The following is a 51,362-nucleotide window of genomic DNA, read 5'->3' as shown; positions in this document are numbered from 1 at the left end:
ATCATTACGCAGTGAGGTTGGATTATCTTTAGGGTATGAATTTGGATTGGGCGTTGAGAGTTCGTCTTTAGCTTATCTTACGGCAGCATGGTTGCGTGAGAATAAAGATGATAATCACACGACGATTAACCAACAGCATCAATTTACCACAGATTTATCAGGGAATGCAGGCAAAATAGGATTTGGATTGAGTAGTTTAGTCAGTGATAAATTAAAGCTTTATGCACGAGCCCACTATATCAAAGGGCGTAAAAGCAAGCAGTCGCTTCAGGGCATTTTAGGTGTACGCTATAGTTTCTAATCGTGTGTTTTATTCTTTGATCAGCTTTAGCATATGGGGTGTTTCATAAGTTAAACGCATGCTGTTCATGGCAGCATTTTTTAGAGAATATGGCTTTTATAAAGCCTATATATATTTCTGCTTATTGGGTTGTTTTTTCTATCTTTCCATCTTTTGAAGAGGAGTTTTAAGGAGGGGGCTTTAGGGTTATAAAAGGTGCTTAAACCTTTTTGAAAAAGGCTATAATCTCGTTATGAAAGGATGTGTGACTGCGAGAATTTCTTTTTTATGAAAGTTTTTTGACAATTAATTACGTAATTACGCATTTTTTAAAATTAATGCGGATTTTTTCATAGTCCCTTGGCAAAAGGTTTCTTGCTCGCTATAGAACAGCCAGATAATATTATATAAAGGTGGTTAAATGGCTGTAGAGCGTACTTTTTCGATGATTAAACCAGATGCGACGCGTCGTAATTTGACAGGAGCAATTACGAAAATGCTTGAGGATGCAGGGCTGCGGGTTGTTGCATCTAAGCGTGTATGGATGAGTCAGCGTGAAGCTGAAGGGTTTTATGCTATTCATAGAGATCGCCCATTTTTTGGTGAATTGGTTGAGTTTATGTCTTCTGGTCCAACAGTTGTGCAAGTTTTAGAAGGTGAAAATGCAATCGCTAAGAACCGTGAAGTGATGGGTGCTACGAATCCTATGGATGCACAGGAAGGAACAATTCGTAAAATCCACGCTTTATCGATTGGCGAAAATTCTGTCCATGGCTCAGATAGTCCTGAAGCCGCAAAAATAGAAATTGCTTTTTGGTTTTCAGAAATGGAAATAGTTGGTTAATAAAAGCATATAATAAAAATTAGAAAATCCTGGAACATATTGTTTCAGGGTTTTTCTTATGAAGTTTATAGATTTTCTTGAAAGGATAGGGAGGCTCATAATTTTTCATGTGATAACATGTTTTAAGCCTGCACGAAAATAATCCCATCCTGTCCACAATGTGAGCAGAGCAGAGATCCACAGCATAGTAATCCCAAATTCTACTGTATAAGGGAGAATCTTATTGCCAGCTGGTCCTGCTAAGAGAAAGACAATGGCTATCATTTGTACAAAAGTTTTCCATTTTGCAAGACGTGAGACGGGAACACTGACTTTCAATTCAGCCAAATACTCACGTAATCCTGATACGAGAATTTCTCGGCAAAGAATGATAATAGCTGCCCATAATGCCCACCCAGCGATAGTACTGTCTGCCGCAAGCAAGAGTAAACAGGCAGATACGAGAAGTTTATCTGCAATTGGATCTAACATGCGGCCAATATTGGATGTTTGTTCCCAAATCCTGGCAAGGTAGCCATCAAGAAAGTCCGTAATGGATGCAATAACAAAAATGGAAACGGCGATCCAACGTGCAATATCACTTGATTGTAGTCGTCCTTCTAAAAAAAAGCACGCAACAACCATTGGCACAGCGATGATCCGTGCATAAGTAAGAATATTAGGAAAAGAAAAAGTATGATTTTTCATGGAGCCATTTTCAATTTTTTAAAAATGATGTATTTCATTAAACGTAATAAGGCAAAGGTTGTGAAACAAGTTTATTTTTCGTTAAAATAGTTATGAATTTTTTGTGCAATGGTGACAGAAATTCCTGTAACTTTTATTAAGTCTTCAAGTGAAGCATCGGCTATGGCTTTGGCACTTCCAAAATGATGAAGTAATGCACGCTTTCTTGTTGGACCAATGTTTTCGATTTCATCAAGTGGATTTTTGAATACTGCGCTTTTTCGTTTTGCTCTGTGCGTTCCAATTGCAACACGATGTGCTTCGTCACGTAAACGTTGCAAGAAATAAAGGATAGGATCATGTGAGGGAAGTGTAAAGGGTATTTTACCTTTTATGAAAAAACGTTCATGTCCCGCATTACGGTCAGGGCCTTTAGCTATTCCAACGACTGTAATAAATTCCTCTAATTTTAATTCAGACAAGATTGTGTGCACACTATTTATTTGTCCTTCTCCACCATCGATTAATATAAGATCAGGCCAAATAGGAAGAGAATCATCATTTTGATTTTTTATATCACTGCTTTTATTAGGCAGACCATACTCTTTGATAAGACGTGAAAATCTTCGCTTAATGACTTCTTTCATCATACCAAAATCGTCACCAGGTGTGATATTGGTCGAGCGAATGTTGAATTTGCGATACTGATTTTTAATAAAACCTCTTTGGCCTGCAACAATCATCACACCTACTGCATTCGTTCCCCTAATATGAGAATTATCATAGACTTCTATGCGGTGTGGAGAGCAAGGCAATTGAAATATTTCAGCAAGTCCTTGAAGTAATTTTGTCTGTGTTGCTGTTTCAGAAAGTTTGCGTCCAAGTGCTTCATGAGCATTGATAGAGGCGTGATTAACAAGAGTTTTTCGTTCACCTTGTTTGGGTAAAGAGAGGTGTATCTTACGATTCGCTTTTAGACTAAAAGCCTCTGTAAGAAGTGCTTTTTCTTCAATTTCTTCAGATAAAAAAATAAATTTTGGAAGTGGTTTATCATCGTAAAACTGGGCAAGAAAACTCGCTAAAATTTCAGTACGAGAAAAAGATGGATCTGCTTTAGGGAAATAAGCTCGGTTTCCCCAATTTTGTCCCATGCGGAAAAAGAATACTTGAATGCAGCTCTCTCCTCCCTGTTGTGCAATTGCAAAGACATCTGCTTCTTGTATTGTTTGAGGGTTAATGCCTTGATGGCTTTGTATGTGAGAGAGAGCTGATAAGCGGTCACGATAGGCTGCTGCTTGTTCAAAATCAAGGTTTTCTGCGGCTTGATGCATAGCTTGAACCATATCTTTTTTAACAGAATGGCTTTTCCCTGAAAGGAAAGCTTTTGCTCCTCTCACCAATTCTTTATAATCACTCTTACTAATCTCATTTGTACAGGGTGCAGAACATCGCTTAATTTGATAAAGCAAACATGGGCGCGTACGGTTTTCAAAAACTGAATCGGTACAGGTTCGTAATAAAAAGGCGCGTTGTAAAACATGAATTGTTTGTGTCACCGCACTTGAAGAGGCAAAAGGACCAAAATAATGCGCTTTTTTTGTTCGGGCGCCACGATGTTTGTAAAGTGCAGGTGCTCGATGATCATCAGTGATAATGATATAAGGGAAACTTTTATCGTCACGCAGTAACACATTAAAACGTGGATGTAATCTTTTGATGAGATTAGCTTCTAAAAGCAGCGCTTCTGTTTCTGTGTGTGTCACGACAAATTCCATATGGTATGTTGCACGAATCATGCGGGCAATACGATTATTGTGCCCTCGTTCACGCGTATAATTTGAAACGCGTTTTTTGAGATTACGTGCTTTTCCAACATAGAGAACATAACCATTCTCATCAATCATCCGATAAACTCCCGGCTTATGCGGAAGATGTTTGACAAACTCTTGTATGAGTTCGGCACCTTTAAATTGATTTTTATCATTTCCTTGATTGGCACTGTCCCATGTAATATGAGAGAGAAAAGAAAGGTTTTCTTTTTCATTTTTGGGATAAGCCGTGTTATTTTTCGGGATCATTCACTTTATCCGGAAACATTTTATATTTCTTATATGAAATGCTCTTATCGATCAATTACTATTCTTTATGTAATAAGAGTTATTTTTCCTAACAAATAATACATTATGACATGGGATCATTCAATTTTGGAGTTATTACTTTTCATAAAAAATATGAAGCAATCTCTAAAAATAGTTTTATGGATTTGCTAATGTTCTTTATTGAGAATGATAAATATGTGATGATAAAAAACAATATTAAAATAGGTTTTGTTTAAGAAAACAAATCTGTGCTCCTCACGATGATATACATTAGGAAGAGATTTGGTGCAAAATACCATGAAAACAATAGCTTAGTGTTGCAATATTTCTGAGCTGCTTCATTCCTTGAATTCTTACGAAAGAAGTTTTTGATTTAAGGTAGACATCAAATGTGAAAATCTAACATAATGAATGTTCTTTCTGGATCCATTGATGCGTTATTTTTGCATTTTTATCTTGTCCAAGACGGGCGAGAAGAAGGGGGCTAAGTTTTTTTATTTCTTCTTCGAGAAGATAGGGAGGATTGATAAGAATCATACCACTTCCATTCATTGTAGGTGGTATTGAGCTTTTTCGAATACGCATTTCAAGTTGTAGAATTTTTGGAATTCCTGTTTGATAAAGTGCATGAAGAAAATTTTCAATTTCTTTGTCATATTTAACAGGATACCATAAAGCATAGATTCCTCCTGGGAAACGGCGATACGCTTTCATTAATCCCTCAATAAGACGAGAAAATTCATCAGGTTTTTCAAAGGGAGGATCCACGAGGATGAATCCACGTTTTTCCTTTGGTGGTAAATGCGCATTTAAAGAAAGCCAACCATCCAAATGGAGGACTTTTGTTTGATAATCACCGGAAAAATTTTTTGCTAAAATTTGATAATCTTCATCATGCAACTCAATTGCAGTTAGTCGATCTTGTTTTCGCAATAATTGACGAATAAGAACAGGAGATCCAGGGTAGAATAGGATTTCTTTTCCTCCCTCATTGAGTGTGTCAATGGTATCATACCATGGAGAAAGGAGTGCTTTTAAATTTTCTGGGATAGAAGCTGAAAGAAGTCGTTGAACACCTTCTCGCCACTCTCCTGTTTTATGTGCTTCTAAAGAAGAAAGATCATAAATACCGATGCCAGCATGTGTATCTATAACGCGAAAAGCTTTTTCCTTGCGTTTCAGATATTCTACAATACGGGCAACAATAATGTGTTTAAAAACATCGGCAAAATTGCCAGCATGATAAATATGCCGATAATTCATGAGTAAATTCTACCATATGTATGATTGCACCAAACCTCTTTACTAACATAGAAGAATGGTTTTTGTATCAATAAAAGCTTCTTATAGAGATCAAAGAATCAAAAAAACGTATAGATCTAGAAAAATACTGATATCACAGTTTTGCAATTATTTGATATATCCATACAGTTTATATAAATTAAATTCATTACCAAGATTTCAAATCTTTTGCCAGAATATCGACAAAAAAAGAGACAAGGCTTCGATTGAAGCATTTGCTCTTTATCTTTGTAAAAAAGCTGTTTTATTATTGTTGTCTGAAAAGGAAAGGAGTAGAAGACACAATTAACGACAGTATTTGTGAAGTTTGCTAAAGAGGCTAATGCAATTTGCACATTATTTAAAGATTGATACATTGTGAGTATCTTATAAAAGCACGGTTAAAATGATTAGCTTCTTGCTTTAAGAAAACCAACGTGAATTTATGAGCAAGAGTAGCAAAATGCTGGTGTCATATGTGGGTAGAGAGCTGATGGGGAGGTTATTTAGGTAATAATTTTGTTTTGTTAGAGCAAAAGCTTTATGTTTATGTATGAAATAACGAGGTTGTTATATATACTATTAAAATATAGCTTTAAATTGATTATCGGATATATGATCTGTACCAATAAAATGCGAGATTGTTGGTTAAAACAGCACCAAGATAAAGCAGTACCAAAATATTGTAATAATGTTAAAAATAAGGACAATGATTATTGGTTTTGCGGTGTTGTTCTAAGAAATGAAAAAAAGCCTTCATGATAGCGCATAGATTTTAGAATTTTATTTGTGTGCAATAAAAGGGCGGTAGACGCGATCAAAGTGCTTTCCACATCTTTACGTGAGGTAAGTGAATGTGATGTATTTTAATTTTTATTGATAAGGAAGGGGGGAAGAATACAGTATTTTGTTTCATAGCTGGTGCCCCGTTATCTAGAAGCTGCAATAGTCATAAAACTTTAAAGAGGGATTAAGATAAGGGAATTCATGCTGTATGGATTAGTTTCAACTTCATGCTTTTGGTTTAATGAAGTTTGGTATGAATGCCAATTGTCTTTCTGGGTTTGTGGAGAACATATCATTATTGGAGTGTATTCTTATGTTCAGGAGAACAAAATAGAGAGAGCTTTAGGAGGTGAAGCGGCTTCAAGTGTTTGTTAATGATGGAAACTTTCCTAATGGTGAAACAGATCCGTGAGCATGAATGAGCATATTTTGAGAGAGCATATGGTGATGTATTACTTAATATTTTGGAAAAGTAGGATTTTATATCTTTTAAAAATTTAGTTTATTTACCAGCTGCAATGACTGCACATATTCACATGTTATTGTATTGAAGCAACTGATGATAAAATTCCCGCAATGCTGTTTGAGGGTGTTATTGAGAATGTTATTCCTAAGAAGATAGGTTTTGATGGGCTTTTGATGTTAACTAATGTGTCAATTAAAAGCTCTTTCAGGGGTTACACTTTCAGAAAATTTTCAGACTTAACACGTAAAAGCTTTTGCGTTAGGCTATGTATTTGTATCTTCACAGGTAATGGTGATTTACAAGAGATGTGTGCGATTGTGTAGATAATGCCATTTGAAAAAGGTAAAGCATTGTAATGTGCGTCGAGTGCTTGGAGGAGGCTTTCGCAACTCGATAGATAAGATGAAACTGCTTTAAATTAAAAAGAAGAGCTTTAAAATCTTTTGAATTTTTAAAAACGGTTTGTCATTTTTAACTTATCTGCATTTATTATATTACGCTAAGCAAAAGGGAAGATAAAAGTTAGTTCACACTAAAAAGCGTGCGATTGTCTTTAATTTGAGAAGAAAATATACAAGTAAGATATGATTATATTAGAAATGTTTCTTCAAAGTGAGCATAAACAAATGAAATCTAATTTAAAAGCAGTGAGAGAGAGTGATGGGTAATATTTTTTCACCAACGCATTTAATTGTAATTTTACTGATTATCCTTGTGCTTTTCGGACGTGGTAAGATTTCTGAATTAATGAGCGATGTTGCTAAGGGAATTAAAGTTTTCAAGAAGACTATGAAAGAAGAAGAGGACAGTATCGAGGATAAGCTTGAAGTAACTAATACTTCTAAAATAATTGATGCTGAACCTCAACAATCTGAGTCGTTATCGATGAAGCGTGCAGTAGCATCTAGAAAGGGTTCTTCTGCCTCTAAGGGAAGTAAGACGTCTGTTGTTAAAAAACAGCGTGTAAAATAACAAAAATATAATCATAATTGTCCATTGTTTTTTATGAGGAAGCCGAGTGTAAACAATGTTTGGGATTGATGGGCCAGAGTTTCTCGTGATCTTACTTGTTCTTATCATCGTAGTTGGACCAAAAGATTTACCTAAAATGCTGAAGACGATGGCAAGGGCAATAGCTTATGTACGTTCAACAGCGGATGAATTTCGTCACCAGTTTGATGATGCAATGAGAAAAGCCGAGGTTGATGATTTGCAAAAGACATTATCGGATATTAGCGATCTGAATCCAGACAAGGAGTTGAAAGAGCTTTTAAATCCCATTCACGATGCAGGAGAAGATACCCACGATAATTTTGAGATAAATCCAGTGCACCATAAATCAAAAAAAGATAAAAAAACTTTGAGATGTGATCAGAACAAAACCAGTGAAGGTTTAACTGTATCTACTGATTCTCATAGTTCTGGAAGCATTTCTGTAACTTCTAAAGATAAAGAAGGCGCATCATGAATGTTAAGAAAGATGAAGTTGATCCAAAGATGGCACCACTTTTAGAACATTTTATTGAACTTCGTCAGCGAATTATCGCTGTTCTTATTGTGTTTTTGATAGCTTTTATTGTATGCTTTCTTATCAAAGATTACATTTTGAATTTTCTGATATGGCCCTATCAGTGGGCAATGAAAATATCAGGTGGTAATCCTGAGAGTATTCGTCTGCAATCAACGCAAGTATGGGAAACTTTTTTAACGAAGATGAAACTTGCTGCTTTTGGGGCAGCTATTTTATCCTTTCCTTATACGGCTTTTCAGTTTTACAGCTTTATCGCACCAGGGCTTTATAAAAATGAGCGTATGGCTTTTTTACCATTTCTTATTGGTGGACCGATTTTATTTTGTATTGGGGGGGCGTTTGTTTATGCTCTTTTGGCACCAATAATGCTTTGGTTTAGCCTTTCTCAGCAACTTCTTCCAGACGTTCATTTAAGAATAGAGTTTATAGTCCGTATTTCTGATTATTTGAGCTTTATGATATCATTTGTCTTGATTTTTGGTTTGATTTTTCAATTGCCTCTTGTCATCAGCCTTTTAACGAAAGTTGGATTGTTAACGTTTCATGATTTGCTATCTAAGCGCAAGTGGGCTATCCTCGCCTCTTTTATAATTGCGGCGATAGTAACCCCATCGGATTTTTTTACTATGTTTGCAGTGGCTTTGCCAACGATAGCTCTTTATGAGGTCGCAGTTTTAATTGCCTACTGTATAGAAAAGAGAAAAAAATCCTCTTAAAAGAAGTTTATATCTTGTACGATAAGAAATGAATAAAAATGATGCAAATGAGGAATTTTAATGCTCGATATTAAGTGGATTCGTGAACGCCCTGAAAAATTAGATGAAGCGTTGGCAAACAGAGGTCTTGAACCGCAAGCGGAAAGATTAATAAAACTTGATTTTGAACGCCGGTCATATGTTGCTAAAGTGCAATCCGCCCAGGAGCGTCGCAATGCGGCATCAAAAAAAGTAGGGCAGGCTTTAGCTGCCTGTGATCAGAAAATGGCAGAACACCTTAGAGCTGAGGTTGAAGAAATAAAAGCTTTTCTTTCTTCTTCTACAGCGGAAGAAAAGCAGTTGACTGAGAGTTTGGAAAAAGCTCTTTCAGAACTCCCCAATATACCACTGGATGATGTTCCAAAAGGTAAAGATGAAAGTGATAATGTTGTTATTCGACATTTTGGTACACCCCCAACATTTGACTTTATACCAAAGGAGCATTTTGATCTTGGCCAAAATCTTGGACAGATGGACTTTGAGCGAGCCAGTCGTTTATCAGGGGCACGCTTTACAATACTTTCAGGAGCATTAGCTCGTCTTGAACGTGCATTGGGTCAGTTTATGCTTGATGTACATGTTGAGGAGCATGGGTATACAGAAGTTTCGGTGCCGCTCCTTGTTCGTGATGAGATTGTTTACAGTGCAGCCCAGCTGCCGAAGTTTGCTGATGATCTTTTCCGGACAACAGATGGTCGATGGCTTATTTCCACAGCAGAAGTGCCGTTAACAAATTTGGTCAATAATGAAATTCTTGAGGAATCCCATTTACCACTGCGATTTTCTTCTTTAACGCCCTGTTTTCGCTCAGAGGCAGGAGCTGCGGGTCGTGATACGCGTGGTATGTTACGTCAGCACCAGTTTTGGAAGGTAGAAATGGTATCAATTACCACTGAAGAGCAGTCTTTAGTGGAGCTAGAACGTATGACAGAGTGTGCAGAAGATGTGTTGAAACGTCTTGGTTTGCCTTTTCGTACTATGGTTCTTTCTACAGGTGACATGGGATTTGCTGCACGTAAAACTTATGACATTGAAGTTTGGCTTCCCGGTCAAGGATGCTATCGTGAAATTTCCAGCTGTTCAATTTGTGGAGATTTTCAAGGGCGACGTATGAATGCGCGGTATCGTAAAGAAGGCGATAAAGCATTATACTTTGTTCATAGTCTTAATGGTTCCGGTACGGCTATTGGACGTTGTCTTATCGCTGTTCTTGAGAATTATCAGCAAGCTGATGGGTCAATTATTGTTCCGGATGTTTTACAACCCTATATGAAGGGGATGCGTTGTATTACTGCTTAATTTTGCCAAAGAGAAACTTATAGAGGTTTATTGCTAAAAGATGATGAAGTGCAAATGCAAGATTTTGCCATTTTAAAAGAAATGAGTTGTACGTACGATAAAGATGCTACTCCATTGAAGAACGAATGACACTATGGGGCAAAAGAGTATTTTACGATTTCGTGAGGAATTGGCTGGCCTTGTGCTGAAAATGCGCAGCAAAGGGATTGATGATGTTCGCTTTTTTTCGGCATTTGAAAAAATTCCGCGTCAACAGTTTGTTGCTTCTCCTTGGTTCAACAGTGCTTATGATAATAAAGTTATTCCCATTGAATGTGGTGAATATATTGAGCGTTTAGAAGAGCAGCTTTTAATTCTTTCTGCGTTATCGTTGAAAAAAAAACATCGTGTCTTAGAAATTGGTACAGGATCTGGTTTTTGTACTGCCCTTATGGCGTGTCTGAGTGACCGGGTAATAACAGTTGATCGTTATAAAACACTTGTTGATTTGGCACACCAGAAATTTCAAACTTTGGGGCTTGAAAATATTATTGTACGGCAGATTGATGGAAGCCGTAATATTACAAATTTAGGATCATTTGATCGTATTCTTATTTGGCCATCACGTTCTGATGAACCAAAGGAGTTTTTAGAACTTTTAGCTGAAAATGGGATTCTTATTCAAGCTATAGGACCTGATGAAGGGATACAAACGGTGACGCGCTATACGAAAGTTGGTAATCGATTTGAGAGCTTAAAAATGTTTCAGGTACGTTATCAGCCCTTTATTAAAGGCATTGCGGAAATACTTTAATTTTGCACTTAACGTACTGGGCGAACTCTATAAATTCATTTTGATCTTATTATAAAGATATTTATGAATAAAATATCTGATTTTAACTCTTAGGTAATATTCAAAAGCTTTAATAGAGTGAGTTGAGTATTGACGAGTGAGCAAAACTATGTGCTTAAAAGTTTTGGGTAATGTTTTCGGGCGTAATTTTCAGGGAATAACTTTTTTAGCGATGATGACGATTTTTGCGGGGTGTAGTTCCGGTACACAGCGCTTTTCTAATGTTTTCTCTCATCGTGCGGTATCTCCTCCTCCAAATGTCTTTACCACTACGCCTAGAGATCCACGGCTATCGTACGATGGCATGATAGAAAGTACTGAATTGCCACCTGTAGATTCGAGTGGTGATTCATGGGCTGATGATAACACTGCGTATAATTCCCCACCACAAGGTAGGACCTCTCCTGATAGCCGAATTATGGGAACACCACCACGCAATCTTGGAACACTTTCCCGTTCACAAATGGATAACTCCCCTATTTTTCGGCAAAACTCTTATATTGTTCAGAGCGGGGATACACTGTTAAGTATTGCGCGGCAAATAGGAGTGAGTGTTGAGACATTAAAGTTAGCAAATGGCATAAGCAATAATTCCATTTATATTGGTCAGGTTCTTGTGATCCCCAACAAGCGTGCAGAAGCAACTTCGATTACTCATAATAATGGTTGGGTTGCATCAAGAACAGAATCTTCATTCCAGTCTCGATCTATGCCTTCTGTGAAAAACAAGAAAGATTCCTCACTCAATAAAGCTCCTGTAACAACAGTGCCTTCTACAAAGATTGATAAGTCAAATGCTGAGCAGAATTTTTCTAGACAGAGGATGTCATTAGATCATAAAATTGACGTTTCAGAAGCAGTGAGTCATGCGGATAAAGGTGTTACTCCGCAAGCTACGGGGATTTCTAGAATGCGTTGGCCAGTGCGAGGGCGTTTATTAAGCCACTTTGGTCAAAAGAGAGGGACGACAACTAATCGAGGAATAGACATTGCTGTGCCAGAAGGTTCATCGGTCAAGGCAGCTGAAAATGGTGTTGTTATCTATGCGAGTGATGGCTTAAAAGAGCTCGGTAATGTTGTTATGATTCGACATGAAAACAATATTATTACCATTTATGGATGTAACAGTAAGCTTTTTGTTCACAAGGGACAAAGGATACAACGTGGTGATGAAATTGCTAAGTCTGGTGTTTCAGGAAATGTGAAAACACCACGTCTTTATTTTGAGGTGCGTAAGAATTCGTTACCTGTCGATCCTATCAAATATTTGGAAAACTAGCTCATGATGAGTTTATTTTGAAAATCCGTAGTTTAATGGCTTTCAAGAAAAAAATCAAATTTCTTAAATCAAATGAGAATGTTTCAGCGGAGAAATTTACCTGTTCAGATTGAGTGATTAGTTCGATTTATTAAAAGTAAAAAAATTATTCTATATCCTTTATTTTCTGCTTAGTGAGGATGCTCATCCCGATAATATATAAAAGGGAATAAATCTGTTTTTTAAACTTTTTTTCTCGTTGCCTTCTGTTGCTTAAAGAATTATTTCCTTTCTATAAAGCTGTGATTACAGTGTGTTTGGTTATTGCTTTGTATAATAAAATCTTTAGGAAAGCTTTTTAAAGCTGAAAGTTTATTTTATGAGAGTGGGAAATACTTGAAGTTTAATCTATAGGAGATAAAAATGTTTATTACTAACGCTTATGCTCAAGTTGAAGGAGGTGTTTCCAATGGAACTTCACTTGTTAGCTTTATTCCATTGATTTTGATTTTTGCGATTATGTATTTTTTTATATTTCGTCCACAGCGTGCGCAAATGAAAAAGCGTCAGGAAATGCTTAATGCTGTGCGTCGTGGTGATACGGTTATAACGGGCGGTGGCATTATCGGTAAGGTTACGAAGGTTTATGATGAGAGCGGTGAATTAGAGGTGGAAATTGGTGATGATATGCGTGTTCGCGTTGTCCGTTCAACATTAGCTGATGTTCGTGTTAAAGGAGAACCCATTTCGGAAAAAAAATCAAAACTTTCTAAAACAAAAGCACCACAGAAATCTAAAAATAGGACTAAAGTGAAGGAGAGTGTAAGCGTATCTAAAAAGAAAACAGATGTATCAGAGGAAAACAAATCTTAAAATATAATTGCAGTTTTATTCAGTCCTTTTATAACTGACTTTTATAGAAACAGATGGCTTTTATATAAAAGTCGTTTTATTGTATGAGCGGTTGTATAGTTGATAAACGGACATAATATTTTGCCTGTTTTTAGCGAATAGGCTGAGATAAATTTTTAAATAAATATGCTGAAAAAGATGTGGTATTTGATGGTGCCTTATGGCAAATTATTTTCTATAATATCTTAAATAATTTTCAGTTATTGCTTGTGGTATTTTCAGCGTGATAGTTTTGTATGGAAGAGTTTGCATCAATATTGCTATGGGGATTATTATTGTTTTTTGCTGACTTTTAGAGGCGGGGGAAGAAAAGCGAAATTGAGTTTTTAAAAATAAAGGACGCTTACTTATGTTTTCTGCAATTCAGATTCGTGAGGCTCATTTTCCAGGGCGTGCACCTATTGATGCTTATGGAAATGGTGGCTTTCGTTTTGCTGATATGTCACATAGAGGTTCTATTATTTGTGTACCATCAGGTATTTATGGTATTGATATGGCAGGATCTATTCCCACTAAAGAGGATATATCTCGTGTTTTAGAGGAGTCATCTGAGATTGAAATTTTGTTAATAGGTACTGGAGTCGAATTATTGCGCTTGCCAGAAGAGTTGCGAGCGCTTTTATGGGAAAAGCGTATTTCATCAGATACAATGAGTACGGGAGCGGCAGTGCGTACATTTAATGTTTTGTTAGCTGAAGATCGTGCGGTTGCCGCGTTATTGTTTGCGGTAGAATAATGCGTTATTTAATGAAACCAGTATCTTATTTAAAACGAAGAGGATTCTATACTTATTGATTCTATTAATTTTTCTTACCTTTATTTTTATCTCGTTCCTTTATCGATTTGTATGGGATTCTATAGTGTAATTTTGCATCGGATAGTTAAGCTGCTTTCCTCAGTTACATAGACAAATATCATATGAATGAAATCTGATGCACTTAACCCCATGAACGTCGCAGTGGTCACTCTTTCTTTATCATTTGAGTAGAAATGTAGGCGTGAACAATAAGCTTTTATAGTAGTTTTTTTCATTTATTAACTTTCATTATAAAGTTATTGTATTATAGCTTTAAATCAACTTTTTAGAAGTCTAAACACTTTAGGTTTTGGCGCGGCTAAAAAATACCTAGAAAAGAAATCTTGATTCATAATACATTGTAGAGACACATTTAAAAATTTTATTCCATTGACTATATTTGCTCATCTGTCATTTTTAAATATGAATAAAAATAGAATATTAATTGCGAAAAAAGGAAGTGAGTAGGTGTCATAGAATGATAAATTCTCTTCCTTATTGTCTTGATATTTTACGTGCCACAGATCGTGATCGCTATATATCGGTTTTATTTGCTCCTAAAAAAAAGCGCAGAGCATTGGCCGCTTTGTATGCTTTTAATGTAGAAGTTGCTCGTATTCGCGAAACTGTGCACGATCCGCTTATTGGTGAAATACGGCTACGCTGGTGGTATGATTCTATTGCTAATGGTGAAATGCAAAATAGTAAAAATAATCCGATTTTGAGTGATTTGTTTACAGCAATGACTCTTTTTAATTTACCTAGGACAGCTTTTTTACACTATTGTAATGCGCAAATTTTAGATCTTTATCACAATCCTATAGAAACTCTTCATGAGCTCAAAGCTTATTGTGGTGAGACAGCGAGTACAATTTTACAGCTTTCTTGTCAAATATTGGATCCGGATGCTGCAAAAGATTTTAAAGATGTTTATGAATATGGAGGAATTGCCCAAGGGTTAAGTGGTGTGTTGCGTCTTTTATCATTCATGCAGTCACGATATCAATATTATTTACCTGCTGATATACTCAAGAGTGTGGGAATAAATAGGGAAGAGTTGCAATCTAATTGGGTCAGTGACAAACAAAAATGCTACATCGTTGAAGCTATGGTGGCGTTATCACGAGATTATTATACCAAATTTTACGAGCATTCTACTTTTTTACCTAAAACGCTTAAACCAGCACTTCTTCCATTAGCAATTATACCAGCATCTTTGCAAAAAGCGATCCAGTTGGGAGCGGCAGTTTTTCAAGAAAGTGCAACTTTATCATTGCTTCATCGCTATTGGTTGATAACAAGGACGGCAATAAGTGGTAACCTCCCAAAGGTATTATAAGGAAAGAGTGTTATCGGAATAGACGGCGCATTATAAATAAAAATGTAATAAATTCAGTATTTTATCTACATTTATTTTATATGAACTCCCATTAGAACCCACACTTTGAGACGTGATTCAAAAGTTGCCATGTATAAACCGAGCATAAAAAGCAAATCATGATACCAATATTATAACGCATAGCAATCAAATAAAATGCAAAGTAGCTATTATTCATAATGGCTTATGAATTTTACGATATGTTTTTATCATAAGCACAAACCGCCATTATTAAAGTTCAGTCGTTTGAAATTATCGATAACATAAATTGCGTGTGTTTAAAAAATAGGCAATAGTTTTCATATGAATAAAATGGCGTTATTACCTATTTTGAAAACTAGGATTTATAACCGCGGTATTTTTTTACCGAGCTAGGAAATGAAAACGAGTAATGAAAGTCATAATATTATGTCGTTATGAAATCGCAATCCTTTTAATGGCATAACGCCGCTAGGTATCAAGATGAGTCTTTCTTTAAAAGTTTTCTATTAACTTATTAAGCGATTTATTAAAATATACGATTCCTTTGAAGTTCATATTACCAATTTTATTAAAGATAGTGTGACGTTAAGTTTAGAAAAGTTTAATATCGGATGGTTGATATGAATTTATTTTTAAAAAAGAGTCCATTATCTCTTTTTCTCTCTCTATTTAATTTATTTCTAAAATTGGTGATTCTGCTTATGAAATTGTTTTTATTTTACTTGTCTTAGAATTAACAGATAACTACTTTTTTACAGGTCTTGTGTATTTTTTTCGATTTATCCCTCTTCTCTTTTGGGCCCTATAGGAGGTTGGTTAGTTAATAATTTTTCTTTGAAGAAAAATATGATCTTAAGTGAATTTGTTAGATTATTAGCCTCATTATTCGTTTTGATAACCTATATAACAGGGACTGTACATATTATGTTCTTATTTTTGCAGCAATATGTACAACAATAGGAAGAAGTATTTTCCAACCAAGTTTTCAAGCTGCTATTCCCAGAATGTTTTCAATCAATGATCTGACAAAGGCAAATATAGCATTGCATAAACTATAAACGAAGCTGCGTCCGTCATTGGTTCTTTAGTTTGTTCCCTACTGCTTCTTTGAGCCAATAAATCGGCAGTACTCATTTTTGATTTTTTTATCTATTTTATATCTATTAAATTGTTATTTAATCTCATGAATTTAAATTCAAGCGAAAATAAATCATTCAATTTTATAAAAATTTATCGAGAAACACCTTCCTATTTTAAATATATTTCTACAGAAAATAAACATTTATTTCTTACGCTCGTTGGCTCGTCGTTTGCTATTCTCTTTACGGGTGCAATTTCAAGATTTTTAATTCCAGCTTTTGTTCTTTCTGTGGGGGAGAGGAAAGCCTTGTGAATTATATTTTTTTCTCATGGGTGTTGGAACGACTATAGATGGTTTTATTATATCATAAAATTATATTAAAATATTACATCGTTGAAGCTCATGGTATTTTGGTTTTTCTATGGAGTTATTCTGTTTGTTATGCCCTTAACTTCAATGCTTTATTTAAAACTAATTCTAGGACTAGCCTTTGTTTTAGGATTTATTGGTGCATTTGGGGATATTAGTTTAGTCTCAGCTCTTCAATTATATTCTCGTCGTGAAGATTTTAGTAAGAGTTTTGGAATCTTTTTAACTTTAGCAAACTCTGCTGAAGCCGTGTCTGGCTTTATTGCTGGACTTTTTGCACTTGTGGGATTAGTGAGTTCTTTTTTAGCTATGTCTGCATTAATTATTTCCACTGGAATTATTGGAGTTATAAAAATTAAGAAAAATAAAGATATAACACCCCTTAACACTACAGCAGATGACGATCATTGATATATTTGATATCTACATGCCGTTTCTTTTTTCTAAGACGGTTAGTTAATTATATTTGAAACGAAAGTATTTATATTCCTAACTGCTTTTTGATGATTTTACATAGAGTGGTGTTAATTTGCCAGTTTTTACAACAGTTGCGTTGTCTCCAAAAGTAACAAAGTAATCGGAACCTTTATCTTTATAAATCAATTCCTTGTAAGGAATAGGAGAAGCAGTAGCTGTAGAGAGCTACAATGTTATAAATAAAAATCCTTTTTTGTTTGGGAAACACTGCTAATGCGTTAGTTAGGATGATCTTAGAACAGTTAGAAATTGGATTTATCAGGTTGAAGATATCGTGTATTTCTTTTGTTGGTTATGCATTTTGTTAAGAGTTGTGTATAAGAGAATGATTTAGAGAATACAACTCATGAGATCAAACTAATGAAAGACATCAGCTAGTTTTCTGGTGATTATGATTTTGATACTCAGCGTTAAATATATCTATGGTGTACTATTTTCTAATGAAGTGTGACTGCTCTTTTGATGAGAAAAATAATCTCTAATAGTTCTAGAAAAATCTATGTTTGGGAATGGGTGTTTTACGTATGGAGCATAAGGTTCTAAGTAATTGTCATTTGTTATGATAACATTCACATAGCAGTTTCTCTTTTTATTGCACTGAAAAAATTATTTTTTCCAAATGATATCCATTATTTTTTGCAAACCCGTGAGTTTACAAAAAATCTTATTATTTATAGAGACGTTATTCAGCCCAATACGAACGAAAAAGAAGTTTATCTTGCTTTTTCATTTATAGAAAAAACTCTAATTACGATTTTATCACCTAAATACCAAAAGTCATTTGCAACATTTTTACTAAAGAGCGTTGAAGATTTGATTATAGAGAATGCTATTAATTTCCAAAGGGTTTTCTTTATTGGCAATTTGTAGCATTTCTAACTTTAGATCTTCCCTTATCATCATATCTATATTGGTGCGGATATCAGGTGAAAGGGTATGAGGATTGATATCTTTAGGTACTGTTACGGTTTTTATTTGATAAACGATACGATTGGTTGCGACCGGACCTTTTATTATGCCATAATGGCCTTTTGGACTAGAAAATAATGCTTTAACGCCTTCAACTCCAAGGATTTCAGATGAATCTTGGCGCCGTAGGGCCTGTGTCGTTTTTTTTATGATACCAAGTGTATGAGCAAGAGAAACAAGACTTTTTCCTTCAGTGAGCTGTTTAAGAGCATCTTTGGCTTTTTCATCAAGAAGGCGTTGGGTTTCTTCATTTTTCCATTGAGAAAGTACAGCCCCCTTGGCTTCTTCAAGTGTTTGATCGCGAGCGGGGATAATTTTATCTACCTTATACCAAAGATACCCACCTTTTTGAAGAGAGAGTGGATCAAGATCAACTCCTTCATTTGCTTGATAGATGGCATTCAGTAAAATATCCTTCTGAGGTAAATCTGTGAGTATTGCACCTTCAATTGTTTTTCCTGTTTTATCAATGGTGATTGTACGCAGAGGTAATTTATATTGTTCAGCAAGCTCTTTAAGAGAAGCTCCCTCAAAACGCGCATTTTCGATTGCTGTATAGGTGTTACGCATAGCATCAGCACCACGATTTTTGGCGAGTGTTTGGCGAATATTTTCTTCTACCTTTTCAAAAGGAATGGAGGTTGAAGGTTCAATATGTGTGACGCGAATAATAACAGGACCTTGTAAATCATTGATTACAGCACTGATTTGTCCTTGTTTGAGTTCAAAAACCTCAGATGCTAGATGACTAGGAAGTTCGCTTTCTACTAGAGGTCCTTTTTTTATATCATTGAGAGTCTTTTTTTCAGCTTTGACGAGTTCCTCAAACTTCAATCCATCGGCTATCTTTTTTGCTGCATTGTCTGCAGCTTCGCGTGTAGGAAATTGCAATTGTTCAATTGTACGTTTTTCAGGAGTTATAAAACGCGAGGCATTTTGAGTATAATAGGCTTTAGCTTCATCTACTGAGATATCTTTTGATTTTACAAACTCAGCCGATGTTATAGATAATAAAGAAACAGTGCGATACTCTGGAGAACGAAATTCACTTCTATGCGTTTCAAACCATTTTTGCAATGTTTCTTGATCAGGATCAGGAATTGTTTTCTTTCCTTTTAAATCAATCACGAGATAATCGGCGGTACGTGTTTCGTCTTGATAAAGTGCGAGTGCTTTATAAAAGAGATCTGGTGCTTTCATCCCAGACAGCGAAGCTGAAATGAGCTGATTACGTTTCTCTTTTTGGGTGTAATAATTAAGGAAATTACTTTCGCTGATATGTAAATGCTGAAGATAATTACGAAATAAATTTTGATCAAAAGTACCATTGATTTGAAACATATTATCAGCACTAAGAATACGCGCTACTGTATCTTTTGAAAGACTAATTTTCATTTTACGTACCTGTTCGTCCAACAGTACATCTTGTTGTAACTGACTGAAAACGAAAGCGGGGATTTTATATTGCTGGATTTCATTTGGTGTAAACATTCGTCCAAGATGAGATGCGAGCGCTAAACGTGCACTCTGATCAGCGAGTGCAAAACGATAACCATCAACAGTTATTGTGGAATTTCCAGAGGTAATAAGATCTCTTTCACTCGTTGTGTGTAACTGTGGTATCCCCCATAAGAGGATGAAGCATAAGAGCAAAATAGCAAGAAAAATTCTAGCAACCCAGGAGTTTGTAGTATTTCTTATGATGTCAAGCATCGTTCAATTCCATTTTTTTGCATGAGTTATCATCAAATGAGTAATGGAATTTGCAATAAAGATACGAAAGATGCAAGCTTAAAGACTTGCTTTCGTTTTATAATTTGATACCTACAGGAAAATAATTTGTTGTAATAGTTCTTGAGGTGAAGATATGTCTCCAAATATTCGACCTTTTATTGCTGGAAATTGGAAAATGAATGGAACAAGTGAATCACTTGGAGAGCTGCGTGCTATTTCTGCCGGCGTTAGCTCTGATTTAGGCCGTTTATTTGAAGCACTTATTTGTGTTCCAGCAACACTTTTATCGCGTGCTTCTGACACATTGGGTGGTGAAAACCTCCTTTTAGGAGGACAAAATTGTCATTTTGATGATCATGGTCCTTATACTGGAGATATTTCAGCTTTTATGCTTAAAGAAGCAGGAGCAAGTCATGTCATTATTGGGCATTCAGAGCGTCGTACAGTTTATCAGGAAAGTAATGCGACTGTTTATGCTAAAGTGCAAGCAGCGTGGCGAGCCGGTCTTGTTGCTCTTGTTTGTATTGGTGAAACGTTGGAGGAGCGTAGAGCCCATAAAGTGTTTGATGTCCTCACGCAGCAGCTTGAGGGATCTTTACCAGATGGCGCAACAGCAAAAAATGTCATTATCGCTTATGAACCGGTATGGGCTATAGGCACGGGTAATACGGCTACCGCAGGAGATGTCGCAAGAGTGCATAACTTTATTCGTGATGAAATGCGTTCTCGTTTTGGTGATGAAGGGAATAAGATGCGATTGCTTTATGGTGGGTCAGTAAAGCCATCCAATGCATTTGAGCTTTTGAGCACTGATCATGTTAATGGTGCTCTGATAGGTGGGGCAAGTTTAAAAGCGACTGACTTTTTAACTATTTGCGATGTTTATCGTAGGATGTAAAAAACAATTAATCAATATCGTATATTAGAAGCAAGGGGTTGGATGATTATTGATTCTATACGGTTTTTGGGGATCTATCCCTAACTTTTTGCAGCTTTTTTTATTGTTTCAAGTGTGCGTTTTTTGTGATTAGCACTTTTCGTGTAAAAAGATGCTATGTTGTCATCTGTCTAGCCAAAAAATTGCTTCAAGTTTGTGAGACTGTTGCACCTGAGTTGCGGCCCGGGTTGCTGCTAATTTTCTCAAACCATGAGCTGATTTTTAATACTTGCTTGGGCACATGTAGTATAAAATACGGTGCCAAAACTTTCTTTAACGGGCTTATTTCCGTTTTTTCCACAAATGAATGTTTCATCGCCGATAGGACCAGTTTGAAGTATTTTCTTTAGTTCCGCTAAAATAGGAAGAAAGGTATCTTTTCGGTATTTACTTTTTTCTGTTTTGAGATGAATGATATTCTCTTTTACGTCTTTCCAACCAAGGCGAAAAGCTTCACCACGATGCAAACTCGTATCAGAAGGATATCAATCCAGATGCGTTTGTACGTGCCCAAAGCTCATTTTTGATAATATTTCTCAACGTCTTCTTTTGTCCAAAACTGGAAATCCATCTTTGTTTGTTCAAGGCAGTTGTTTTTTAAATTTGCGTATATTGATTCTCTCTGAGGTCCTCCAAGGTTTAAAAAGCAGGACGGTTTTTATTTCTTCAACGTTCTGTCATGTATAGCATAAATGATGATAGATGTTTTCGCTTTAGGAAGAAAATTCCTATGACATTTCTTCTGTCAAGCTTTTCGCGAGGAGGAAGTATTTGAGGCAAAAGTTTCTTGCGGTACGACAATATTAAACTTTTTGGAGAAACGTGTTATTTCTTTCTTCGGTGTATCAGACAGTTTGTTTTATTTAGATCCTGCATATCTCCTTAAGAAAAAATATTATAGTCTAGAAATTTTCACGCAGATGATTTCGTGAATATGGCGGGTTTCCTCAAGGATATAAAAGGAAAGTTTGTTCTGAGTCTGAGTGATTGTGAGGAGGTCTTAGAGATCTTCCAAAATTTCGATTTTTTAGAATTGGAAACCTATCGGGTATCATGGTCAAAAAATATCTCGAAAATAATTTATAATACATTGTAGAGACAGGTTTGAAAATCCTATTTCCTGACCTTGTTTAATTATCCCGTACAGAAAAAAGATATAAATAATCAATAAGTTACATAAATAAAAAAAGGTTTATGATGTTAATCATAAAATTATAACTGAGGAATCTTAGTTTCCCCTTGGATTATGTGCTATTTATGTGTAAATAGCTGTAAATATTTATTTGAAGAGCAGGGTTTATGCAAACAGTACTTATTGTTATCCATTTTTTGGTTGTTATTACTTTGGTTGGTGTTATATTAATCCAGCCTTCGGAAGGTGGCGGACTTGGTGTTAGCAATGGTTCGGGGTTGATGAGGACGCGTGGATCAAAAAATCCGTTAACGCGTTTGACAGCTATTTTGGCATTTTGCTTTTTTGCAGTATCTATTGGACTTACTGTGGTGGGGAGTATATCGAATTCTAGTTCTGATATTCTCAAGCGCATTCCAGTTAATTCAAAACAAAACTCCACAAATAAAGGGGATTCGGAAGTGGCACCATCATCAAATATTGGATCTCAACCTTCTATCCTTGAACAGCTAGGAGGTGCTTCAATTCCATCTCAAGAACAAAAACAGCCTACAAATCTTGAAACTGAAAATCCAGTTCCACCTGTCTTAGAAACTCCATTTCCGGACAGTGATACAAAATAGTCTTTTCAAAAGAGTATAGATTTTTAAAAAGGTGATTTTTTCACCTTTTTTGTTTTACGAAAAAAATAATTTCTTTTTGCATTTTTTGCTGGAAAGATCATTGTAAACAGCTTATCATCGTAAACCCATGGCACGTTATGTTTTTATTACTGGTGGTGTGGTTTCTTCTCTTGGAAAGGGCATCGCTGCAGCGGCATTGGCTGCATTATTGCAAGCGCGTGGGTACCGCGTGCGGCTTCGCAAACTTGATCCTTATTTGAATGTTGATCCAGGTACGATGTCGCCTTATCAACATGGAGAGGTTTTTGTGACCGACGATGGTGCAGAAACCGATCTTGACCTTGGTCATTATGAGCGCTTCACAGGGCGTTCTGCAAATAGCCAAGACAATATTACAACAGGGCGTATTTATCGTAATATCATTGAACGAGAACGACGCGGTGATTATTTGGGGGCAACAGTTCAGGTTATTCCGCATGTTACCGATGAAATTAAAAAATTCATTACTACAGGGAATGAAGATTTTGATTTTGTTTTATGTGAAATAGGTGGAACGGTTGGTGATATTGAGGCAATGCCTTTTCTTGAAGCAATTCGTCAGCTTCAAAATGAGTTACCAAGGCAAAGTGTTATCTATGTGCACCTTACATTGATGCCTTATATTTCTTCGGCGGGTGAGTTAAAAACAAAGCCGACACAACATTCTGTGAAAGAATTACAGTCAATTGGTATCGCACCCGATATTCTTTTGGTGCGCACAGATCGATCTATTCCAGAAACAGAGCGGAAAAAACTATCACTTTTTTGTAATGTTCACCCAAGTGCCGTTATTCAGGCATTGGATATGCCAACGATTTATGATGTTCCTATAGCATATCATAAAGAGGGGTTAGACTCAGAAGTTCTTTCGGCTTTTGGAATTGACCCAGCCCCTAAGCCGAAAATGGATCGTTGGGAAAATATTAGACATCGGATTCACCATCCCGAAGGGGAAGTTACAATTTCTGTTGTTGGAAAATATACGGGATTGAAGGATGCTTATAAGTCTCTTACGGAAGCGATTGCGCATGGTGGTTTAGCCAATAAAGTAAAAGTTAATATTGAATGGATTGATGCGGAGCTTTTTGAAAGAGAAGATCCTACATCCTACTTACAAAAGACACATGGAGTTTTGGTGCCTGGTGCTTTTGGAGCGCGTGGCGCAGAAGGCAAAATGCGAGCAATTCAATTTGCGCGGGAACGTAAAATTCCATTTTTAGGGATTTGTTTTGGGATGCAATTGGCTTGTATAGAAGCTGCACGCAATATTGCAAAGATTGAGAATGCTTCATCAAGTGAGTTTTGCGAAACAAAAAATCCGATTGTAGGTTTAATGACAGAATGGCTCAAAGGAGATGTTCTTGAGAAACGTACCCAAGATAGCAATCTTGGTGGTACAATGCGTCTTGGAGCTTTTGCAGCAAAATTAAAGGAAGATAGCCATATCGCTAAAATTTATGGGATGACAAGGATTTACGAGAGACATCGTCATCGTTATGAAGTAAATATTACTTATAAAGACAAGCTGGAGCAGTGTGGTTTGATTTTTTCAGGTATGTCTCCCGATGGTATTTTACCAGAAACAATAGAATATGCAGATCATCCATGGTTCATCGGTGTTCAATATCATCCAGAACTGAAGTCACGCCCATTTGATCCACATCCACTTTTTTCTTCTTTTATTGAAGCGACTGTGGAGCAGAGTCGATTGGTTTAGTTTATAAGTTTTAGTGATTTGCTTTTTGAGGGATAAAATGCCTAAATCAAATGCCATTATAAAAGTTGGAAATGTTGTTTTTTCAAACGACGCACCTTTGTCATTAATTGCGGGCCCCTGTCAAATGGAAAGTCGGGATCATGCTTTTGAAATGGCTGGTCGGATTAAAACAATTACAGATAAAGTTGGTATTGGATTTGTTTATAAGTCTAGTTACGATAAAGCCAATAGAACGTCCTTGAGTTCGGCACGTGGTATTGGTCTTGAAAAAGCAATGGCTATTTTTTCTGATTTAAAGAAGGAGTTTGATTGTCCGGTATTGACTGATGTACATACAGAAGAGCAATGTGTGGCTATTGCCTCCACAGTAGATATTTTACAAATACCGGCTTTTTTATGTCGTCAAACAGATCTTTTAGTAACAGCAGCTAAAACGGGGCGTGTTATCAACATTAAAAAAGGTCAATTTTTAGCTCCGTGGGATATGGAGAATGTTTTAAAAAAGGTCACGCAAAGCGGTAATCCAAATGTTATGCTTTGTGAGCGGGGCACTTCATTTGGTTATAATAGACTTATTTCTGATATGCGTTCATTGCCTATTTTACGTTCATTTAGGGCTCCTGTTATTTTTGATGCAACGCATTCTGTTCAGGAACCAGGTGGTCAAGGTTATTCATCTGGTGGACAACGCCAATTTGTTGAAGTTTTAGCGCGTGCAGCTGTTGCTGTTGGGGTGGCAGGTATTTTTTTGGAAACGCATCAAGATCCAGATAATGCGCCCTCTGATGGCCCTAATATGGTTAAGATTGATAATTTACAAAGACTACTTGAGACTTTAATGGAATTTGATTATCTGTCAAAAAAGATGCGTTGAATAGAAAGGATATACTATCATTATGGCGTTTAAAATGAACAAAAACTTTCGTTGGATGAGGAAACGCACATGACTATAATTGTCGATATCATTGGGCGTGAAGTACTTGACAGTCGGGGTAATCCAACGGTAGAGGTCGATGTTCATTTGGAGAATGGAGCTTTTGGTCGCGCTCTTGTTCCCTCAGGGGCATCGACAGGGGCCCATGAAGCTATAGAGCTTCGTGATGGTGGTATGCGCTATCAAGGAAAAGGCGTTGAAAACGCGGTTTCTGCAGTAAATGGCGAAATTCTTGAAGAACTTTGTGGGCGAGATGCCAGAAATCAAATCGCCATTGATCAAGCAATGATTGCTTTGGATGGAACACCAAACAAAGCACGTCTTGGTGCCAATGCACTTCTTGGCGTTTCATTAGCCGTTGCGAAAGCGGCCGCAGAATCATTAAGTTTGCCTTTATATCGCTACATTGGCGGTATACAAGCGCATGTTCTTCCAACACCTATGATGAATATTATTAATGGTGGTGTACATGCTGATAACCCGATTGATTTTCAAGAGTTTATGATTATTCCTGTGGGAGCATCTACAGTAAAAGAAGCAATTCGCTATGGTGCTGAAGTTTTTCATACGTTAAAAGAACGTTTAAAACATGCAGGTCATAATACCAATGTTGGTGATGAAGGTGGTTTTGCACCTCAATTTAAAAGTGCTGAACAGGCAATTGATTTTATTATGGAATCTATAATGGCATGTGGATATAAACCAGGTGAGCAGATTGCTCTTGGTTTAGATTGTGCTTCAACTGAACTTTATAAAAATGGTTCATATTTTTATAAAGGTGAGGGTAAGTGTCGCGATATGCAAGAGCAGGTAGATTATTTGGAACAGCTTGTTGCAACTTATCCCATTATCACAATTGAGGATGGGATGGCTGAAGATGATTGGGAAGGCTGGAAATTACTTACTGATTCGATTGGTAAAAAGTGTCAGCTTGTTGGTGATGATTTATTTGTAACAAATTCTGCGCGTTTGCGCGATGGTATCAAAATGGGGGCAGCCAACTCTATTCTTATTAAAGTTAACCAGATTGGCACATTAAGTGAGACTCTTGATGCTGTAGAAACGGCGCATAAAGCAGGTTATCGTACTGTTATATCGCATCGTTCGGGTGAGACGGAGGATTCTTTCATTGCAGATCTTGCTGTTGCAACGAATTGTGGGCAGATTAAAACGGGTTCGCTTGCACGTTCGGATAGATTAGCAAAATATAATCAACTCATTCGCATTGAAGAAATGCTCGGGACACAAGCATGTTATGCTGGCAATTTTCATCGTTAATGATTTTGAGAGTGAGATTTTAGATTTTGATATCATTTGGATTATAAGATTAAACTGTTTTATCAAAGATATGTGTGTAACGATTTTATAGGTGTTAAAGATGAGAGGTATAATTATTAGTCAGGATCAAGGGACTTATCTTGTCTCCGGTGACGATGGTAAGCGTTACCAGTTTGCAACTTGGGATTGGTTAGGAAAAAATCCACCGAGGGTAGGTGATGCCATTGATTTTGTGTGTGAGGGAAGTGTTATCAGTTCTGTTTTTCCATTGTTACAACAAGATTCACAGCCTTCAAAAATTATGTTTGCTCTCATTTGTTGGTTCGCTGGTATATTTGGTGTTCACCGTTTTATGGTTGGTAAGGTTAGAACTGGTGCTTTAATGCTTATTCTATCTTTAACACTTTTCGGGTTGATGATTACAGGGGTTTGGGCAATCATTGATTTTATAGTTATTGTGGCAGGGAGATTTACTGACAAAAACGGGAATCAAATTACACATTGGTAAAAGTTTTACATTATAAACATTATAATATAAATAATATAAAATTTAAAGAATAGATGATATTGTTAGTGTATTGTAGTAAAGGTAAATGTATAATACAGTATTACTTATTTATATGTATTTGATGATGAGATGTTAATTAAAATATTGCATAGTGAATAAAAGTATTGCAAAAGGTTATATTATCTTTTCTAAATAGAAACGCAAATTAATCAAAGCGTTTTTGTATTTTTCCGTCTATAGCGGTGGGAGATTTTAAATTATTGGGGGATTTCAAGCTATCTTAACGATCATATTTATCACGATGACTGCGAGCTGTATTCACGCCATGAGGGTTGATCAACATATTATCAAGTTAGAAGAAACTTTTTTATCAATAATTTTTATCAATAACATGTGCGTAATAACTTTATAGGTGGTAAAAATGAAAGGTAAGATTATTAGTCAAGATCAAGGGAATTATCTCGTTTCCGGTGATGATGGTAAACGTTATCAATTTGCGATTTGGGATTGGTTAGAAAAAAATCCACCGAGAATAGAGAATAATGTTAACTTTGTGTGTAAGGGTGATTCTATTAAATCTATCTTCCCTCTCTTGAATGAAAAACAGTCAAAACGCTCACAAATGCTACTAGCATTTGTTTGTTTTTTTGTGGGAGCATTTGGGTATCCATCGCTTTATGGTTGGTAAAGTTGGGACGGGTATTGGAATGCTTATTCTAACTCTAACAATTTTGGGGGCATTTGTATCCGGGATTTGAGCATTATTAATTTTACAGTTATTTTAATAGGCGACTTTATAGACAAAAATGGCTATAAAGTGACGAGTTAGTGGGTAATGCATGCTACAAATAAATAATGCAATAAGTGAATAATATAGCTGACTTTTGTTGGAGTAAATGTTTGACAAAAAATTACTTTAATATGCGTGTTTGGTAATAAGGTATTAATGAAAATTATGCACAGTTGAGCAACGTATTCAGACGCTTATTTTGTAGAGACTGTGCTATTTTATGTGGACTAAGCAAAAACGCAGATCAATCAAAGTGCGCTTCGTTCTACCGCTTATGACGGTAGGGGTTTTAAGCTATTTCAGTTATCACATTTATCATGGTGAGTACGGGTTGTATTCACGCAGTGAGGTTAATCAATATATTGTCAAATTAGAAGAGGAACTTCATAAAGTAGAATCTGAGCGGATATCCATTGAGAAGCGTATTTCTCTTTTACGTAACGGGCATATTGAGAAGGATATGTTGGATGAGTATATTCGGAAGAGTCTAAATTTTTCTAAGCCGAATGAATTGACAATTCTAACTCCTTTAAGTGATAGTAAGAGTTAATTCGAAATTTCTTAATTTCAAAAAATATTTTGAAACAATTACCTATGATAGGGTTTAAGCTGAGTGATAATGCTTGTAACTTGTGTTTGTAAAGGTTATGCCTAGATAATCATAAAAGGGAGTTTAATATGGCGGAAAGATCTAAGAAAAGTTCTGCTTCGGTGGTGCATACTGCATTATCAAACACCATAAAGAAAGCGCCAATAGCCCGTTTTACAAAAGAAGAAGAAATTGATGCCTATCGTGAGATGCTTTTAATTCGTCGCTTTGAAGAAAAAGCAGGCCAACTTTATGGTATGGGGTTTATTGGTGGTTTTTGTCATCTTTATATCGGGCAGGAAGCTGTTGTTGTTGGAACACTGAAGGCTGCCAAAGAAGGGGATCAGGTTATCACGTCTTACCGTGATCATGGTCATATGTTGGCGGTTGGGATGAGTCCGCGTGGTGTTATGGCAGAGTTAACAGGGCGTCAAGGCGGCTTTTCTAAGGGAAAGGGGGGCTCGATGCATATGTTTTCTAAAGAAAAGAATTTTTATGGTGGTCATGGTATTGTTGGTGCACAGGTTCCCATTGGTTCGGGGTTGGCATTTTCAAATCAGTACCTTGGTAAAGATAACGTAACATTGGTGTATTTTGGCGATGGTGCTGCAAATCAGGGGCAGGTTTACGAAAGTTTTAATATGGCTTCGCTTTGGAAGCTTCCCGTAGTTTATATCATTGAAAATAATCAGTATGCCATGGGAACATCAGTTTCACGTGCATCGGCAGAGACTGATTTTTCTCGTCGTGGTCTTTCTTTTGAAATTCCAGGAATTGGTGTTGATGGGATGGATGTTCGAGCGGTAAAAGGAGCTGCTGATGAAGCAATTTCTTGGGCGCGTTCAGGAAAAGGGCCGATCATTCTTGACATGCAGACTTATCGCTATCGTGGTCACTCCATGTCTGATCCAGCAAAATATCGCACAAAAGAAGAGGTTCAGAAAATAAGAGAGGAGCAGGATCCGATTGATCAAGTAAAGAATCGGATTCTTCAACAGGATTTTGCAAGTGAAGACGATTTGAAGTCTATTGATAAAGAAGTGCGTGCGATTATTGCGGATGCAGTAGATTTTGCGCAGAGTGATCCAGAGCCAGATGCTTCTGAGCTCTATACTGATGTTTTAGTTTGATGCGAGGGAAGCGAGTATGTCTATTGATATTTTGATGCCTGCGCTTTCACCAACGATGGAAGAAGGCAAGTTATCTAAATGGCTCAAGAAAGAAGGCGATAAAATTAACTCTGGTGATGTGATTGCTGAGATTGAAACTGATAAAGCAATGATGGAAGTGGAGGCTGTTGATGAAGGGACTCTTGGTAAAATTTGTGTAGTTGAGGGTTCTGAAGGTGTGAAGGTTAACACCGTTATTGCGGTATTGTTGGAGGAAGGTGAAACTGTTGAGGATATTTCACAGGCTTCAAATACGCATCAAAAATCCAGTGAAGAATCTTCCTCTCTTTCTTCATCAGTTCCAGAGCGTCCTGCTTTGGATACAGTTCCTGATTTTGATATTCCAGCAGGAACAAAAATGGTTACAATGACGGTGCGTGAAGCGCTTAATGAAGCTATTGCTGAAGAAATGCGGCGTGATGAAATGGTGTTCCTTTTGGGAGAAGAGGTTGCGGAATATCAAGGTGCTTATAAGGTTAGCCAAGGTTTATTGGAAGAATTTGGTGCACGCCGAGTTATTGATACACCAATTACAGAACATGGTTTTGCCGGATTGGCTGTTGGTGCTGCATTTGGAGGATTGCGTCCCATTGTCGAGTTTATGACGTTTAATTTTGCTATGCAGGCAATAGATCAGATTATCAATTCTGCAGCGAAAACCCGTTATATGTCGGGTGGACAAATGACCGCTCCTATGGTTTTTCGTGGTCCCAATGGTGCTGCTGCGCGTGTTGGTGCTCAGCATTCTCAGTGTTATGCTGCATGGTATAGTCATGTGCCGGGTCTTAAAGTTGTTATGCCTTATAGTGCTGCAGATGCAAAAGGTTTATTAAAAGCTGCTATTCGTGATGATAATCCTGTTATTTTCCTTGAAAATGAGATTTTATATGGTCATCAATTTCATGTTCCTCAAATAGATGATTTTGTTTTACCTATTGGTAAGGCACGTATTCATAAATCCGGACAAGATGTCACGATTGTTGCGTGTGGAATTGGGATGCATTATGCGGTTCAAGCGCTGCCAGAAATTGAAAAACTCGGTATTGATGTTGAATTGATTGATTTACGAACCATTCGTCCAATGGATCTTCCAACCATTGTATCTTCAGTCAAAAAGACAGGTCGTTTGGTAACAATTGAAGAGGGGTATCCTCAGTCATCTGTTGGAGCTGAGATAGCAACGCGTGTTATGCAGAAGGCTTTTGATTATCTTGATGCGCCAGTTGCTACAATTTCTGGCAAAGACGTTCCGATGCCTTATGCTGCCAATCTTGAAAAATTGGCTTTGCCCAACATTGCTGAAATTATTGAAGCTGTTAAGTCTGTAACTTATAGAGCATAACGGAGGGAAGCACTATGCCCATTAAAATTACAATGCCTTCGCTTTCCCCAACGATGGAAGAAGGGAATTTATCAAAATGGAATGTTAAAGTAGGTGATAAAGTTTCTTCTGGTGATGTTATTGCTGAAATTGAGACAGATAAGGCGACAATGGAAGTAGAGGCCGTCGATGAGGGAACGGTCGCTAAGATTGTTGTTCCTGCTGGAACACAAGGTGTTAAAGTGAATAGTTTAATTGTTGTTTTAGCGGAAGAAGGTGAAGATTTAGCAGAGGCTGCAAAGGTTGCAGAAGAACCATCCTCCTCTTTTGCAATTAAAGAATCAGAGAATGCAAAACAGACAGATTCAAAAACAGTACAGATATCTCATGCATTATCAATTCCGCAAGATAAAAAACACACACGTCTTTTTTCTTCTCCCTTGGCGCGGCGGTTAGCAGCTCAGGCGAGAATTGATTTATCACTTGTTTCTGGGAGTGGTCCTCATGGGCGTATTATCAAGCGTGATGTAGAAAAAGCCATGAGTGGTAGTGCTTTAATGGCTTCTGATTCATCACAAATGAAACAGCCGTTAGCAACAGGTACTTCTGATAAACAGATACTACAACTCTTCAAAGAAGATGAATATACATTCAGCCCGCATAATAGTATGCGGAAAACAATCGCCAAACGTTTGGTTGAATCAAAGCGGATGGTGCCACACTTTTATGTAAAGGTGGATTGTGAACTCGATGCGTTATTGGAGCTTCGTATGCAATTGAATGCTGCGGCGCCAATGGTTAAGACCCAAGAAGGGGCGAAGCCTGCTTATAAACTTTCCGTTAATGATATGGTTATTAAAGCCGTAGCACTTTCTTTGAAAGCGGTTCCTGATGCTAATGTTTCCTGGCTTGAAGATGGCATACTTTATCACAAACACTGTGATGTTGGGGTGGCAGTTTCTATTCCTGATGGATTAATTACACCAATTATTCGTCATGCGGAGGGAAAACCTTTATCAACTATTTCTAATGAGATGAAGAATTTTGCAAAGCGTGCACGTGAACGCAAGTTAAAAATAGAAGAATATCAGGGAGGAACAACCGCTGTCTCAAATATGGGGATGTATGGTGTGACAAGTTTTTCTGCTATTCTTAATCCACCGCATGCGACGATTTTTGCTATTGGCGCAGGTGAACAACGTGCCGTTGTTAAAAATGGTGCATTAGTAATTGCGACGATCATGTCTGTTACACTTTCCGCTGATCATCGTGCTGTTGATGGTGCATTAGCAGCAGAGCTTGCACGGACTTTTAAAAGGATAATTGAAAATCCATTAACAATGTTAATCTAAGCCGCTTACAAATGCTTCAATGTAAATTTGTTTGTGCGTGTGATATGTTAATATGGTAAAAGCAGATTTAAAAAATTCAAATGGTGGTGGTGTTACTGCTTCTGATTTGGTAAAGGCGTTCATGTAAAGCTTAGAAGGAAAGACATAAGAAAATTCTATTCTATTGTTTTTTAGTTTTAGGCTTGAAGAGTGCACATTCGTTTTGTGTATATCCATGGAGGAATAGGCTGTGGCGAATCTTTATGATGTAATTGTGATTGGATCGGGCCCTGGCGGATATGTAACCGCAATTCGCGCGGCGCAATGTGGCTTCAAGACTGCGATTGTTGAACGTGAACATCTAGGTGGGATTTGCTTAAACTGGGGTTGTATTCCAACAAAAGCGCTCTTACGTTCAGCAGAAATGAAGCATTTTGCTGAGCATGCCAAAGATTATGGGTTAAAGCTTAATGGTTCAATTGAAGCAAACATCAAAGATGTTGTGGCCCGTTCGCGTGGGGTTTCAGCGCGTTTAAATGCCGGTGTTGGTTTTTTGATGAAAAAAAATAAAATCGATATTATTTGGGGTGAAGCAAAGCTTACTAAGGGAGCTAAAGGCTGCCAGCCTGCGGAAATTATGGTTTCTTCATCATCTAAACCGATTATGCAACCTCAAAATCCCGTACCTAAAGGAACATTAGGAGAAGGAGCTTATCAGGCCAAGCACGTCATTATTGCAACGGGTGCACGTCCTCGTTCTCTTCCTGGGATTGAGCCAGACGGAAAGCTCATTTGGACGTATTTTGAGGCGATGATCCCTCATACTATGCCGAAGTCACTTTTGGTAATGGGGTCTGGAGCCATTGGCATTGAATTTGCCTCCTTTTATAGTGATATGGGAGTAGCGGTGACTGTTGTTGAAATGATGCCTCATATCATGCCCGCTGAAGATATTGAAATTTCAACATTTGTCCGTAAACAGTTGGAGAAAAAAGGTATTCGCATTCTTAGCCAAGCAAAAGTGAAAAAGGTTGAAAAAGCTGCTGATTCTGTTACTGCATCTATTGACGTTAAGGGTAAGATAGAAACAATTACAGCTGATCGACTGATCTCAGCTATTGGGGTTCAGGGCAATATTGAGAATCTAGGACTGGAAGCATTAGGTATAAAAACTGATCGTGGATGCATTGTGACCGATGAATGGAGTTGGACAGGTATAGAGGGGATCTATGCTATCGGTGATGTGGCTGGTCCTCCTATGTTGGCACATAAAGCAGAAAAAGAAGGCGTGATATGTATTGAACATCTTGCAGGCTTAGAAAATACGCATCCGCTTGATAAAAGAAAAATTCCAGGGTGTACGTATTGTACGCCACAAGTTGCTTCTGTAGGGCTTTCAGAAGCGGCAGCGAAAGAAGCAGGTTATGATATACGTATTGGTCGTTATTCCTTTTCAGCGAATGGTAAAGCTATCGCTTTGGGTGAAGATCAGGGGTTAGTGAAAACTATTTTTGATAAAAAAACAGGACAGCTTCTTGGTGCACATATGGTAGGGGCAGAGGTAACAGAATTGATTCAAGGTTTTGTCATCGCTATGAATCTTGAAACAACCGAGGAAGAATTGATGCATACTGTCTTTCCACATCCAACATTATCGGAAATGATGAAAGAAAGTGTATTGGATGCTTATGGTCAAGTTTTAAATGCTTGATGACTGGATTGTATGAAAAATTTTATATTTGGTTTTTCATCAGCACTCCTTATTGATAAGGCAAAGGCTTAAATGGTTACGGTTGTTGATAGAGTTACGAATAGACGTTTGCGTCATCCTGAAAAGGCACATCGTCCGGATACAATTGTTCAAAAAAAACCCGATTGGATTCGTGTAAAAGCACCAACATCACAGACATATAAGGAAACGCATAGTATTGTACGTACGCATAAATTAGTGACCGTATGTGAAGAAGCAGGTTGTCCAAATGTTGGTGAGTGTTGGAGTCAGCGGCACGCCAGTTTTATGATTTTAGGTGAAATCTGTACGCGTGCTTGCGCATTTTGCAACGTTGCAACAGGTATTCCGCTTGCAGTTGATGATAATGAGCCAGAACGTGTGGCAGATGCTGTTGCACAGATGGGATTAAAACATGTCGTAATTACATCGGTTGATCGTGATGATCTTCCAGATGGTGGTGCAGAGCATTTTGCAAAAGTTATTTATGCTATTCGTAGAAAAGCACCAAAGACAACAATTGAAATTCTCACACCTGATTTTCGCCATAAGGATGGAGCTTTAGAAATTGTTGTTGCTGCTAAACCTGATGTTTTTAATCATAATTTGGAGACAGTTCCTTCTAAATATTTAAAAATTCGTCCAGGAGCGCGTTATTTTCATTCGATTCGGCTTTTACAACGTGTTAAAGAACTTGATCCGACAATCTTTACAAAGTCAGGAATTATGGTTGGGCTTGGAGAGGAACGAAATGAAATTCTTCAATTGATGGATGATTTACGCTCTGCGAATGTTGACTTTATGACAATTGGGCAATATTTGCAGCCTACGCGAAAGCATCATCCGGTTGTTCGTTTTGTGTCTCCTGAAGAGTTTGCTTCTTTTGCTAAGATTGGGAAAGTAAAGGGTTTTTTGCATATGGCTTCCAGTCCTCTGACGCGTTCATCTCATCATGCAGGCGATGATTTTGCAATTTTGCAAAAAGCGCGTGATGAAAAATTTGCCTTACAGAGATAGTTATGCCGACTTTTACAATACATCGGCAGATTTCCCATAGTGCCAGTGAAATGTTTGATCTTGTTTCAGATATTGAGCGTTATCCTGAGTTTTTACCCATGTGTGAGGCTTTGACAGTTCATTCTCGCAGAGAATGTGAGGAAAAGATATTGCTTCTTGCTGATATGACAGTTGGTTATAAAATTATTCGAGAAACTTTCACGACCCAAGTACTTCTTCAGCCTAAAAAAAATCTGATAGAGGTTACATATATTGATGGCCCATTCAGATATCTTGAAAATCGTTGGGCCTTTCAGAATATTGAGAATACCAATGCGTGTAATGTAGAATTTTTTATTGATTATGAGTTTAAAAGCAAAATGCTTGGATTAGTGATGGGTTCTATGTTTGATATCGCTTTTCATAAATTTACCGATGCTTTTGAAATGCGTGCGCACCAAATTTATGGATCTCCGGTAACATAATTTATCCATTTTTGTATTTTTGCATGGTATCTATTGTAAGTTATGACTTGTAATTATAGTGTCATAAAATTTGCAAGTCAGAGTAAGGAGTTTCATTGGAGCGATTGCAAGATCATTTTCAAAGCGCTTTCAACCGTTTCATAGCGAATAGCTTTGCGATCAAGATTGCCAAAATGCATTTCTCTATGTAAGGTTCTATGTTTTTTGTAAGCAACTGCGCAATGTACAAGCCCCACAGGTTTATCGAGACATGCCCCTCCCGGTCCAGCAATTCCTGTTACAGAAACTGCAATTCCAGCTTGTGAATATTTTAATCCTCCCTCAGCCATTGCAAGAGCAACTTCTTTTGAAACGGCACCATAGGTTTTTATAAGTTCAGCGCATACACCAACCAGGCGTGTTTTCGCTTCATTTGAATAAACAACAAATCCACAATCAAACACATCTGATGATCCTGCAATATTCGTGAGATTTGCAGCAATGAGCCCTCCTGTACAAGATTCGACAGTTGTTAAAAGCAAACCTTTTTGGCGACAAGCTGTAAGGACTTCACGTGCTTGTTTTTCACAAAAATATGTCATTTTGGAACCTCTCCTGGATAAAGAACGCTTGCTGTTGCAAAAGCTGCAATGCCTTCGCCACGACCAATAAATCCAAGCTTTTCATTTGTTGTTGCTTTTATGGAGATTCGATTGGGTGAAATTGTGAGCATATTCATAAGATTTTCTATCATTATATCACGATAGGGGCCGATTTTAGGTTCTTCAGCGATCAGTGTGATATCAACATTGGCAATACGACCGCCTGCTTGTTGAACAATATCAAGAGCATGACGTAGAAAGATTTCTGAAGATGCATTTTTCCATTGAGGATCAGAAGGAGGAAAATGTGTGCCGATATCTCCTGCTCCTTGCGTAGCAAGAAGAGCATCTGTTAATGCATGCAGAGCGACATCAGCATCGGAGTGTCCATTTAATTTTTTATGAAAAGGAATTTCTATGCCAAATAATATAAGCGAAGTTCCTTCCCCAAAAGAGTGGACATCATAACCATTACCGATGCGGATATCAGGAAACATTTGCATTTTTTTCTGGAGATATAAATGTGCAGTATTAAAATCTTCATGCCATGTAATTTTTATATTATGAGGGTCTCCAGGGATAGTACGCACAGGAATCCCAAACCATTCGGCAATTGCTGAATCATCGGTAAACTCTTTTTTGCAAGCTTGCTTTGCTTTTTCATGGGCAGCTAGGATGCGCTCAAATGGAAAACATTGTGGAGTTTGCGCATTATAAAGATAAGTGCGTGGAATTGTTTCCAAAACATGGTGTGTGTCATTTACGCGTTTGAGAGTATCAGAAACCGCGAGAACAGGAAGAACGCCTTCTTGATGATTAACGGTGGTATGAATTTGCTCGAGGAGCTCGTTTTTGATAAAGGGGCGTGCACCATCATGAATATGCACATATTTTGGCTTAAAATTTTTAAGCGCATGAAGCCCATGTAAAGTGGATATTTGACGCGTATTACCTCCTTCAACAATAATGAGGGACTCTTTAAAATCGGCGATAGCTTGCTTACAGATTTGATGATCTTCTGGATGAATAACAAGAACAATGGTTGTAATGGCCGGATGCTGTAAAAAACAACGGACAGTATGACAAATAACTGGCTCTTGCCCTAGAAGCCGGTATTGTTTTGGAATTTTTTGTGGAGATCCTGCCCTTTCACCGCGTCCAGCGGCTAATATTATCGCTGCAATAGAAATTCTTAATCTCCTTTTTTATCAATTTTATTTTTTTTTTGAAAAGTTGGTTGTTTTAGATCAGCAAGAGATATCACTGATAACACATCAAAAAAAGCATTTAATGCTTTTTGAAGTGCAGTATTTAAGCCACAAAAGTCTATCAATGGACAATGAGATTTTGCAGTATCAAAACATTCTGCCATGGAAAAGTTATCTTCTGTTACTTTCACAACATCGGCTACCGAAATTTCTGCTGCGGGTTTAGCCAATTTGATACCACCATTGCGTCCACGTACTGTTTGTATAAAACCTGCCTCAACAAGTGGTTGAAGGATCTTAAATAGAAAAAACTCAGAAACAGCATATGCTTTAGCAATTTCTGGAATGCGGCTAAGAGATCCCTGATTATTTGCACAATACATGAGCATCCGAAGGGCATAATTTGTCTGTTTGGTTAATCGCATCTCCTCTCCTCTCCTTTATAAACTGCCACCGAACGCATTTTATTAAAAAAATGTGGAAGTTCCTTTCGTCATTTGTCAGATTGGCTACATTTAAAATGTGGTATTGTCAATTTTTGTTATAAAAGGTTATAAGGGAACAAGAGGATAAGGTTAAGGTAATGTAAGCTAATCATGAATACAACATCTGTAATAAATCTCCAAGACACAGAGCGAGATACTTATAATGATGAGTTGTATCGTTTAAATAAGGTGTATACTTTTTTAGGTATCACAATCATCGTGTTGGCTTTGCTAACAGCATCTGTTTCGTTTATCATTCTTATTGGTTTAACACCTTTTATTCCTAGCAGAGCTGTAACCCTTATTCTTATAGGGATTAATAGTATCTGGGTTTTAGGGCTTGTGATCATTGTTGTTTATGAAATGATCCCCATTACTCGGGCATGGCGCTCTAGGCGTGCAGGTTCTCGTCTTCATGTACGCCTCATTTCGTTGTTTGCACTTGTTGCAACAATGCCGGCTGTTGCAGTTGCCCTTGTCTCGGGTCCTGCACTGAATTTAGGACTTGATCGATGGTTTGATACGACAACACGACAAATTGTAGGTTCTTCTATCGATTTAGCGAATGCTTATGCGGATGAAATGCTGCAAAATCTGAAAAACTTATCCTACGCTATGGCATTTGCACTTGATAACAAAAAGCTTTTAGAGCGTAATCCGGCTGAATATAGAATGCAATTGACACGTCACGCTATAGGGCGCAATCTACGTGGTGCCTTTTTGTTAAGCTCGAGCGGAACTGTTTTTATATCGAGTAATCTTGGTGATGAGGATAAATTGCCAATTCCTCCTTCCAATCTTATCGAGCGTGCAACCAGTGCCAAGCCTTTTTCTTTTCAACCGGGGGTTCATGATTATTTTGGCATTATTTTAAAATTTACAAACATCCCAAATACATTTTTGTATTTGGTGCGCGATGTTGATAAAGACGTTTTATCTGCTTTGCGTTTGACAGAAGTCAATACAGATCGTTATCATGATTTAAATGAAAATCGTCTGCTGACGCAAATCGCATTTGGGATGCTTTATCTGTGTCTTTTTTTTAGTTTATTCTTATCAGCGATTTGGGCTGGTATTGCTGTTGCTGATCGTTTGGTACGTCCTATTCGTCTTCTTATTAGTGCTGCTGATGATGTAGCTTCTGGTAATATGGAAATTTTTGTGCCAGTCCGCGCAAAAGATGGTGATATTGGGCAGTTATCGAAAACTTTTAATTACATGGTCAGTGAACTGAAAAGTCGGCGCAATGAATTGATTGCAGTTCGCGATCAAATTGATGAGAGACGGCGTTTTTCTGAAGCTGTTTTATCTGGTGTAACAGCAGGGGTAGCTGGCATTGATGATAATGGCGATATTACAATTATCAATCGGTCTATGGAAACAATGTTTGATATTCGTTCTGAACAAGTTATTGGACATAGTCTTTTATTGTTAAGTGCGGAAATTTGGCAGGTTTTTCAGTTTGCACGTTCGTTCAAGCGTAAGAATCATCGCGAACAGGTCACTTTAAGTGTAGCAGGCCAAGAACGTGTTTATAATGTGCAAATTACGATGGAAGAAGATGACGGACAGGGACAATCTTGGGTTTTAACGATTGATGATATTACAGATCTTGTTGCAGCACAACGTACATCGGCGTGGGCAGATATTGCACGTCGTATTGCACACGAAATTAAAAATCCACTTACACCTATTCAGTTATCGGCTGAACGTATCCGTAAACGTTTCACTAAAGTCATTACACATGATCGAGAGGTCTTTGAAAGATGTCTTGATACAATTATTCGACAGGTTGGGGATATTGGGCGCATGGTTGATGAATTTTCTTCTTTTGCGCGTATGCCCAAACCGCAAATGAGTGTTTTAGATATACGTGAATTGCTGCGTGAAGCATGTTTCTTGATAGAAGTTACACGACATGATATTTATTTTGAGCAAGATTTGGGAAGTATAGCACTTATGGGTGCGTTTGATAATCGCCTCATCGTGCAAGCTTTTTGCAATGTTATCAAAAACGCTAGCGAATCTATAGACTCGGTTATGCGAGAGGAAAATATCCACGGTCATATTCTGGTACGTTCTTATCGTAAGGAAAGATGTGTGGTGGTGGATGTTATTGATAATGGTAAAGGACTTCCTAAAGAGCAAAGGCAAAAACTATTAGAACCTTATATAACAACCCGGGAAAAAGGAACAGGACTGGGGTTAGCTATTGTGCGCAAAGTTATTAAAGATCATGGTGGTTTGATGGAGTTGCATGATGCACCGAAAAGTTTTTATGAAGGTCGTGGTGCAATGATTCGTTTGATATTTCCAGCGGATGGGGTTAAGCAGGGGGGGGATACACAAGCCACACGTCGGAAGATAGGTGAATAGAATGGTATCAGATATCTTAATTGTTGATGATGAAATAGATATTCGTGAGCTTGTTGCTGGTATTTTGAATGATGAAGGTTATGAAACACGTGTTGCCTGTAATTCTGACGAAGCTTTGGCCCAAATTAGTGAGCGTATTCCAAAGCTTATTTTTTTAGATATTTGGTTACAAGGAAGTCGTCTTGATGGTTTGGCGCTACTTGATGAAATTAAAACACGATATCCTGCTCTTCCAGTGGTTATGATTTCTGGTCATGGGAATATTGAGACGGCTGTTTCTGCTATAAAGCGAGGGGCATATGATTTTATTGAAAAGCCTTTTAAAGCTGATCGGCTTGTCTTGGTTGCGGAACGGACTCTTGAAAATTCAATTTTAAAACGTGAGCTTTTAGAGTTACGAAAGCGTTCAAGTGAAACATTGGAACTTCTTGGAACATCGGCTGTTATAAAAAATTTGCGCCAAATCATAGAAAAAGTAGCACCAACAAATAGTCGCATCCTGATTACAGGTCCATCAGGTGCGGGAAAGGAGATGGTTGCACGTGCTATTCACGCGCTTTCAACGCGTTCAAATGGCCCTTTTGTTACAATAAATGCCGCAACGATTACGCCGGAAAGAATGGAAATAGAATTGTTTGGCAGTGAAATGGAGGGGGGAGAGCGCAAAATTGGTGCATTAGAGGAAGCGCATGGTGGAATATTATATATTGATGAAGTTGCTGATATGCCCTGTGAGACTCAAGGTAAGATTCTTCGGGTATTAACGGGACAGACCTTTGAGAGGGTTGGCGGCACAAAACGTGTCAAGGTAGATGTTCGTATTATTTCCTCAACGGCGCAAAATCTTGAAAATCTCATTTCTGACGGGTGTTTTAGGGAGGATCTTTATCATCGTCTTGCGGTTGTTCCTATTACTGTTCCACCACTTTCAGCGCATCGTGAAGATATTCCGGAACTTGTACGTCATTTTGTTAAAATAATATCGCAACAGGTGGGTATTAAGCCACGTGAAATTGGTGATGATGTGATAGCTATTTTGCAAGCGCATACTTGGCCAGGCAATGTACGGCAGCTACGGAATAATATTGAGCGCCTTCTCATTCTTGTGCGTGATGGTGATGGCCCAATAACAGCAGAGTTGCTTCCTAGTGAAGTGAGCGATTCTTTGCCGCGTCTTCAAATGAATGCAGATGAGAGTATAATGGATTTACCATTGCGTGAAGCGCGAGAATTGTTTGAAAAGAGGTATTTAGAGGCGCAAATTGGGCGTTTGGGTGGAAATATATCGCGTACGGCTGAATTTATAGGTATGGAACGTTCCGCTTTGCACCGTAAGCTTAAAGCACTTGGAGTTTCTTGATATTATGCGTGTTATTATTTGCGGGGCGGGACAAGTCGGTTATGGGATAGCAGAGCGTCTTGCTGCTGAGAATCATGATGTTACTGTTGTTGATATTGAAGCGAGATTGATTGAAAAAATTCGTGATACGTTAGATGTCAGAGGTTTTGTTGGTCACGGTTCTCGGCCTGAAGTCCTTTTGGCTGCTGATGCAGATAAAGCCGATATGCTGATTGCGGTGACTTTATTTGATGAAGTCAATATGGTTGCGTGTCAAGTGGCGCATTCATTGTTCAATGTTCCAACAAAAATAGCACGTATTCGCTCACAATCCTATTTAGAACCACGCTATAAAACGCTTTTTGCTCGAGAGAGTATCCCCATTGATGTTGTTATTTCTCCAGAAGTTGAAGTTGGAGAAATGGTTCTACGTCGTATTGCTTTACCCGGTGCAATAGATGTTCTTTATTTTTGCAATGATGATATTGTTGCATTAGCCTTAGAATGTATGGAAGATTGCCCAGTTATTAATACACCTTTGCGTCAGTTAACAGAGCTTTTTCCAGATCTTCGAACGACAGTTATAGCTCTTAAACGAGGATCAGAATTATTAATAGCACACTCAAAGACGCAATTACGTGTTGGTGATGTGACTTACCTTGTTGTCGCTCGTGATCAAATGCGCCGTGCAGTTGGGCTTTTTGGTCATAAAGAACAAGACGCTCATCGCATGATTATTGCAGGAGGTGGTCATATTGGTCTTTATGTTGCTCAGGCTATTGAAAAGCGCCTCCATAAATTAAGGTTAAAGATTATAGAATCACACAGAGAGAGAGCACTTACAATTGCTGATCAACTCGAAAAAACGACAGTTTTATATGGTAACGTACTAGATCCAGTGATACTTCAGGATGCTGGAATTGACCAGGCTGATTTAATGATTACATTAACCAATCAGGATCAGGTTAATCTATTAAGTGCTATTATTGCTAAAAGATTGGGATGTAAAGCCAATATGGTTTTGATCAATAATGTTGCGTACCAAGAGTTTAGCCGCGCAGTTGGTGTGGATGCATACCTTAATCCACATAGTGTTACTATATCAAAAGTTTTGCAACAAATGCGTCGTGGGCGGATTCGTGCTGTTCATTCGGTTTTTAATGGTCAGGCAGAAATTATTGAGGCTGAAGTGATGCAAACATCCTCATTGGTTGGTAAACCGTTGTCAGAGTTAGGTTTATCAGAGGGTTTGAGGATTGGTGCAATTTATCGCAATAAAACAATAATACAGCTTTCAGCAGATACACGAATTTTGCCTGGTGATAGGATAGTGATTTTTGCTCTCGCTGAGTGTGTTCGTGATGTCGAGCAATTATTTCGTGTAAGTTTAGAATATTTTTGATCCAATGCCTATGGATCTTTTCACTTTTTAGTATAGTCGGCGGTTAAGACTAATTGATAGCTTTTGTTTATCCTCAATGGTTAAAATGGGCGATGCGTTAAGCTTTTCAGTTCTGATAAAAAGCTAGACAATCTAATGTTTGGTGTTGAATTGTGTGAATTATACTAAATTAGGCAATCTATCGCTTTGACTTCAATTTTTCTGATAGTGAACAGGGTATACAGTTGTTTAATTTTCGGATTTTTTTCGTATTATGTTGATGAAATATATCAGAAAAGCGTTTGATTAGATACAGATGTTTAACTGATTAAATAACTTCATCCAGATGTGGATAAGGTTTGCTTTGCAAGAGAAAATACTGTAAAAGCAGAAAATTTTACGCTTTATTTACTATTTGTGATCCTATCGTAGAAAACTTTGAGAATTATTGGGTAGGCACAGAAGTCGTTGTTGATTGGTTTGGTTTTAAACGTTGTGTATGGAAGTCGTTTTGATTAAAAATAAAAAGGCCTATTTTATTGGAGAGTCTTGGAATTAAAGTGTTTTGCGATTAGTCGAACAATATGTTTTTACATGAAGCAAAGGAAAAAATTTATTATTGGGCTGGGTGAAAACCTAAATGTGTCTGTGTACAGTTTTTAGTGTTGAGCGGTTTTCAAAGCCATATTTATAAGATTTTATATTCATAAAAAGGCCACTCAAAAATCTCAGAAAGGAAGCTTTTACTATTGGGCAGTTTCTTTCATGCGTGATGCCTATGATTGGTTCAGGGAGAGTTGTTATCGCTATTTTTTAACCACTGGGATTTTATCTTGCTTGAAAGGCATTGATTGTGGTTCACATGAGAGAGTAGTATTCCCTTATGGAAGCAGACATTGAATGTATAAAGAGCGATTGTATATAAATGGAAAGTAAAAATATGAGTAATCCAATGAAAACAGCATTAAGTCTTGTTCCTATGGTTATTGAACAGACTAATCGCGGTGAGCGGGCCTATGATATTTTTTCTCGTCTTTTAAAAGAGCGGATTATTTTTATTAATGGTCCCGTTGAGGATAGTATGGCGATGCTTGTTTGTGCGCAATTGCTTTTTTTGGAAGCTGAAAATCCTAAGAAAGAAATTAGCCTTTATATTAATTCGCCGGGTGGTGTTGTAACATCTGGTATGGCAATTTATGATACTATGCAGTTTATCCGCCCTCCTGTTTCTACACTTTGTATGGGGCAGGCAGCGTCTATGGGATCTTTGCTTTTAACGGCTGGAGCAAAAGGTCATCGTTTTACATTGCCTAATGCACGGATTATGGTACATCAGCCATCGGGTGGATTTCAAGGTCAGGCTTCAGATATTGAACGGCATGCGCAAGATATTATAAAGATGAAACGGCGTTTAAATGAAATTTATGTTCAACATACAGGTCAGGATTATGAGGTGATTGAGAAAACTCTTGATCGTGATCATTTTATGACAGCAGAAGAAGCTAAGCAATTTGGCTTAGTTGATGATGTTATACAATGTCGTATAGAAACTGAAGAAGAAAAAGATTAAGAGTTTTTTATAGAAAAAACAGCTAATTTAAATAAAGAGTTTTGTAAAAATAAGAAAGAACACTGAAAGATATTAAGACATGCATGATTTTTGTATGTCTTTTAGTTTTTATTATGAAAAACTTCCTTTGTAACGATGGAGTTTTCATATACCCTGGTGAAAGGAAAAAGAAATGAGCAAAATTAGCAATAGCGGGAGCGAATCAAAGAATACTCTCTATTGCTCGTTCTGCGGCAAAAGTCAGCATGAGGTGCGTAAGCTCATTGCAGGGCCTACTGTATTCATTTGTGATGAATGTGTAGAGCTTTGCATGGATATTATTCGTGAAGAAAATAAATCTTCTGGAGTTAAAGCGCGTGATGGTGTTCCTACTCCACAGGAAATTATAACAGTTCTAGATGACTACGTCATTGGTCAGCGACATGCAAAGCGCGTTCTTTCTGTTGCTGTTCATAATCATTATAAACGGCTTGCGCATCAGTCTAAAAGCAATGATATTGAGTTGGCAAAATCGAACATTCTTCTTGTTGGCCCAACGGGATGTGGTAAAACTTATCTAGCACAAACATTGGCACGTATTATTGATGTACCTTTTACGATGGCAGATGCGACCACTTTGACTGAAGCAGGCTATGTAGGTGAGGATGTTGAAAACATTATCCTAAAGCTACTTCAAGCTGCTGACTATAATGTTGAACGTGCACAGCGTGGCATTGTTTATATTGATGAGGTTGATAAGATTTCTCGTAAAGCTGACAATCCTTCTATTACAAGAGATGTTTCAGGGGAAGGTGTTCAGCAAGCATTATTAAAAATTATGGAAGGAACGATTGCTTCTGTTCCTCCTCAAGGTGGACGTAAGCATCCACAACAAGAGTTTCTTCAGGTTGATACAACAAATATTTTATTTATTTGTGGGGGCGCATTTGCTGGTTTAGAACGAATAATTTCAGGACGTGGTGAACGAACGTCTATTGGTTTTTCTGCTACCGTTAAAGCACCTGATGAGCGTTGTGTGGGTGAAATTTTTCGTGATTTAGAGCCTGAGGATCTTATAAAGTTCGGTTTGATACCAGAGTTTATTGGCCGTCTTCCTATTGTAGCAACTTTAGAGGATTTAGATGTTAATGCTCTTGTTCAAATTTTATCACAACCCAAAAACGCGTTAGTTAAGCAATATCAGCGTCTTTTTGAGATGGAGAATGTTGAGTTAGCATTTCATGAAGATGCGTTACGCGTTATCGCTAAAAAGGCGATTGAGCGTAAAACTGGAGCGCGTGGTTTACGTTCTATTATGGAGAAGATACTTCTTGAGACGATGTTTGAGTTGCCAGCTCTTGAAGGCGTTCAAAAAGTGGTTATTTCGAGTGACGTAGTTGATGGGAAAGCGCATCCTCTTTATATTTACTCAGAGCGTGCAGAAGATCAAGAAAATGTATCGGCATGATATTGTGCTATATGAGAAGCGGTAATAAAATTATTTAGAATGGATGTTTCTGGATATTATAGTCATAGAGCTTGATTTATATGTTTGTAGTTACCACTTCATGTGTTGTAGGAAGCTGAGTTTCTAAGGTTGGGCTTGTGTGGTAAACCGATCATAGGTCCCAGAAAGGAGAGTTATGCAATATATTGATGAAAGGACAGATGAAGTCAGAGAGGAGGGGGGATACGCTGTTTTGCCTCTTCGTGATATTGTTGTCTTCCCACATATGATTGTTCCACTTTTTGTTGGCCGAGAAAAATCAATTCGTGCTCTTGAAGAAACAATGGCGATTGACAAACAGATACTGTTGGTTACGCAAAAAAATGCCTCTGATGATGATCCAAAATCAGAAGATATTTATGATATCGGTACATTTGCTAATATTCTTCAACTTTTAAAGCTTCCTGATGGAACGGTAAAGGTTTTGGTTGAAGGGACTGCGCGTGCAAAAATTAGCCAATTTACAGCGCATGAAAATTATCATCAGGCTTATGCAACTGTTATAGAAGAGCCTAGAGAAAATGATATTGAGATTGAAGCTCTTTCAAGATCGGTGATTGCTTATTTTGAAAATTATGTAAAACTTAATAAAAAGATTTCTCCTGAAGTTGTCAATGCTATTGGTCAGATCGATAATCCTTCTAAGCTTGCTGACACTATTGCCTCTCATTTGATGATTAAACTTTCGGAAAAGCAAAAAATATTAGAGCTGTTACCTGTACGTGATCGCCTTGAAAGTGTTCTTTCTTTCATGGAAGGAGAAATTTCTGTTTTGCAGGTTGAAAAGCGTATTCGTGCGCATGTTAAACGGCAAATGGAAAAAAACCAACGGGAATATTATCTTAATGAGCAGATGAAAGCTATTCAGAAAGAGCTAGGAGCGGGTGATGATAGCCGCGATGAAGTCTCTGAATTAGAAGAACGTATCAAGAAAACAAAGCTTTCAAAGGAAGCACACGAAAAGGCTGAGACAGAATTGAGAAAGTTACGGAATATGTCCCCTATGTCTGCGGAGGCGACAGTTGTACGTAACTATCTTGATTGGTTATTAGCAATGCCTTGGGGTAAAAAGTCAAAAATTAAAAATAATTTAGACTTTGCTGAAAAGGTCATGAATAATGAGCATTTTGGTCTTGAAAAAGTCAAAGAACGAATTGTTGAATATTTAGCAGTGCAAAGTCGAGCATCAAAGATAAAAGGTCCTATTATTTGTTTGCTAGGCCCTCCTGGTGTAGGGAAAACATCATTAGCCCGCTCTATTGCAAAGGCGACCGGGCGTGAATATGTTCGTATTTCATTAGGGGGCGTGCGTGATGAAGCAGAAATTCGCGGACATCGGCGGACATATATTGGCTCTATGCCTGGAAAAATTATTCAGTCTATGAAAAAAGCTAAAAAATCTAACCCGCTTTTCTTACTTGATGAAATTGATAAAATGGGGCAGGATTTTCGTGGAGATCCTTCATCAGCGTTATTAGAAGTTCTTGATCCTGAACAAAACGGTACATTTATTGATCATTATTTGGAAGTTGAATATGATCTTTCTGATGTAATGTTTATAACGACTGCAAATACGCTTAATATTCCAGGGCCGTTAATGGATCGAATGGAAATTATTCATATTGCTGGCTATACTGAATATGAAAAAATGGAAATTGTTAGGCAGCATCTTTTACCAAAGGCGTTGAAAGATCACTGTTTGTCTAAAAAAGAATTCAGCGTTTCTGATGGTGCTATAAAATCGATTATTCAATTTTATACACGTGAAGCGGGGGTTCGTAACCTTGAGCGTGAATTAATGAAGATAGCACGTAAATCGGTTACTAAAATTCTTAAAAAGCATCAAAAATCTGTAAAGATTACAGAAGATAATATTAATGATTTCTTGGGTGTTAAACGTTACCACTATAATCAGATTGAAGGAGAAAATCGAATTGGTGTTGTTACTGGGCTTGCCTGGACAGAGGTTGGTGGAGAGTTGTTGACCATTGAAGGTGTTATGATGTCAGGTAAAGGCAAAATGACGGTAACTGGAAATTTGCGCGATATCATGAAAGAATCAATTTCAGCAGCAGCATCTTATGTACGTTTTCGTGCTGTTGATTTTGGTATTGAACCTCCGCTTTTTGATAAACGCGATATCCATGTTCATGTTCCAGAAGGTGCTACACCAAAAGATGGACCGTCAGCTGGGATTGCAATGGTGACGGCAATTGTTTCAGTATTAACAGGGATAGCAGTCCATAAAGATGTAGCAATGACTGGTGAAATTACTTTACGTGGGCGTGTTTTACAAATTGGGGGATTAAAAGAAAAACTACTCGCAGCTCTTCGGGGTGGTATCAAAAAAGTCCTTATTCCTGAAGAAAATGCAAAAGATTTGATTGATATTCCCGATGATGTCAAAAGTAATATAGAAATTATTCCAGTAAATCATGTGAGTGAAGTTCTTAAGCATGCTTTAGTTCGTTTCCCTGATCCTATTGAATGGACAGAGCCTTCTACAGTACTCCTCCCTATTAGGACAGAGAGCGATAGTGAAGGGGTACAAATTGCACACTGATTCATTATCTTATTTGCAACTACATTTTCAAAGCTGTAGAGGGCCTTTTCGTGGTTGTTTTTCTGTTTATTTTGAAAAAAAGTAAAAAATTCCGTGAATAACTATGATTATTGCTAAAAAAACAATGTTTTGAATAAAAATAGGGCTTCTGTTTGCTGTACTTTTCAATAAACTGACCGGTAACACGGTTAAGTTGTGTTATCCGGTAATATAGGGAAAGGAAATGTTTCATGAATAAAAGTGAATTGGTTAGCTCCGTTGCTGAAAAAGCAGGTGTTTCAAAAGCGCAAGCAGGCTCTGTTGTTGATGCTTTTATTGCTTCTGTAACAGAGGCTTTAGCTTCAGGGGGAGATGTTCGTCTTCCAGGTTTTGGTTCTTTTGAAGTTTCTCATCGTGCTGCCACAAAGGGGCGTAATCCTTCAACAGGTGCTGAAATTAATATTCCAGCGCGTTCTGTGCCTAAGTTTTCTGCAGGAAAAAGTCTAAAAGAAGCTGTTAATAAAAAATAATTTTAACCACACTAAAAAACCCGATTTTATTTATAAGCGGGTTTTTTTTTGAGGTATTTTGGGTGTCTTTTTCAGTGGAAAGTTACAACGTGCGTTTATTTTGAGTGCTATGGTACTTTTTGAAGATATTTGTAGAATTCGCATAAGGCACTGTGTCCGTAAGGTGTCATTATTTCAGCATTTCAATAAAATATTCAGCAGTAGGGGAAAATTGTAAAAAGTGACTTTAATTTTGTTATGCTTTTGTGGGACAATGCTTTCGCATCGCGAAAAATTATGAAAGTTAATTAAAAAAACATTGCTGTAGAAAATCTGCTGTGTTCAATTTCCTTTATTGCTGTGATTTATGTCATATCTTACTCACTTTTTAAATGATTGAAATGCGCTTAGGGCTTTTTTACTATTGTGAAGGTTTTCATTTATAGTAAACGAAATCATTTAAAATTTCTAAACTGTTTAAATAAATAGAACGTAACATAGTGTTTATCTGTTGCGGGAGTCATTACTATAAAAAGCTTTTAGGATAATTTTTATACGAGATTGGTTGAGATATTTGAGGTCGGTTGGAGTTAAAGAGTGTCTTTGCCTCTATGTTCTAACCATTGAATGCAATCATAAAGAGCTCTAGAAGTTATAGCTTGTTTTTTTTCTAACTTTTTCTCTTTGTTTTGTAAGCGTTTTCCTGAGTTTTTAACAGAAGCAACAGGAGGAAAAAGCCCAAAATTGATATTCATTGGTTGAAAAGATTGTTTTTTTGTTTCTTGCGCTACGATGTGTCCACCTGTAATATGATTCAAAAGAGCTCCAAATGCTGTGGTTAGTGGTGGGAGACTAAGATGGTTATGATTATATTCAGCAATGGCAAAACGCCCAGCAAGAAGCCCTATTGCGGATGATTCTACATAACCTTCACATCCGGTGATCTGTCCAGCAAAGCGCAGTTGGGGCCTGTGTTTTAAACGAAGAGTTTGATCTAGAATGACTGGTGAGTTGAGATAAGTATTGCGGTGAAGTCCCCCAAGGCGGGCGAACTCTGCTTTTTCAAGACCGGGGATCATTCTAAAAATACGCACTTGTTCACTATATTTCAGTTTTGTTTGAAAGCCGACCATATTGTAAAGGGTTCCAAGCTTATTATCTTGGCGTAGTTGGACGACGGCGTAGGGTTTAGCTGTAGGATTATGGGCATTGGTTAATCCCATAGGTTTCATAGGGCCATGTCTGAGGGTTTCAAGTCCGCGTTCAGCCATAATTTCAATTGGGAGGCATCCATCAAAATAGAGCGTTTTTTCAAAATCACGAAATTCTATTTTTTCAGCATTTTTTAACGCTTGAACAAATGCTTCATATTGTTCTTTATTAAGGGGGCAATTAAGATAATCTTTTCCTGTCCCCTCAGGTCCGATTTTATCATAGCGAGACTGATACCAACAAATGTCCAAATTGATACTATCGGTATGGATAATAGGCGCAATAGCATCAAAAAAAGAAAGAGCTTCTGTCCCGGTTATTGCTTGTATTGCTTGAGCAAGTGCTGGTGAGGTAAGGGGACCTGTCGCAATGATAATATGATTCCAATCCTCAGGAAATTCTCGAATCTCTTCACGCTCTATCTTTATAAGAGGATGGTTTTCAAGTACTGTCGTAATGGTTTTTGAAAATTCATCGCGGTCAACGGCAAGAGCGCTCCCTGCTGGTACTTTGTTGGCATCTGCAGCCTTCATAATTAGGGATTTTGCTAGTCGCATTTCAGCATGTAAAAGCCCTACGGCATTTGTTGAAGAATCATCAGAACGAAATGAATTTGAACAGACGAGTTCTGCAAGTTTATCGGTTTTATGGGCATCAGATTTTTTTTGAGGCCGCATTTCATGTAAAATAACGGGGATTCCTGATTGAGCGATTTGCCAGCTTGCTTCACTACCTGCTAGACCGCCGCCGATGATATGGATTGGAGTATCGAATGTATTTAACATAACCTGCTTTTAGCGGAAGCTTTCTGGTATGAAAAGGGTAGATTTTATTTTTGCAATTTATCAAGAAGGACGTGTATTTAGATTTTTAAATATATTGGTTTGCTTTTTTTCTTTAATTAATGGTATAGAGACGCTGCTTATGTAAGGTTACTGGCTTGTAAGTTTAAGCGGATGTGGCGAAATTGGTAGACGCACCAGATTTAGGTTCTGGCGGGAGACCGTGGGGGTTCGAGTCCCTCCATCCGCACCACTTATGGTTTTTCTACAATATCACTTGATGCCGTTGTTTATCTTATTTTACTTATAAATCATTGTTTTTATTTAATTAATTGTCTTTTATGTACGACCTTGATATCAGATGAATCTGTCAAAAGCGCAATTCAAAAGGTGGTTCAAAAGGTGGTTCAAAAAGTGATTAGGAAAACAAGAACGCGTGATAGGTTATCCGTCTTATCTATAAAAAATTTGCCCAAAGGCAAATATGCTGATGGAGCTGGTTTATGGCTTATCAAAAC

Annotated in this window: 41 protein-coding genes, 1 tRNA gene and 3 pseudogenes; 35 read left to right on the top strand and 10 right to left on the bottom strand. The window is 37.5% G+C overall.

The genetic code is table 11. The features are described from left to right. The coding region (locus HNQ69_RS06455) for an autotransporter outer membrane beta-barrel domain-containing protein (RefSeq protein WP_183229237.1) at positions 1–301 on the top strand (301 nt) is incomplete at its 5' end. A gap of 400 nt (positions 302–701) precedes the next feature. Further along, positions 702–1,124 (top strand): nucleoside-diphosphate kinase, encoded by a 423-nt coding sequence (gene ndk, locus HNQ69_RS06450; protein WP_183229236.1) that lies wholly within the window; start codon positions 702–704, stop codon positions 1,122–1,124. 105 nt (positions 1,125–1,229) lie between these two features. Here the strand turns inward: ndk and pgsA are convergent, their stop codons facing one another. The 3 genes from pgsA to HNQ69_RS06435 all read right to left on the bottom strand — a co-directional run bounded on the left by pgsA (position 1,230) and on the right by HNQ69_RS06435 (position 5,152). Beyond that, entirely contained in the window at positions 1,230–1,811 is a 582-nt protein-coding gene (gene pgsA, locus HNQ69_RS06445) for a CDP-diacylglycerol--glycerol-3-phosphate 3-phosphatidyltransferase (RefSeq protein WP_183229235.1), read from the bottom strand. A 71-nt stretch (positions 1,812–1,882) separates the two neighbouring features. After that, positions 1,883–3,868: an excinuclease ABC subunit UvrC gene (gene uvrC / locus HNQ69_RS06440; protein WP_183229234.1), complete on the bottom strand. Its 1,986-nt coding sequence runs from the start codon at positions 3,866–3,868 to the stop codon at positions 1,883–1,885. Between the two features lie 420 nt (positions 3,869–4,288). After that, complete coding sequence (locus HNQ69_RS06435; protein ID WP_183229233.1) at positions 4,289–5,152, bottom strand: 23S rRNA (adenine(2030)-N(6))-methyltransferase RlmJ; 864 nt, start codon at positions 5,150–5,152, stop codon at positions 4,289–4,291. Positions 5,153–6,157: 1,005 nt separating this feature from the next. Between HNQ69_RS06435 and HNQ69_RS06430 the strand changes: the two genes are divergently transcribed. From HNQ69_RS06430 to HNQ69_RS08260, 11 genes and pseudogenes are all read left to right on the top strand, one after another. Then, positions 6,158–6,331 carry a hypothetical protein gene (locus HNQ69_RS06430; protein WP_183229232.1) on the top strand — a complete coding sequence of 58 codons (174 nt, stop codon included), beginning with the start codon at positions 6,158–6,160 and terminating at the stop codon, positions 6,329–6,331. Between the two features lie 751 nt (positions 6,332–7,082). Next, a complete protein-coding gene (gene tatA, locus HNQ69_RS06425) occupies positions 7,083–7,394 on the top strand; it encodes a twin-arginine translocase TatA/TatE family subunit (RefSeq protein ID WP_183229231.1) in 312 nt (103 codons plus the stop codon). Between the two features lie 55 nt (positions 7,395–7,449). Continuing rightward, positions 7,450–7,890 carry a Sec-independent protein translocase protein TatB gene (tatB, locus tag HNQ69_RS06420; protein WP_183229230.1) on the top strand — a complete coding sequence of 147 codons (441 nt, stop codon included), beginning with the start codon at positions 7,450–7,452 and terminating at the stop codon, positions 7,888–7,890. Then, entirely contained in the window at positions 7,887–8,669 is a 783-nt protein-coding gene (tatC, locus tag HNQ69_RS06415) for a twin-arginine translocase subunit TatC (RefSeq protein ID WP_183229229.1), read from the top strand. Before tatB ends, tatC begins: the two co-directional genes overlap by 4 nt. A gap of 60 nt (positions 8,670–8,729) precedes the next feature. Further along, complete coding sequence (gene serS / locus HNQ69_RS06410) at positions 8,730–10,007, top strand: serine--tRNA ligase (RefSeq protein ID WP_183229228.1); 1,278 nt, start codon at positions 8,730–8,732, stop codon at positions 10,005–10,007. A 133-nt stretch (positions 10,008–10,140) separates the two neighbouring features. Further along, entirely contained in the window at positions 10,141–10,800 is a 660-nt protein-coding gene (locus HNQ69_RS06405) for a protein-L-isoaspartate(D-aspartate) O-methyltransferase (protein ID WP_183229227.1), read from the top strand. Between the two features lie 148 nt (positions 10,801–10,948). After that, complete coding sequence (locus HNQ69_RS06400; RefSeq protein WP_183229226.1) at positions 10,949–12,118, top strand: M23 family metallopeptidase; 1,170 nt, start codon at positions 10,949–10,951, stop codon at positions 12,116–12,118. A gap of 402 nt (positions 12,119–12,520) precedes the next feature. Continuing rightward, entirely contained in the window at positions 12,521–12,970 is a 450-nt protein-coding gene (gene yajC, locus HNQ69_RS06395) for a preprotein translocase subunit YajC (RefSeq protein ID WP_183229225.1), read from the top strand. Between the two features lie 388 nt (positions 12,971–13,358). Further along, complete coding sequence (locus HNQ69_RS06390) at positions 13,359–13,745, top strand: Mth938-like domain-containing protein (protein WP_183229224.1); 387 nt, start codon at positions 13,359–13,361, stop codon at positions 13,743–13,745. 538 nt (positions 13,746–14,283) lie between these two features. Then, the gene (locus HNQ69_RS06385; RefSeq protein ID WP_183229223.1) at positions 14,284–15,144 is read left to right on the top strand and encodes a phytoene/squalene synthase family protein; all 861 of its coding nucleotides are present in this window, start codon (positions 14,284–14,286) and stop codon (positions 15,142–15,144) included. A gap of 641 nt (positions 15,145–15,785) precedes the next feature. After that, positions 15,786–17,026, top strand: a pseudogene (locus HNQ69_RS08260) (MFS transporter). Positions 17,027–17,887: 861 nt separating this feature from the next. Here HNQ69_RS08260 and HNQ69_RS06375 read toward each other — a convergent pair. Continuing rightward, entirely contained in the window at positions 17,888–19,774 is a 1,887-nt protein-coding gene (locus HNQ69_RS06375; protein ID WP_183229222.1) for a peptidyl-prolyl cis-trans isomerase, read from the bottom strand. 154 nt (positions 19,775–19,928) lie between these two features. On the opposite strand from HNQ69_RS06375, the gene tpiA reads away from it, so the two are divergent. Next, complete coding sequence (tpiA, locus tag HNQ69_RS06370; RefSeq protein ID WP_183229221.1) at positions 19,929–20,693, top strand: triose-phosphate isomerase; 765 nt, start codon at positions 19,929–19,931, stop codon at positions 20,691–20,693. Between the two features lie 80 nt (positions 20,694–20,773). Here the strand turns inward: tpiA and HNQ69_RS08005 are convergent. Further along, positions 20,774–21,310, bottom strand: a pseudogene (locus HNQ69_RS08005) (tyrosine-type recombinase/integrase); the annotation flags it as partial. A 721-nt stretch (positions 21,311–22,031) separates the two neighbouring features. Here HNQ69_RS08005 and secG point away from each other — a divergent pair. The 13 genes and pseudogenes from secG (at position 22,032) to HNQ69_RS06300 (ending at position 35,373) form a co-directional block, all read left to right on the top strand. Next, a complete protein-coding gene (secG, locus tag HNQ69_RS06360; RefSeq protein ID WP_183229220.1) occupies positions 22,032–22,487 on the top strand; it encodes a preprotein translocase subunit SecG in 456 nt (151 codons plus the stop codon). A 127-nt stretch (positions 22,488–22,614) separates the two neighbouring features. Beyond that, entirely contained in the window at positions 22,615–24,243 is a 1,629-nt protein-coding gene (gene pyrG / locus HNQ69_RS06355; protein ID WP_183229219.1) for a CTP synthase, read from the top strand. A gap of 37 nt (positions 24,244–24,280) precedes the next feature. Next, entirely contained in the window at positions 24,281–25,117 is an 837-nt protein-coding gene (gene kdsA / locus HNQ69_RS06350) for a 3-deoxy-8-phosphooctulonate synthase (RefSeq protein WP_183229218.1), read from the top strand. A 69-nt stretch (positions 25,118–25,186) separates the two neighbouring features. Beyond that, positions 25,187–26,455, top strand: coding sequence for a phosphopyruvate hydratase (eno, locus tag HNQ69_RS06345; RefSeq protein WP_183229217.1), 1,269 nt, complete (start codon positions 25,187–25,189; stop codon positions 26,453–26,455). 100 nt (positions 26,456–26,555) lie between these two features. After that, complete coding sequence (locus tag HNQ69_RS06340) at positions 26,556–26,963, top strand: TM2 domain-containing protein (protein WP_183229216.1); 408 nt, start codon at positions 26,556–26,558, stop codon at positions 26,961–26,963. 421 nt (positions 26,964–27,384) lie between these two features. Further along, a pseudogene (locus HNQ69_RS06335) lies at positions 27,385–27,792 on the top strand (TM2 domain-containing protein). Between the two features lie 181 nt (positions 27,793–27,973). Next, complete coding sequence (locus tag HNQ69_RS06330) at positions 27,974–28,303, top strand: FtsB family cell division protein (RefSeq protein WP_183229215.1); 330 nt, start codon at positions 27,974–27,976, stop codon at positions 28,301–28,303. Positions 28,304–28,431: 128 nt separating this feature from the next. Further along, entirely contained in the window at positions 28,432–29,472 is a 1,041-nt protein-coding gene (gene pdhA / locus HNQ69_RS06325) for a pyruvate dehydrogenase (acetyl-transferring) E1 component subunit alpha (protein WP_183229214.1), read from the top strand. Positions 29,473–29,488: 16 nt separating this feature from the next. After that, entirely contained in the window at positions 29,489–30,853 is a 1,365-nt protein-coding gene (locus HNQ69_RS06320) for a pyruvate dehydrogenase complex E1 component subunit beta (protein WP_183229213.1), read from the top strand. A gap of 14 nt (positions 30,854–30,867) precedes the next feature. Continuing rightward, positions 30,868–32,184, top strand: coding sequence for a pyruvate dehydrogenase complex dihydrolipoamide acetyltransferase (locus tag HNQ69_RS06315; protein WP_183229212.1), 1,317 nt, complete (start codon positions 30,868–30,870; stop codon positions 32,182–32,184). Positions 32,185–32,413: 229 nt separating this feature from the next. After that, a complete protein-coding gene (gene lpdA, locus HNQ69_RS06310; RefSeq protein ID WP_183229211.1) occupies positions 32,414–33,874 on the top strand; it encodes a dihydrolipoyl dehydrogenase in 1,461 nt (486 codons plus the stop codon). 72 nt (positions 33,875–33,946) lie between these two features. Next, positions 33,947–34,909 (top strand): lipoyl synthase, encoded by a 963-nt coding sequence (lipA, locus tag HNQ69_RS06305; protein WP_183229210.1) that lies wholly within the window; start codon positions 33,947–33,949, stop codon positions 34,907–34,909. Positions 34,910–34,911: 2 nt separating this feature from the next. After that, positions 34,912–35,373, top strand: a complete 462-nt coding sequence (locus HNQ69_RS06300) for a type II toxin-antitoxin system RatA family toxin (RefSeq protein WP_183229209.1) — start codon at positions 34,912–34,914, stop codon at positions 35,371–35,373. A gap of 92 nt (positions 35,374–35,465) precedes the next feature. Here the strand turns inward: HNQ69_RS06300 and HNQ69_RS06295 are convergent, their stop codons facing one another. From HNQ69_RS06295 to rirA, 3 genes are read right to left on the bottom strand one after another with little or no spacing between them, the layout of a single operon-like run. Continuing rightward, positions 35,466–35,954, bottom strand: a complete 489-nt coding sequence (locus HNQ69_RS06295; RefSeq protein ID WP_183229208.1) for a CinA family protein — start codon at positions 35,952–35,954, stop codon at positions 35,466–35,468. Further along, on the bottom strand, positions 35,951–37,144 hold the full coding sequence (locus tag HNQ69_RS06290) for a bifunctional 2-C-methyl-D-erythritol 4-phosphate cytidylyltransferase/2-C-methyl-D-erythritol 2,4-cyclodiphosphate synthase (RefSeq protein WP_183229239.1): 1,194 nt from the start codon (positions 37,142–37,144) through the stop codon (positions 35,951–35,953). Before HNQ69_RS06290 ends, HNQ69_RS06295 begins: the two co-directional genes overlap by 4 nt. Before the next feature lie 2 nt (positions 37,145–37,146). After that, the gene (rirA, locus tag HNQ69_RS06285) at positions 37,147–37,587 is read right to left on the bottom strand and encodes an iron-responsive transcriptional regulator RirA (protein WP_183229207.1); all 441 of its coding nucleotides are present in this window, start codon (positions 37,585–37,587) and stop codon (positions 37,147–37,149) included. A 171-nt stretch (positions 37,588–37,758) separates the two neighbouring features. Here rirA and HNQ69_RS06280 point away from each other — a divergent pair, with 171 nt between their 5' ends. The 5 genes from HNQ69_RS06280 to clpX all read left to right on the top strand — a co-directional run bounded on the left by HNQ69_RS06280 (position 37,759) and on the right by clpX (position 45,760). Further along, positions 37,759–40,023, top strand: a complete 2,265-nt coding sequence (locus HNQ69_RS06280) for a sensor histidine kinase NtrY-like (RefSeq protein ID WP_183229206.1) — start codon at positions 37,759–37,761, stop codon at positions 40,021–40,023. 1 nt (position 40,024) lies between these two features. Further along, on the top strand, positions 40,025–41,383 hold the full coding sequence (ntrX, locus tag HNQ69_RS06275; protein WP_183229205.1) for a nitrogen assimilation response regulator NtrX: 1,359 nt from the start codon (positions 40,025–40,027) through the stop codon (positions 41,381–41,383). A 4-nt stretch (positions 41,384–41,387) separates the two neighbouring features. Further along, positions 41,388–42,764 (top strand): Trk system potassium transporter TrkA, encoded by a 1,377-nt coding sequence (gene trkA / locus HNQ69_RS06270; RefSeq protein WP_183229204.1) that lies wholly within the window; start codon positions 41,388–41,390, stop codon positions 42,762–42,764. 919 nt (positions 42,765–43,683) lie between these two features. Further along, entirely contained in the window at positions 43,684–44,313 is a 630-nt protein-coding gene (clpP, locus tag HNQ69_RS06265) for an ATP-dependent Clp endopeptidase proteolytic subunit ClpP (protein ID WP_183229238.1), read from the top strand. Between the two features lie 172 nt (positions 44,314–44,485). Beyond that, positions 44,486–45,760: an ATP-dependent Clp protease ATP-binding subunit ClpX gene (gene clpX / locus HNQ69_RS06260; protein WP_183229203.1), complete on the top strand. Its 1,275-nt coding sequence runs from the start codon at positions 44,486–44,488 to the stop codon at positions 45,758–45,760. A 123-nt stretch (positions 45,761–45,883) separates the two neighbouring features. Here clpX and HNQ69_RS08365 read toward each other — a convergent pair whose 3' ends face one another. Beyond that, positions 45,884–46,096, bottom strand: a complete 213-nt coding sequence (locus HNQ69_RS08365; RefSeq protein WP_425486685.1) for a hypothetical protein — start codon at positions 46,094–46,096, stop codon at positions 45,884–45,886. Between HNQ69_RS08365 and lon the strand changes: the two genes are divergently transcribed. Together lon and HNQ69_RS06250 are read left to right on the top strand one after the other, a co-directional pair. Further along, positions 45,993–48,362 (top strand): endopeptidase La, encoded by a 2,370-nt coding sequence (gene lon, locus HNQ69_RS06255; RefSeq protein WP_425486684.1) that lies wholly within the window; start codon positions 45,993–45,995, stop codon positions 48,360–48,362. The two genes, HNQ69_RS08365 and lon, sit on opposite strands and share 104 nt — an antisense overlap. A 230-nt stretch (positions 48,363–48,592) precedes the next feature. Further along, positions 48,593–48,871, top strand: a complete 279-nt coding sequence (locus tag HNQ69_RS06250) for an HU family DNA-binding protein (protein WP_074380782.1) — start codon at positions 48,593–48,595, stop codon at positions 48,869–48,871. A 569-nt stretch (positions 48,872–49,440) separates the two neighbouring features. Here the strand turns inward: HNQ69_RS06250 and trmFO are convergent. Further along, positions 49,441–50,847, bottom strand: coding sequence for a methylenetetrahydrofolate--tRNA-(uracil(54)-C(5))-methyltransferase (FADH(2)-oxidizing) TrmFO (gene trmFO / locus HNQ69_RS06245; RefSeq protein WP_183229201.1), 1,407 nt, complete (start codon positions 50,845–50,847; stop codon positions 49,441–49,443). Positions 50,848–51,014: 167 nt separating this feature from the next. Here trmFO and HNQ69_RS06240 point away from each other — a divergent pair. After that, positions 51,015–51,097 (top strand) — tRNA-Leu (locus tag HNQ69_RS06240). Positions 51,098–51,362: the final 265 nt, after the last annotated feature.

Origin of the sequence: Bartonella callosciuri (assembly GCF_014203215.1) — a bacterium.
GTDB lineage: Bacteria > Pseudomonadota > Alphaproteobacteria > Rhizobiales > Rhizobiaceae > Bartonella > Bartonella callosciuri.
The sequence above is the reverse complement of the archived record's forward strand: the minus strand, read 5'-3'. Positions and strand labels throughout refer to the sequence as shown.

Bases quoted from the DNA above. Each gene is read 5' to 3' on its own strand.
- HNQ69_RS06295 (WP_183229208.1), bottom strand. From the start codon at position 35,954: ATGACATATTTTTGTGAAAAACAAGCACGTGAAGTCCTTACAGCTTGT.
- HNQ69_RS06375 (WP_183229222.1), bottom strand. From the start codon at position 19,774: ATGCTTGACATCATAAGAAATACTACAAACTCCTGGGTTGCTAGAATT.
- HNQ69_RS06250 (WP_074380782.1), top strand. From the start codon at position 48,593: ATGAATAAAAGTGAATTGGTTAGCTCCGTTGCTGAAAAAGCAGGTGTT.
- tatA (WP_183229231.1), top strand. From the start codon at position 7,083: ATGGGTAATATTTTTTCACCAACGCATTTAATTGTAATTTTACTGATT.
- pdhA (WP_183229214.1), top strand. From the start codon at position 28,432: ATGGCGGAAAGATCTAAGAAAAGTTCTGCTTCGGTGGTGCATACTGCA.
- ndk (WP_183229236.1), top strand. From the start codon at position 702: ATGGCTGTAGAGCGTACTTTTTCGATGATTAAACCAGATGCGACGCGT.
- HNQ69_RS06300 (WP_183229209.1), top strand. From the start codon at position 34,912: ATGCCGACTTTTACAATACATCGGCAGATTTCCCATAGTGCCAGTGAA.
- lipA (WP_183229210.1), top strand. From the start codon at position 33,947: ATGGTTACGGTTGTTGATAGAGTTACGAATAGACGTTTGCGTCATCCT.
- trkA (WP_183229204.1), top strand. From the start codon at position 41,388: ATGCGTGTTATTATTTGCGGGGCGGGACAAGTCGGTTATGGGATAGCA.
- HNQ69_RS06390 (WP_183229224.1), top strand. From the start codon at position 13,359: ATGTTTTCTGCAATTCAGATTCGTGAGGCTCATTTTCCAGGGCGTGCA.
- HNQ69_RS06405 (WP_183229227.1), top strand. From the start codon at position 10,141: ATGGGGCAAAAGAGTATTTTACGATTTCGTGAGGAATTGGCTGGCCTT.
- tatC (WP_183229229.1), top strand. From the start codon at position 7,887: ATGAATGTTAAGAAAGATGAAGTTGATCCAAAGATGGCACCACTTTTA.
- HNQ69_RS06320 (WP_183229213.1), top strand. From the start codon at position 29,489: ATGTCTATTGATATTTTGATGCCTGCGCTTTCACCAACGATGGAAGAA.
- pyrG (WP_183229219.1), top strand. From the start codon at position 22,615: ATGGCACGTTATGTTTTTATTACTGGTGGTGTGGTTTCTTCTCTTGGA.
- tatB (WP_183229230.1), top strand. From the start codon at position 7,450: ATGTTTGGGATTGATGGGCCAGAGTTTCTCGTGATCTTACTTGTTCTT.
- HNQ69_RS06430 (WP_183229232.1), top strand. From the start codon at position 6,158: ATGCTGTATGGATTAGTTTCAACTTCATGCTTTTGGTTTAATGAAGTT.
- HNQ69_RS06280 (WP_183229206.1), top strand. From the start codon at position 37,759: ATGAATACAACATCTGTAATAAATCTCCAAGACACAGAGCGAGATACT.
- rirA (WP_183229207.1), bottom strand. From the start codon at position 37,587: ATGCGATTAACCAAACAGACAAATTATGCCCTTCGGATGCTCATGTAT.
- HNQ69_RS06400 (WP_183229226.1), top strand. From the start codon at position 10,949: ATGTGCTTAAAAGTTTTGGGTAATGTTTTCGGGCGTAATTTTCAGGGA.
- trmFO (WP_183229201.1), bottom strand. From the start codon at position 50,847: ATGTTAAATACATTCGATACTCCAATCCATATCATCGGCGGCGGTCTA.
- pgsA (WP_183229235.1), bottom strand. From the start codon at position 1,811: ATGAAAAATCATACTTTTTCTTTTCCTAATATTCTTACTTATGCACGG.
- secG (WP_183229220.1), top strand. From the start codon at position 22,032: ATGCAAACAGTACTTATTGTTATCCATTTTTTGGTTGTTATTACTTTG.
- serS (WP_183229228.1), top strand. From the start codon at position 8,730: ATGCTCGATATTAAGTGGATTCGTGAACGCCCTGAAAAATTAGATGAA.
- uvrC (WP_183229234.1), bottom strand. From the start codon at position 3,868: ATGATCCCGAAAAATAACACGGCTTATCCCAAAAATGAAAAAGAAAAC.
- HNQ69_RS06385 (WP_183229223.1), top strand. From the start codon at position 14,284: ATGATAAATTCTCTTCCTTATTGTCTTGATATTTTACGTGCCACAGAT.
- kdsA (WP_183229218.1), top strand. From the start codon at position 24,281: ATGCCTAAATCAAATGCCATTATAAAAGTTGGAAATGTTGTTTTTTCA.
- HNQ69_RS06340 (WP_183229216.1), top strand. From the start codon at position 26,556: ATGAGAGGTATAATTATTAGTCAGGATCAAGGGACTTATCTTGTCTCC.
- clpP (WP_183229238.1), top strand. From the start codon at position 43,684: ATGAGTAATCCAATGAAAACAGCATTAAGTCTTGTTCCTATGGTTATT.
- tpiA (WP_183229221.1), top strand. From the start codon at position 19,929: ATGTCTCCAAATATTCGACCTTTTATTGCTGGAAATTGGAAAATGAAT.
- yajC (WP_183229225.1), top strand. From the start codon at position 12,521: ATGTTTATTACTAACGCTTATGCTCAAGTTGAAGGAGGTGTTTCCAAT.
- HNQ69_RS06315 (WP_183229212.1), top strand. From the start codon at position 30,868: ATGCCCATTAAAATTACAATGCCTTCGCTTTCCCCAACGATGGAAGAA.
- clpX (WP_183229203.1), top strand. From the start codon at position 44,486: ATGAGCAAAATTAGCAATAGCGGGAGCGAATCAAAGAATACTCTCTAT.
- eno (WP_183229217.1), top strand. From the start codon at position 25,187: ATGACTATAATTGTCGATATCATTGGGCGTGAAGTACTTGACAGTCGG.
- HNQ69_RS06330 (WP_183229215.1), top strand. From the start codon at position 27,974: ATGTGGACTAAGCAAAAACGCAGATCAATCAAAGTGCGCTTCGTTCTA.
- ntrX (WP_183229205.1), top strand. From the start codon at position 40,025: ATGGTATCAGATATCTTAATTGTTGATGATGAAATAGATATTCGTGAG.
- HNQ69_RS06435 (WP_183229233.1), bottom strand. From the start codon at position 5,152: ATGAATTATCGGCATATTTATCATGCTGGCAATTTTGCCGATGTTTTT.